The 57274-nt window shown below is 68.4% G+C and carries 49 protein-coding genes, 1 tRNA gene and 1 pseudogene (1 of these 51 only partly in view); 21 read left to right on the top strand and 30 right to left on the bottom strand.

The window, feature by feature from the left end; translation table 11 throughout:
- Positions 1–57 precede the first annotated feature (57 nt).
- Complete coding sequence (locus tag NRF20_RS28465; protein ID WP_398631849.1) at positions 58–645, top strand: isochorismatase family protein; 588 nt, start codon at positions 58–60, stop codon at positions 643–645.
- A gap of 78 nt (positions 646–723) precedes the next feature.
- Here the strand turns inward: NRF20_RS28465 and NRF20_RS28460 are convergent, their stop codons facing one another.
- On the bottom strand, positions 724–1068 hold the full coding sequence (locus tag NRF20_RS28460; protein WP_266361218.1) for a hypothetical protein: 345 nt from the start codon (positions 1066–1068) through the stop codon (positions 724–726).
- Between the two features lie 124 nt (positions 1069–1192).
- Complete coding sequence (locus NRF20_RS28455) at positions 1193–3592, bottom strand: immune inhibitor A domain-containing protein (protein WP_413753530.1); 2400 nt, start codon at positions 3590–3592, stop codon at positions 1193–1195.
- Between the two features lie 372 nt (positions 3593–3964).
- Between NRF20_RS28455 and NRF20_RS28450 the strand changes: the two genes are divergently transcribed.
- Positions 3965–4330, top strand: coding sequence for a hypothetical protein (locus NRF20_RS28450; protein WP_398631851.1), 366 nt, complete (start codon positions 3965–3967; stop codon positions 4328–4330).
- A 99-nt stretch (positions 4331–4429) separates the two neighbouring features.
- On the opposite strand, the gene NRF20_RS28445 is transcribed toward NRF20_RS28450, so the two are convergent.
- The gene (locus NRF20_RS28445; RefSeq protein ID WP_413753529.1) at positions 4430–5140 is read right to left on the bottom strand and encodes an RDD family protein; all 711 of its coding nucleotides are present in this window, start codon (positions 5138–5140) and stop codon (positions 4430–4432) included.
- A gap of 133 nt (positions 5141–5273) precedes the next feature.
- Complete coding sequence (locus NRF20_RS28440; RefSeq protein WP_413753528.1) at positions 5274–6908, bottom strand: RDD family protein; 1635 nt, start codon at positions 6906–6908, stop codon at positions 5274–5276.
- Between the two features lie 212 nt (positions 6909–7120).
- On the opposite strand from NRF20_RS28440, the gene NRF20_RS28435 reads away from it, so the two are divergent.
- Positions 7121–7597: an SsgA family sporulation/cell division regulator gene (locus tag NRF20_RS28435; RefSeq protein ID WP_398631854.1), complete on the top strand. Its 477-nt coding sequence runs from the start codon at positions 7121–7123 to the stop codon at positions 7595–7597.
- Between the two features lie 23 nt (positions 7598–7620).
- Here NRF20_RS28435 and NRF20_RS28430 read toward each other — a convergent pair whose 3' ends face one another.
- Entirely contained in the window at positions 7621–8988 is a 1368-nt protein-coding gene (locus tag NRF20_RS28430) for an FAD-binding oxidoreductase (protein WP_413753527.1), read from the bottom strand.
- Positions 8989–9085: 97 nt separating this feature from the next.
- Between NRF20_RS28430 and NRF20_RS28425 the strand changes: the two genes are divergently transcribed.
- Complete coding sequence (locus NRF20_RS28425; RefSeq protein WP_398631856.1) at positions 9086–10687, top strand: tetratricopeptide repeat protein; 1602 nt, start codon at positions 9086–9088, stop codon at positions 10685–10687.
- 254 nt (positions 10688–10941) lie between these two features.
- Here NRF20_RS28425 and hppD read toward each other — a convergent pair whose 3' ends face one another.
- The gene (gene hppD / locus NRF20_RS28420) at positions 10942–12087 is read right to left on the bottom strand and encodes a 4-hydroxyphenylpyruvate dioxygenase (protein WP_266361210.1); all 1146 of its coding nucleotides are present in this window, start codon (positions 12085–12087) and stop codon (positions 10942–10944) included.
- Positions 12088–12220: 133 nt separating this feature from the next.
- Here hppD and NRF20_RS28415 point away from each other — a divergent pair, with 133 nt between their 5' ends.
- The 8 genes from NRF20_RS28415 to NRF20_RS28380 all read left to right on the top strand — a co-directional run bounded on the left by NRF20_RS28415 (position 12221) and on the right by NRF20_RS28380 (position 18858).
- Complete coding sequence (locus tag NRF20_RS28415; RefSeq protein WP_413753526.1) at positions 12221–12694, top strand: Lrp/AsnC family transcriptional regulator; 474 nt, start codon at positions 12221–12223, stop codon at positions 12692–12694.
- A 15-nt stretch (positions 12695–12709) separates the two neighbouring features.
- Positions 12710–13357: an ABC transporter permease gene (locus tag NRF20_RS28410; protein WP_413753525.1), complete on the top strand. Its 648-nt coding sequence runs from the start codon at positions 12710–12712 to the stop codon at positions 13355–13357.
- Between the two features lie 94 nt (positions 13358–13451).
- Complete coding sequence (locus tag NRF20_RS28405) at positions 13452–14651, top strand: ABC transporter ATP-binding protein (protein ID WP_266365575.1); 1200 nt, start codon at positions 13452–13454, stop codon at positions 14649–14651.
- Entirely contained in the window at positions 14648–15547 is a 900-nt protein-coding gene (locus NRF20_RS28400) for an ABC transporter permease (protein WP_398631857.1), read from the top strand. Before NRF20_RS28405 ends, NRF20_RS28400 begins: the two co-directional genes overlap by 4 nt.
- Position 15548: 1 nt before the next feature.
- Positions 15549–16529 (top strand): glycine betaine ABC transporter substrate-binding protein, encoded by a 981-nt coding sequence (locus NRF20_RS28395; RefSeq protein WP_413753524.1) that lies wholly within the window; start codon positions 15549–15551, stop codon positions 16527–16529.
- 97 nt (positions 16530–16626) lie between these two features.
- Positions 16627–17235 (top strand): helix-turn-helix domain-containing protein, encoded by a 609-nt coding sequence (locus tag NRF20_RS28390; protein WP_398631859.1) that lies wholly within the window; start codon positions 16627–16629, stop codon positions 17233–17235.
- A 46-nt stretch (positions 17236–17281) separates the two neighbouring features.
- Entirely contained in the window at positions 17282–17479 is a 198-nt protein-coding gene (locus tag NRF20_RS28385) for a hypothetical protein (RefSeq protein ID WP_398631860.1), read from the top strand.
- Positions 17476–18858, top strand: coding sequence for an MFS transporter (locus NRF20_RS28380; protein WP_398631861.1), 1383 nt, complete (start codon positions 17476–17478; stop codon positions 18856–18858). Before NRF20_RS28385 ends, NRF20_RS28380 begins: the two co-directional genes overlap by 4 nt.
- On the opposite strand, the gene NRF20_RS28375 is transcribed toward NRF20_RS28380, so the two are convergent.
- The 4 genes from NRF20_RS28375 to NRF20_RS28360 all read right to left on the bottom strand — a co-directional run bounded on the left by NRF20_RS28375 (position 18788) and on the right by NRF20_RS28360 (position 24482).
- Positions 18788–19576, bottom strand: a complete 789-nt coding sequence (locus tag NRF20_RS28375; protein WP_398631862.1) for a S16 family serine protease — start codon at positions 19574–19576, stop codon at positions 18788–18790. The genes NRF20_RS28380 and NRF20_RS28375 overlap by 71 nt on opposite strands.
- A gap of 165 nt (positions 19577–19741) precedes the next feature.
- A complete protein-coding gene (locus tag NRF20_RS28370) occupies positions 19742–20383 on the bottom strand; it encodes an IclR family transcriptional regulator (protein WP_398631863.1) in 642 nt (213 codons plus the stop codon).
- A 338-nt stretch (positions 20384–20721) separates the two neighbouring features.
- The gene (locus NRF20_RS28365; protein ID WP_413753523.1) at positions 20722–22692 is read right to left on the bottom strand and encodes a hypothetical protein; all 1971 of its coding nucleotides are present in this window, start codon (positions 22690–22692) and stop codon (positions 20722–20724) included.
- Between the two features lie 173 nt (positions 22693–22865).
- Positions 22866–24482, bottom strand: coding sequence for a WxL domain-containing protein (locus NRF20_RS28360; protein ID WP_413753522.1), 1617 nt, complete (start codon positions 24480–24482; stop codon positions 22866–22868).
- A 338-nt stretch (positions 24483–24820) separates the two neighbouring features.
- Here NRF20_RS28360 and NRF20_RS28355 point away from each other — a divergent pair, with 338 nt between their 5' ends.
- Positions 24821–25390 carry a hypothetical protein gene (locus tag NRF20_RS28355; RefSeq protein ID WP_413753521.1) on the top strand — a complete coding sequence of 190 codons (570 nt, stop codon included), beginning with the start codon at positions 24821–24823 and terminating at the stop codon, positions 25388–25390.
- 128 nt (positions 25391–25518) lie between these two features.
- On the opposite strand, the gene NRF20_RS28350 is transcribed toward NRF20_RS28355, so the two are convergent.
- The 4 genes from NRF20_RS28350 to NRF20_RS28335 all read right to left on the bottom strand — a co-directional run bounded on the left by NRF20_RS28350 (position 25519) and on the right by NRF20_RS28335 (position 29538).
- Positions 25519–27300: a DEAD/DEAH box helicase gene (locus NRF20_RS28350; RefSeq protein ID WP_266361198.1), complete on the bottom strand. Its 1782-nt coding sequence runs from the start codon at positions 27298–27300 to the stop codon at positions 25519–25521.
- A gap of 164 nt (positions 27301–27464) precedes the next feature.
- The gene (locus NRF20_RS28345) at positions 27465–27833 is read right to left on the bottom strand and encodes a type II toxin-antitoxin system death-on-curing family toxin (protein ID WP_398631867.1); all 369 of its coding nucleotides are present in this window, start codon (positions 27831–27833) and stop codon (positions 27465–27467) included.
- On the bottom strand, positions 27833–28030 hold the full coding sequence (locus NRF20_RS28340) for an Arc family DNA-binding protein (RefSeq protein ID WP_266361196.1): 198 nt from the start codon (positions 28028–28030) through the stop codon (positions 27833–27835). Before NRF20_RS28340 ends, NRF20_RS28345 begins: the two co-directional genes overlap by 1 nt.
- Before the next feature lie 32 nt (positions 28031–28062).
- Positions 28063–29538, bottom strand: a complete 1476-nt coding sequence (locus NRF20_RS28335; protein WP_413753520.1) for an MFS transporter — start codon at positions 29536–29538, stop codon at positions 28063–28065.
- A gap of 209 nt (positions 29539–29747) precedes the next feature.
- Here NRF20_RS28335 and NRF20_RS28330 point away from each other — a divergent pair.
- Positions 29748–29822 (top strand) — tRNA-Cys (locus NRF20_RS28330).
- Between the two features lie 24 nt (positions 29823–29846).
- Here the strand turns inward: NRF20_RS28330 and NRF20_RS28325 are convergent.
- The 3 genes from NRF20_RS28325 to NRF20_RS28315 form a co-directional block, all read right to left on the bottom strand.
- Positions 29847–30047, bottom strand: coding sequence for a hypothetical protein (locus tag NRF20_RS28325; protein WP_413753519.1), 201 nt, complete (start codon positions 30045–30047; stop codon positions 29847–29849).
- A gap of 61 nt (positions 30048–30108) precedes the next feature.
- Positions 30109–30624 carry a DUF1269 domain-containing protein gene (locus NRF20_RS28320; protein WP_266361191.1) on the bottom strand — a complete coding sequence of 172 codons (516 nt, stop codon included), beginning with the start codon at positions 30622–30624 and terminating at the stop codon, positions 30109–30111.
- Positions 30625–30724: 100 nt separating this feature from the next.
- The gene (locus tag NRF20_RS28315; protein WP_413753518.1) at positions 30725–31312 is read right to left on the bottom strand and encodes an AAA family ATPase; all 588 of its coding nucleotides are present in this window, start codon (positions 31310–31312) and stop codon (positions 30725–30727) included.
- A 344-nt stretch (positions 31313–31656) separates the two neighbouring features.
- On the opposite strand from NRF20_RS28315, the gene NRF20_RS28310 reads away from it, so the two are divergent.
- Positions 31657–32130, top strand: coding sequence for a hypothetical protein (locus NRF20_RS28310; RefSeq protein ID WP_413753517.1), 474 nt, complete (start codon positions 31657–31659; stop codon positions 32128–32130).
- A 167-nt stretch (positions 32131–32297) separates the two neighbouring features.
- Positions 32298–34778: a hypothetical protein gene (locus NRF20_RS28305; protein ID WP_413753516.1), complete on the top strand. Its 2481-nt coding sequence runs from the start codon at positions 32298–32300 to the stop codon at positions 34776–34778.
- A 677-nt stretch (positions 34779–35455) separates the two neighbouring features.
- Here NRF20_RS28305 and NRF20_RS28300 read toward each other — a convergent pair.
- Genes NRF20_RS28300 through NRF20_RS28290 form a run of 3 tightly spaced genes read right to left on the bottom strand, consistent with a single transcriptional unit; the run spans position 35456 to position 37100 of the window.
- Positions 35456–36034, bottom strand: a complete 579-nt coding sequence (locus tag NRF20_RS28300) for an AAA family ATPase (RefSeq protein WP_413753515.1) — start codon at positions 36032–36034, stop codon at positions 35456–35458.
- Complete coding sequence (locus NRF20_RS28295) at positions 36031–36282, bottom strand: DUF397 domain-containing protein (protein ID WP_398631874.1); 252 nt, start codon at positions 36280–36282, stop codon at positions 36031–36033. Before NRF20_RS28295 ends, NRF20_RS28300 begins: the two co-directional genes overlap by 4 nt.
- Positions 36279–37100 carry a helix-turn-helix domain-containing protein gene (locus NRF20_RS28290; RefSeq protein WP_413753514.1) on the bottom strand — a complete coding sequence of 274 codons (822 nt, stop codon included), beginning with the start codon at positions 37098–37100 and terminating at the stop codon, positions 36279–36281. Before NRF20_RS28290 ends, NRF20_RS28295 begins: the two co-directional genes overlap by 4 nt.
- 78 nt (positions 37101–37178) lie before the next feature.
- On the opposite strand from NRF20_RS28290, the gene NRF20_RS28285 reads away from it, so the two are divergent.
- The 5 genes and pseudogenes from NRF20_RS28285 to NRF20_RS28265 form a co-directional block, all read left to right on the top strand.
- A complete protein-coding gene (locus NRF20_RS28285; RefSeq protein WP_413753513.1) occupies positions 37179–37586 on the top strand; it encodes a hypothetical protein in 408 nt (135 codons plus the stop codon).
- A 121-nt stretch (positions 37587–37707) separates the two neighbouring features.
- Positions 37708–38361, top strand: a complete 654-nt coding sequence (locus NRF20_RS28280) for a hypothetical protein (RefSeq protein WP_398631877.1) — start codon at positions 37708–37710, stop codon at positions 38359–38361.
- A 459-nt stretch (positions 38362–38820) separates the two neighbouring features.
- Positions 38821–39729, top strand: coding sequence for a serine/threonine protein kinase (locus NRF20_RS28275; RefSeq protein WP_413753512.1), 909 nt, complete (start codon positions 38821–38823; stop codon positions 39727–39729).
- 3 nt (positions 39730–39732) lie between these two features.
- Positions 39733–41961 (top strand): protein kinase domain-containing protein, encoded by a 2229-nt coding sequence (locus NRF20_RS28270; RefSeq protein WP_413753511.1) that lies wholly within the window; start codon positions 39733–39735, stop codon positions 41959–41961.
- A 79-nt stretch (positions 41962–42040) separates the two neighbouring features.
- Positions 42041–43027, top strand: a pseudogene (locus tag NRF20_RS28265) (serine/threonine-protein kinase); the annotation flags it as partial.
- Positions 43028–43031: 4 nt separating this feature from the next.
- Here the strand turns inward: NRF20_RS28265 and NRF20_RS28260 are convergent.
- The 10 genes from NRF20_RS28260 to NRF20_RS28215 form a co-directional block, all read right to left on the bottom strand.
- A complete protein-coding gene (locus tag NRF20_RS28260; RefSeq protein WP_413753510.1) occupies positions 43032–44243 on the bottom strand; it encodes a S8 family serine peptidase in 1212 nt (403 codons plus the stop codon).
- Between the two features lie 585 nt (positions 44244–44828).
- Positions 44829–45479, bottom strand: a complete 651-nt coding sequence (locus NRF20_RS28255; RefSeq protein WP_413753509.1) for a hypothetical protein — start codon at positions 45477–45479, stop codon at positions 44829–44831.
- A gap of 50 nt (positions 45480–45529) precedes the next feature.
- Positions 45530–46213: a hypothetical protein gene (locus tag NRF20_RS28250; RefSeq protein WP_413753508.1), complete on the bottom strand. Its 684-nt coding sequence runs from the start codon at positions 46211–46213 to the stop codon at positions 45530–45532.
- Positions 46203–48473, bottom strand: a complete 2271-nt coding sequence (locus tag NRF20_RS28245; RefSeq protein WP_413753507.1) for a hypothetical protein — start codon at positions 48471–48473, stop codon at positions 46203–46205. Before NRF20_RS28245 ends, NRF20_RS28250 begins: the two co-directional genes overlap by 11 nt.
- Positions 48474–48498: 25 nt before the next feature.
- Entirely contained in the window at positions 48499–48930 is a 432-nt protein-coding gene (locus NRF20_RS28240; protein WP_413753506.1) for a hypothetical protein, read from the bottom strand.
- 202 nt (positions 48931–49132) lie between these two features.
- Positions 49133–50539: a type VII secretion-associated serine protease mycosin gene (gene mycP / locus NRF20_RS28235; protein WP_413753505.1), complete on the bottom strand. Its 1407-nt coding sequence runs from the start codon at positions 50537–50539 to the stop codon at positions 49133–49135.
- Positions 50540–52096: 1557 nt separating this feature from the next.
- Entirely contained in the window at positions 52097–52591 is a 495-nt protein-coding gene (locus NRF20_RS28230) for a hypothetical protein (RefSeq protein WP_413753504.1), read from the bottom strand.
- A gap of 133 nt (positions 52592–52724) precedes the next feature.
- A complete protein-coding gene (locus NRF20_RS28225; protein WP_398631885.1) occupies positions 52725–55061 on the bottom strand; it encodes a xanthine dehydrogenase family protein molybdopterin-binding subunit in 2337 nt (778 codons plus the stop codon).
- Positions 55058–56815 carry a 2Fe-2S iron-sulfur cluster-binding protein gene (locus NRF20_RS28220; RefSeq protein ID WP_413753503.1) on the bottom strand — a complete coding sequence of 586 codons (1758 nt, stop codon included), beginning with the start codon at positions 56813–56815 and terminating at the stop codon, positions 55058–55060. The genes NRF20_RS28225 and NRF20_RS28220 overlap by 4 nt, the downstream gene beginning before the upstream one ends.
- A protein-coding gene (locus NRF20_RS28215; RefSeq protein WP_266361170.1) for an FAD binding domain-containing protein crosses the window boundary here: on the bottom strand, positions 56812–57274 show its 3' portion. It continues 434 nt past the right edge of the window; 463 of the gene's 897 nt are visible here — the last part of the coding sequence; its start codon lies beyond the right edge, outside the window; the stop codon is at positions 56812–56814. Before NRF20_RS28215 ends, NRF20_RS28220 begins: the two co-directional genes overlap by 4 nt.

Raw genomic sequence — 57274 nt, 5'->3', positions numbered from 1 at the left:
TAGGCTCGAATACGCCCCCCATGACCGCCGACCGTCCCCCACCGAAGGACACCCGCCATGCACCGCGCCTTGATCGTCGTGGACGTTCAGAACGACTTCTGCGAGGGCGGCAGCCTCGCCGTGGCGGGGGGCTCCGATGTCGCCGCCGCCATCACCGACCTGATCGGCGAGGCCCAGCCCGGGTACCGCCATGTGGTGGCCACCCGTGACCACCATGTCGACCCGGGCAACCACTTCTCCGCTGAGCCGGACTACGAGCACACGTGGCCGGCGCACTGTGTCGCCGGTACGGAGGGGGTGGGCTTCCACCCCAATTTCGCCCCTGCGGTCGCCTCGGGGGCGATCGACGCGGTGTTCGACAAGGGTGCCTATGCCGCGGCGTACAGCGGCTTCGAGGGCCTCGACGAGAACGGTGTGGGGCTGGCCGACTGGCTGCGGGACCGGGGGGTCACCGAGGTCGACGTGGTCGGCATCGCGACCGACCACTGCGTGCGGGCGACGGCGCTGGACGCGGTCCGGGCAGGCCTCACGACGCATGTGCTGCTCGATCTGACCGCGGGGGTCGCCGAGGAGACCACGGAGCGGGCACTGGAGGAGCTCCGCCGGGCGGGCGTGAAGCTTTCCGGCAAGCCCGTCGTGGTCTAGCCGGGCGGGAGCCGCCGCGGTTCCTCGCCGCTCTCACCCGCTCACGCCCGTCACTGACACCGGCGCCGACCCCACGCCTCAGGCCGGTCGGTGGTCCGGTACAGCCGGCACGGCCGGGCGGAGCAGCGCGCGGATCGGGTGCCAGAGTTCCTGGGCCTGCTGCGGTCTCGCTCGCCAGAGCACCCCGTCCGGGTGGTGCAGCACGGCGGTGATCTCGTCGGGGGTGGGCGGCTCGGCGTTGCCGCGGAGGTAGACGGCGCGCAGGCCCAGATTGCGCAGCCGGGTCAGCGCGCGGGCCCGGTTGGCGGCGTGCACCAGGACCCGGACCGGAGTGCCCGGACCCGTTCCGTCCGTGGGACCGGTCAGGGTGATCGCCACCACCACACTGCCGTTCGGCAACTTGCTGAACCCTCCGCCTGCCATGCTCCGCGCTCCCCCGTGAGACGTCATGTCAATAAGGATCTGAACAAGACGCACCTAAACACGATCGGCCGCCGCCCGCTAGAGGGCGACGGCCGATCAAGCTCTGACCTGCGGTGATGCGGGACTACTTGTGCGAGGCCCCGACCTTCACGGTCATCGTCGAGCCGTCGCGCGGCTCGCTGACGATCGTGATCCGGGTGTTCGTGTCAGCGACCTGAACACTTCCGGTCTTGTTCTCGCTGTACCAGTAGGTTCCCTTGTGGTCGTCGAAGACCGGGATACCGAGCTGCGGCTTGATCTTCACCGCCACGTCGGCGTTGTGCAGCGTGAAGCCGTCGGTCGCCTGCCGGCTGAAGGGCGCGTCGAAGGGCTGGATCTTGTTGCGCATGACCGTGCCGTCCGCCCACTTCAGCGGCTTGGCGTGCGCGTCGATCGGCAGGATCAGGCCCTTGCCCGGGTGGGTCGAGACGTTGTTGTCCTTCTGGGAGGTGTCCCAGAGCCAGATGAGCAGACCGTTCTGGTACGGGTAGTGCTCGACCCAGTCCGGACGGGTCTTGGAGAAGCCGAAGTTGTACGGGCCGACCTTGAGGGTCCGGTCGTAGCTGACGTACTGGCGGTTCTCCGCGATGTAGAACTGCGGGTAGTCCTTGGTGAACGACTCGCCGACGCGGGAGAAGCCCTTGGCGGTCCAGCCGTTGTCGTCGCCCTCGGCGTTGTCCGTGAAGAGCGCGGCACCGTCGGCGTTGACCGAGATGATGTCGGCGGCGAAGCCATTGCCGCCCGCGCCGCCGTCGGTGGCGTAACGGAAGCGGATGTCGATCTTCTTGCCCGCGTAGGCGTCCAGCGGGTACGAGAGCTTCTGGTACTTGCCGGAGACGTCGGTCAGGGCCGGCTTGTCACTGGCGTCGCGCGGGATCGCCTTGCCGTCGGCGGTGCCGTCGATCGCGGTCCAGCTGGTGCCGCCGTTCTCGGACACCTCGGCGTAGAGGTAGTCGTAGTCCTTCTCGATGTCCCACCAGCCCGAAAGGTCGAGGGACGCCTTGGACTTGCCGGTCAGGTCGACCGAACGGGACAGGGTGTTGTTGAGGTTGTCACCCCTGTCACTCCACCACTGCTTGGAGCCCTCGGCGGGCTTCGTGACATCGGTGGTGACGGGCTTGTCGGGCAGCGAGACGAGGAGCGCCTGCTTGTCCTTGGTGTTGTACTCGGACACGCCCAGCTTGTGGGTGGAGTTCGTCGCGGCCTTGGCCTCGGCGTAGTTCAGCCAGCCCAGCTGGAGCTTGTCCCAGGCGGTCATGTCGCCGGGCAGGTCACCGATCTGGTTCTTGCCGGTGCCGAGCCAGGAACCGGCCGACATCAGGGACCAGAAACCGACCGAGTTCTCGGCGGTGTTGGTGGTGTCGTAGAGGTCCGGCAGACCGAGGTCGTGGCCGTACTCGTGGGCGAAGACGCCCAGGCCGCCGTTCTCGGGCTGCGCGGTGTAGTCGCCGACCCAGATGCCGGTGTCACCGATCTCGGTGCCGCCGGCCTTGTTGTCGGCCGGGCCGGTCGCACCGGCGTTGGTGCCGTACGCGTACCAGCGGTGCGCCCAGATGGCGTTCTTGCCCTCGACGCCGCCGCCCGCGGACTCGTCCTCACCGGCGTGCACGATCTGGAAGTGGTCGATGTAGCCGTCGGGCTCGTTGAAGTTGCCGTCGTTGTCGTAGTCGTAACGGTCCCACTGGTCGTACTTCGCGAGGTCCGTCTTGATCTGCTCGGGAGTACGGCCCTTGGCCTTCTGGTCGGCGGCCCAGGCGTTCACGCCGTCCTTGACCATGTCCCAGGCGTTGGCGCAGTTGGTAGAGCCGCAGTAGTTGGACCCGTAACGGGCCTCGTTGTACGGCACCTTGACCCAGTCGGAGACCTCGCCGTCGACCGAGTAGCGCCCGGAGGACGTCTTCTCGTAGTACGTCTTCAGGGAGTCCTTGCCGGCGCCCGTACCGAAGTAGAGGTCCTGGAAGTGCGCCTGGTTGTAGTCGGCCTGCCAGGCGGTGCTGTTGTCCTTCTTGGGGTCCGGCTTGGCTATCTTGTTGTGCGCCGGGCCGGGCGTGCCGCCGTACTTCGGGACGGCCGGCTTCGGGCCGTCGCCGTCCGGGTCGAACATGGTCGTGTTGTCGACCTTGTCGCCGAACTCCACCAGAACCGTGAAGATCTTGTCGGTCTTCTCGCGGCCGAGCTCGACGTACTTCTTGTCGTCGAGCTTGACGACCTGGGAGCCGCCCCGCTTCGTCACCTTCTTGTCGCCCGATATGACCTGTTCCAGAGCGGCCTGACGCTGGGCGTCCTGCTGCTTGCTGAAGGGGCCCTGCAGGTCGTGCTCGTTGCCCTTGGCCGACCCCGGATCGCGGCGGTCGACTACCGGCGCCTTCGCCCCCGATGTGTGTTCATCCGCCTGGGCAGTGGCGAAAGCCGACGCCGTGGCGGCAGTGGCGGCCATGGCCACGACAACCGCTGCGGCGCGAAGCGCCCGTCTGTTAGTGGTCACTTGATGCAGTTCCTCCCCGGCGTCCACGGCTGCGGCCTGGGGTGGTGTAAAGGGGCCGCGCGCGGATACGCGTCACAAGTGACGACATTTGACCGGAGTTACGCGAGAAAAGACAGACCTTGACTTGGGCAGGCCAAGTGCACTATGCGAGAGACAATTTCCGTTATCCGGACGTTCACCATGCAGGCAACCAGCGCGTCAGGGCCCGCGGTTGGGGAACGGAATGACTCCGTGCGCCCCCCGTGCACCGGTACCGCGGGTTAGGTGACGCTTACTACCGGTTCCTCACGGGCATCCACCGTCGTAGAGTCGATTGACAGTGCGACCGAGTTGAGAGACTGCCCATCCAATGCCCCGAGGACGGATACCGACATGCCGCGTATCACTGCCGCACAGTTTTCCTACGGTTCGGTCACCGTCGTCTTCTCGACCCTCGCCATGCTGCTGCTCTCCCGTACGGGTTCGGGGCTCGGCATCGCCGTCATCGGGACCGCGGCGCTTGCGCTCGGCCTGCTGGTGGCCGTGACCGTACCCCACCCGTCCCGGGCGAAAACAGCGAAGTCGGCGAAGGCCGGGGCCGCAGTTCGAACGCACCAGGACGCGGTCTCCGCCGCCGTCGAGGCCGAAGGCCTCGCCCTCGACGGAGTCCAGGCCACGATCCCGGCGGCCCGCACGGCCGAGCAGCGCGCCGCGGCACGTGTGGACGAACTGCTGGGCGAGCATTCCCTGCGGCGCTGACGCATACGGCCTCGGTCTCCGTACAGACTTGGTTTTCGAGTCTGTACGGAGACCGAGGCCGTATGGCACAGGAAGGGCCCAGGGAGCGTCCGGCACCCCCTAGTTGGTCTGTACGACCACCGTCTTCGCCGCCTTGTCGTGGAGGCCCTGCCGGTACGGCTTGTCCGTGAACATGAGCACGATGTTGATCAGCCACCACAGGCACGGGCAGCACAGCAGCGCCGGCAGCCACAGCACCACGGCCCGCAGGAACGACGCACCGGTGTCCGGCACCCGGCCGTCGTTGAGCATCGCGACCCGCAGCTTCAACAGCCGCTTGCCGATAGTCCGGCCGTCCTTGTGTGTGAAGTACGTGTCGTACCCGACGTAGACCACCAGACCGATCAGCGACCAGACCAGCTGGTGCCCGCTGTACGTCTGGCTGAAGACATCGCTGAGGTTGCTGTTGCCGTTGTTGTTGTTCATCTCGAGCGCGCCGCCCCACGGCAACGAGATCAGATACAGCGGGATCGAGATGATCAGGAGGTCGATCAGCCGGGCCAGAATCCGCTTGCCGGGCTCGCCGAGCGGTGGCATACCGGCCAGCGGATCCACGCCCCCGTACGGGCCACCGCCGCCGTAGGGACCGGAATCGTACGGAGGAGGAGGAGGAGGCGGAGCGCTGTCGTAGGGCGATCCCGACGACGGCCCCTGCGGCTCCTGCGGTTCCTGCGGCCCCTGCGGCCCCTGCGGCTCCTGCGGCTCCTGCGGCTTCTTGAGGAACGGGTCGTCCTCGGGCGGCTGACCGGACGTCGGCTGATCGTTGCTCATGGGGGCAGTGCACCCCGGCCCACGGGCGCCCGCAACGGCTCAGGTGCGTTCGGGGGAACGACACGTCCCCGAAGGCCCCTCCCCCGATGAGCCGTCAGCCGGAGGAGTGGGCTCCGCGGACCCTCGCGCGGAATCAGCCCGCCACGAAGGTGTGCGCCGCCTTGTCGTGCCAGCACTGGCGCCACGGCCGGTCGAACAGACACCAGAGCACATTGACCACTCCGACCACCAGGACGCCCAGCACGCCGTAGACCAGCCAGCGGCGCAGCGCGGCACCGAAGGACGGGGCCTCGTGGGACTCGATGTCCCGCACTTCGAGTCCGCAGAGCTTCTTGCCGAGCGTACGGCCCCACTTGGCGGTCGGCAGCGCCTCCAGCAGAACGCCGAGCACGAGGAACGCGCCGAGCACCCCACCGAACAGACCGGCCGTGGTGGAGTCCACCAGCCAGACGGTGACCGTCTCACCGGACAGCTTCGCCGCGCTGATCTTCTCGTCGATGTGGTCCATCGCCCGCGAGACGAGCGGGAAGCCGATCGCGCCGACGAGCGCCGCCAGCACCACCGTGTCGACGAGCCGGGCGGCGAACCTCCTGCCGAGTCCGGCGGGCCTGGCCGATGCCTGGGCCTGCGCGAGCTGCTGGAAGGGGTCGTTGACCGGGGGCTTCCAGGGCACGACGGGCTGGTCCGGCTGTCCACCGTGCGCACCGAGCTGTGGGTGAGGCTGCTGCCCCTGGAGCGGCAGGTGGGGTTGGTGTTGCGGGGGCTGCGGGCGGGCCGCCTGGTCGGGCTGGGCGAGTTGGTGGACCTGCTGCGCCCAGGAGGCGGCACCGCCGCCGGGGCCCGGGGTGAGAGGACTGTTGAGCTCGGCGGGGGCCGGGGCGGGGGTCTGTGCCGGTGCGGGGGCCTGGCTCTGGGCGGGGGCGGGGGTCTGTGCCCGGGCCTGGGCCTGTGCGGGAGGCTGCGCGCCGGTCCCGGGGGCGAACGCGCGGATCGCCATCGTCCCGCCCGCGGGCTCCTGTTCCGTCGTCCGGGGAGCAGGCGGACGGCCGCCCCGGCCCACGGTGCGGATCGCGACCGTGTTCTCGGGGGCCTGGCTCCTGCCGTCACGCATGCCCGGCAGTGCACCGCCCGTCGGATCCGGGGAGGCCGGCCGACGCGGGTCTGCGGGAGCACGGTCGACCGGCTCCCGGACCGCGGGGGCCCGGTCGACGGGTTCCCGGACTGCGGGGGCCCGGTCGACGGGTTCCCGGACCGCGGGAGCACGATCGGCCGGGGCCCGGTCCACGGACGTACGCGGATCTCGGCCGGACTCCGGTCCCGAGCCGGACCCCGCCCCGGACTCCGGTCCCGACGGCGGCCGGCTCTGCGCGCTCTGCCGGCCCGGCTCACCCTGTCCGCCGGGCTGCCCGGCGCCGCCCCAGGAGACCCGCCGGTCGCGTTCGCCGCCGAAGCCGGTCTGCCGGGAGGCGTCGGCCTGCCAGGCAGTGGCCGGATCGGGGCGGTTGTCCGCGTATGGCTCCTCGTCGAGGAAGACCGGACCGGTCTCGTCCACCGGCGCGGGCGCCGGGGCCGAAGGCTGCGGCTGCGGTTCGGCCGCCGCTCCGGACGACGTTGCGGGCATCGGCTCGCCCTGCTGAGGGGCGGGCCGGCTCGTGCCGGGCACCCACGAAGCGCCGTTCCAGTACCGGACATATCCGGGAATGGACGGGTCGGGGTAGTACCCCTCGCGGGGGCTTTCGTCACCGGGTGCCGGGGTTGGGGCGCTCATCACCGTGGTCCCGTATCTCTTCGAGGCCTCAATACAACGGGTCCACATCTATCAGACGCCCGCGTACCCCTGGGCCAGTCCAGGGGTTTGGGCCACTTTCCGGTCACGCAGAAATTTTTTCCGGAAGTCGCGTAATAGATGGAGGGGAGGGCGCTCTCTCCCTGTGCGGACCGGTCGCGGGACCGGCCCACAGGCACCGAAAGGACGCACTCATGCACACCGTCGTGGAACGCGAGCTGGAGCTCAAGCTGGTTCTGTCGCCCGAGCGCAGCATCCCCATCCCTGCCCGGCTGACGTACCGCACGGAGGACCCGTACGCCGTGCACATCGCCTTTCACGTCGGCTCCGACTTCCCCGTCTACTGGACGTTCGCCCGCGATCTGCTGGTCGAAGGCGTGTTCCGGCCGTGCGGCCAGGGGGACGTGCGGATCTGGCCCACCAAGGTCGACCGGCGCAACGTCATCTTCGTGGCCCTGAGCTCGCCCGACGGCGACGCCCTTCTGGAGGTGCCGTCCGCCGTGGTGGCCACCTGGGTGGAGCGGACTCTGCGGCTGGTTCCGCCGGGTACGGAGACCGAGCGGCTCGGCATCGACGAGGCCCTCTCCGAGCTGCTCGCGCCGCTGCCGGCCGACGATCTGTGGCTGAGCGACCCGTGTGCGTCGGACGAGTGGCAGGACGGCGAGGCGTGAGCGGGCGCGGTCCTGGCCGGCCGTCAGAACACCTTGCCCGGGTTGAGCAGCCCGAGCGGGTCGAACGCCTGCTTGATGCCCCGGTGCAGTTCGACGCCCACCTCGCCGATCTCACGCGCGAGCCATTCCTTCTTCAGGACACCGACGCCGTGTTCCCCGGTGATCGTGCCGCCGAGTTCCAGGCCGAGCGCCATGATCTCGTCGAAGGATTCCCGGGCCCGCCGGGACTCGTCGGCGTCGGTGTGGTCGAAACAGACGACGGGGTGGGTGTTGCCGTCGCCCGCGTGCGCACAGACGCCGATGGTGAGGCCGTACTTCTCGGCGACGGCGGCGGTGCCTTCGAGCATCGCGCCGAGCTTCGAGCGCGGTACGCAGACGTCGTCGATCATCGTGGCCGACTTGACCGTCTCCAGTGCGGTGAGCGACATCCGCCGGGCCTGGAGCAGCATTTCGGACTCGGCGGCGTCCTCCGCGGGGACCACCTCGGTGGCGCCCGCCGCGGTGCACAGCTCTGCGACGGCGGCCAGGTCGGCCGACGGGTCCGGGGTGTCGAAGGCGGCGAGCAGGAGCGCCTCGGTGGTGTCGGGGAGGCCCATGTTGGCCATCCTGTTGACGGCATGGACTGTTGTACGGTCCATCAGTTCGAGGAGTGACGGGGTGTGACCGCGCTCCATGATCCGGCAGATCGCATCGCAGGCGGTGGCCGCGCTCGGGAACTCGGCGGCCAGGACCAGCTGCTGCGGCGGCTGGGGCTTCAACGCGAGCACCGCCTTGACGACGATGCCGAGGCTGCCCTCCGAGCCCACGAAGAGCCGGGTGAGGTCGTATCCGGCGACGCCCTTCGCGGTACGACGGCCGGTGGTGAGCAGCCGCCCGTCGGCGAGGACGACCTCCAGGCCGAGTACGTATTCGGCGGTGACCCCGTACTTCACGCAGCACAGACCGCCGGACGCGGTGCCGATGTTGCCGCCGATGGTGCACATCTCCCAGCTGGAGGGGTCCGGCGGGTAGCAGAGACCGTGCTCGTTGACCGCCCGGGACAGCACCGCGTTGATGACGCCCGGTTCGACGACGGCGATCCGGTCGACGGGGTTGATCTCCAGGATCCGGTCCATCTTCACCAGGGACAGCACGATGCAGTCGTCGGAGGCGTTGGCCGCGCCCGACAGACCGGTACGGGCTCCTTGCGGGACGACCGGGACGCGCAGGGCCGTGGCTGTGCGCATGACGTGCTGGACCTGCTCGACCGTGCGCGGGAGCACGACGACGGTCGGCGTGCCCGCATCGCAGAAGCTCGCCATGTCGTGGGCGTAGGAGGCGATGACGTCCGGATCGGTGATCAGGGCCTCGGCGGGCAGACCCGCACGCAGTTGTTCGAGAAGACCGCTCATGATCCAAGCGTGGCACTCGGGCCCATTGGTGTGAACCCGTCTGCCGCAGCCTTCGCAAGGCGCGGTGTGCTCTTCGTACTGACGCAGAGTGATCGGTATGGATGTCACACCGCAGCAGCCTCCGGAGTCCCCCGATTCGACCGAGCCTCCCCTTGAACCTCCCGGAACCGGCCCCGCACCGCCGGACCCGGCCCCGGCCGAGGTGCCGCCCCTTTCGCTGCGTACGACGCTGCGCAGGGCGGCCATGGGTGCGGTGGCGGGTGCGGTACTGGTGACGGGTGCGGTGGTGGCCGTGCCGGAGGACGAGAAGAAGTCCGCGCCGCCGCCCGCGCCCGGTCCGGTTTCGCGGGCCCTGAAGGCCAGGGACATGGGCTCCCCCGCCTCGCTCTCCGATCTGACGGCGCTGATCGGGGACCGGCAGCAGTGGGTGGGCACGCATCCGTCCGACGCGCCGTCGTGGGCGTTGCTCGGTGCGGCCTATGTGGAGTGGGGGCAGCGTTCCGCGGACGCGGCGTACTACGGCCGGGCCGAACAGGCGCTGAAGCGTTCGCTGGACATCCAGCCGGGTGAGAACGGGAACACGGCGGCCTGGGTGGGGCTCGCGACGCTCGCCAATGCCCGGCACGACTTCGTCACGGCGAAGAAGTGGGGCGAGACGGTACGGGCACGGCAGCCGAAACAGTGGAACGTGTATCCGGCCCTGATCGACGCGTACAACGGCCTCGGTGACCACAAGTCCGCGAACACGGCGGTGGAGAAGTTCACGGCGCTGCACTCCGGCGCCCCGGCTCTCATCCGGACGGCGCAGAAGTACCGGGACCTCGGCCGGCGCGAGGACGCGCAGGCCGACGCGCAGGCCGCGGCGGACCGGGCCACCACACCGGCACAGAAGGCGGAATGCCTGTATCTGCTGGGCGAACTGGCCCGGGAGCGGGGCGAGCCCGACAAGGCGGTGGCACAGTACAGCGCGGCACTGTGGACCGACCGTGCCCACCCGTCGCTCGCGGGCCGGGCCGGGGCGCTGGTGGCGCTCGGCCGTACGGACGAGGCCGAGCGCGACTACAAGGAGGCGCTGGCCAACCTCCCCCGGCCCGAATACATGCTGGAGCTGGGCGAGTTGTACGAGTCGCTGGGCCGGGACGAAGATGCCCGGAGCCAGTACGCACAGCTCGGCAAGGCTCTCACGCGTGACGACGGCGAGGGCGTGGACAACGCAACTCTGCGCGGCCGTTTCGAGACCGGTCACGGGGACCCGGCCGCGGCGGTGAAGCTGCTGAAGGCGGAATGGGACCGGTCGCACCGCAGCGCGGCGGTGGCGGACGCGCTGGGCTGGGCGCTGCACCGCTCCGGCGACTCGTCCTCCGCGCTGCAGTACGCGACGCAGGCGGTCGGCACGGATGGGCAGAACGCCTCGTACATGGCCCACCTGGGCGCGATCCAGCAGGCGTTGAAGGACTACGGTCCGGCGCGCCGCAATCTGGCGGCGGCCCTGCTCATCAACCCGCATTTCTCGCCGCTGGAAGGCCCGGCGGCCCAGAAGGCCCTGGACGCCCTGGGCGGCCCTCCGGCCGACGTCCCGCAGGGCATGGAGCCCGCCCGGGCACCCGAGCCGGCGGCGAAGCCGCGGCCCGTCGCACCGGCGCCGCAGCGGCAGGCGCCCGCCAAGGCCCCGGCCTCTCATGTGCTGAGCAGCCACTGACGGGGGCGGCCGGTACTTCGCCCGGGTCTCGTGTCGGTCCGGTCGCCGGACGGCCCGCGATGTGCGGGCCGTCCGGCGACTTCCACCGGTCCCACCGCCGGCCTCTTCGCCCCCTCACACCTCACTCGATCAGCTTGGTCAAGGACCCGATCGGCCTGCGCGTCGTACGCCCGACGGCGTGCCCTCCGGGCACGGGCAACACATGAGGCGGGGCCCCGGGTTCGCCGGAGGCCCCGCCTTCACGCCCTGAGCGCTCAGAGGTTGCCGCGCTTCTCCTGCTCGCGCTCGATCGCCTCGAACAGGGCCTTGAAGTTGCCCTTGCCGAAGCCCATCGAGCCATGGCGCTCGATCATCTCGAAGAAGACGGTCGGGCGGTCCTGGACCGGCTTGGTGAAGATCTGCAGCAGGTAGCCGTCCTCGTCGCGGTCGACGAGGATCTTCAGCTCACGCAGGGTCTCCACGGGGACGCGGGTCTCGCCCGCCCACTCGCCGAGGGTGTCGTAGTACGAGTCGGGGGTGTCCAGGAACTGGACGCCGGCCGCCCGCATCGCGCGCACCGAGGCGACGATGTCGTTCGTGGCGAGCGCGATGTGCTGGACGCCCGCGCCGCCGTAGAACTCCAGATACTCGTCGATCTGGGACTTCTTCTTGGCGATCGCCGGTTCGTTGATCGGGAACTTCACCTTCAGGGTGCCGTCGGCGACGACCTTCGACATGAGGGCGGAGTACTCGGTGGCGATGTCGTCGCCCACGAACTCCTTCATGTTGGTGAAGCCCATGACCTTGTTGTAGAAGCCGACCCACTCGTTCATCCGGCCGAGTTCCACATTGCCGACGCAGTGGTCGATGGCCTGGAAAGTCCGCTTGGCCGGCGGCTCGACGATGGGGGCCGCGGCGACGTAGCCGGGCAGGTACGGGCCGTCGTAGCCGGTGCGCTCGACGAGGGTGTGGCGGGTCTTGCCGTACGTGGCGATGGCGGCCAGCACGACCGTGCCGTGCTCGTCCTTGACCTCGTGCGGCTCGGCGAGGCCGAGGGCGCCGTGCTCGACCGCGTACGCATAGGCCGCGCGGGCGTCCGGGACCTCGATGGCCAGGTCGACGACGCCGTCGCCGTGCTCGGCGACATGGTCGGCGAGGAAGCGGCCGTGGTCGGTGGACGCCTTGATGACGGAGGTGAAGACGAAACGGGCGGAGCCATTGGTCAGGACGTAACTCGCCGTCTCGCGGCTGCCGTTCTCCGGTCCGGAGTAGGCGACCAGCTTCATGCCGAAGGCCGTCGAGTAGTAGTGGGCGGCCTGCTTGGCATTGCCGACGGCGAAGACGACCGCGTCCATTCCCTTGACCGGGAAGGGGTCGGCCTGCCGGGCTGTGTCGGGGGTGGTGTGCAGAGTCTCAGTCATGCTCGAAGGCTCTCGCCGCTTCGCAAGGTGCGCAACAGTTCGCGAATCCGCTGGGCAATCTGCACAGCCGATGGCGATGATGGCCGGGCTATCTGTACATGATGACCATCACAGCGACCCCCGGAGGCGCACCATGGCGATCGATCATCTGGACGGGCGGCTCATCGTACTGCTGGCCCGCGAGCCCCGTATCGGCGTCCTGGAGGCGTCGCGCCGGCTCGGCGTGGCGCGCGGGACGGTGCAGGCGCGCCTCGACCGGCTTCAGTCGAATGGAGTCATCCGCGGATTCGGCCCGACCGTCGATCCGGCGGCGCTCGGCTACCCCGTCACCGCGTTCGCGACGCTGGAGATCAAGCAGGGCCAAGGCGCCGATGTACGGGCCCACTTGGCCGGTGTCCCGGAAGTGCTGGAGCTGCACACCACCACCGGGCACGGCGACATGCTCTGCCGTCTCGTCGCGCGTTCCAACGCCGATCTTCAACGGGTGATCGACCGGGTTGTCGGTTTTGATGGCATCGTCCGGGCCTCCACGGCCATCGTCATGGAGAACCCGGTTCCGCTGCGCATCATCCCGCTCGTCGAGCAGGCCGCAGGGGACAACAACTGAGCCGAGGAGTGGCGTGTGAGCTTCTGGGAGTACCTGGGCAACCGGCATCAACAGCTGCTCACCGACGCGTATCAGCACGTCAGTGCCGTATTCCAGTGCATGGTCATCGCCACCGCGCTGGGTGTCCTGATCGGGGTCGTCACCTATCGCAGCGTATGGGCGGGGTCGCTGGCCATCACGTCGACGGCGACGATCCTCACCATCCCCTCCCTCGCCGCGATCGGTCTGCTCATCCCGCTGGTCGGGCTCGGGGTCCCGCCCACGGTGATCACTCTGACGCTGTACGGGCTGCTGCCCATCGTCCGTAACTCGATCGTGGGGCTGCGCGGCGTCGATCCGTCGCTCGTCGACGCGGCGAAGGGCATCGGGATGTCGCGGCCGGCCCGGCTGTGCCGGGTGGAGCTGCCGCTCGCCTGGCCGCCGATCCTCACCGGCATCAGGGTCTCCACACAGATGCTGATGGGCATCGCCGCCATCGCCGCTTACGCGTCGGGCCCCGGCCTGGGCAATGAGATCTTCCGCGGCATCGCCTCGCTGGGCAGCGCCAACGCGCTCAATCAGGTGCTCGCGGGCACGCTCGGCATCGTCATCCTCGCCCTGCTCTTCGACGCCGCGTACGTACTGCTCGGGCGGCTCACCATTCCCAGGGGGATCCGTGTCTGAGACCGCCGGCGCCGGGAACGCCGGCTCCGATACCGCCAACGGGAGCACGGCCGCCGACACCTCCGGGACGACGAAGACCACTTCCGGCGCCACCATCCATCTGGACAACCTGACCAAGCGCTATCCGGGCAATCCGAGCCCGGCGGTGGACAACGTCACGATGGACATCAAGGCCGGTGAAACGGTGATCTTCGTCGGCCCGTCCGGCTGCGGGAAGTCCACCACCCTGAAGATGATCAACCGGCTGATCGAGCCGACGTCCGGGCGGATCAGGATCGACGACGAGGACGTCACCGACATCGACCCGGTGAAGCTGCGCCGCAAGATCGGTTACGCGATCCAGTCGTCCGGGCTCTTCCCGCACATGACGGTCGCCGAGAACATCGCCCTCGTACCGAGGATGGTCGGCTGGTCGAAGTCGAAGGTGAAGGACCGGGTCGAGGAGATGCTCGATCTGGTCGGCCTCGACCCCCGGGAGTTCCACGGGCGCTACCCGCGTGCGCTCTCCGGCGGACAGCAGCAGCGGGTGGGCGTGGCGCGGGCCCTGGCGGCCGATCCACCGGTGCTGCTGATGGACGAGCCGTTCGGCGCGGTCGACCCGATCACCCGCGACCACCTGCAGGACGAGCTGATCCGGCTCCAGCACGAGCTGCACAAGACGATCGTCTTCGTCACCCACGACTTCGACGAGGCGATCAAGCTGGGTGACCGGATCGCGGTACTGCGGGAGCGTTCGCACATCGCTCAGTTCGACACCCCGGAGGCGATCCTCACCAACCCGACGGACGACTTCGTCTCGGGTTTCGTCGGTGCCGGGGCCGCGCTGAAGCGGCTCAACCTCACCCGCGTACGGGATGTGGAGATGGTCCAGTTCCCGACGGTCACGGTCGACGACCCGCTCCAGTCGATCTTCAACAAGCTGCGCAGCGGCCCGCACAACGAGCTCCTGATGCTGGACCGCAGGAACCGCCCGTACAAGTGGCTGCGGCGCGGCGACCTGATGCGGGCGCGAGGTTCGCTGGCGCGCGCCGGGCAGCTGGTCCATGACACGGTGACGCGGGACGCGACGCTGCACGACGCCCTGGAGGCGGTGCTCACCGACAGCGGCGGACGGGCCGCGGTGACCGGGCGGCGCGGCGAGTTCATCGGGGTCGTCGACATGCACACCCTGATGAACTCCGTCCAGGAACTGCTGGAGGCCGACCGGCTCGCCGCCATCGAGCACCAGCACGACCTGGAGGAAATGCGCGCCCACCAGACCGAACAGGAGCTGGAGGGTGGTGCGGGCGCATGAATCCCAACTCCCCGCGGGATCCCGGATCGGCGCGGTCTCCGCGCTCCCCCCGCCCTGCGCCCGCGTCCGACAAGGACCGCCCGCCCGGCGAACACGACGTCATGGGCCATGCCTTCCACGACGAGGAGGAGGAACCCCCACCGCCACCGGCGGGGCCGCGGCGCCGGATCACCTGGCGCAAGCTGGTACTGCTGCCGGCCGCGCTCGCGATCGTCCTGGCCATCACCTATCTGTGGATCACCAACACCCACCTCGACTCGATCGCCAGGAATTCGCTCACCGGCGGCAATGTTCAGCTGCGCTGGTGGCAGCATGTGAAACTGACCGCGATCTCGACGTTCTGGGTTCTGGTCATCGCCGTCCCGCTGGGGATCGCACTGACCCGGCGCCGGCTGCGCAAGGGCGCCCCGGTCGTCACGGCCGTCGCCAACATCGGGCAGGCGACCCCCGCGATCGGTCTGCTGGCACTCCTGGTCATCTGGCTGGGCATCGGTCCGTCGACGGCGATCATCGGCATGGTGATCTACGCGGTGCTGCCGGTGTTCTCCAACACGGTGGCCGGTCTCAAGGCGATCGAACCGAGCCTGGTCGAGGCTTCGCGCGGCATCGGCATGTCGGCGATGGGGACGCTCACCAAGGTCGAACTGCCGCTCGCCGTCCCGCTGATCCTGGCCGGTGTACGGACGGCGCTGGTGCTCAACGTCGGTACAGCGACCCTGGCCACCTTCGTCGGTGGCGGCGGCCTCGGGGACCTGATCACCTCGGGCATCCAGACCCAGCGGATGCCGGTGCTGGTGCTCGGTTCCGTACTGACGGTGGTGCTGGCGCTGCTGGTGGACTGGCTGGCCTCGCTGGTCGAGGTGGCGTTGACGCCGCACGGACTGGAGGTGGGGTGAGATGGGCCCTCGGCAGGTGCGTGCCGGACTCGTGGGGGCCCTCGCCCTGACGCTGACGCTCTCCGGGTGCGGTCTGAAGAGCGGCTCGCCGATGGTGGACGACGTGGTGCCGGGCTCCGTGGGTCAGGGGCAGCCGCTGGACGGTGCTTCGCTGACCGTGACCTCGAAGAACTTCAGCGAGAACATCATCCTCGGCCAGATGATCGGCCTGGTCTTCAAGGCCGCCGGCGCGGAGGTCCTGGACCGGACGAACCTGCCCGGTTCGATCAGTGCGCGCGAGGCGATCATCAAGGGCGGCGCGGATGCGATGTACGAGTACACGGGCACCGGCTGGATCACGTATCTGGGCCATGCGAAGCCGATCGCCGACCCGTTGGCGCAGTGGAAGGCGGTCCGCGACGAGGACCGGAAGAACGGGGTGACCTGGCTGACGCCGTCCACCCTCAACAACACCTACGCGCTCGCCATCAGCAGGAAGAACAACGCGAAGTACCACTTGAGGACGCTCTCCGATGTCGCCGCGCTGGCGAAGAAGAACCCGTCGGCGGTGACGATCTGCGTGGAGAACGAGTTCGCCTCGCGCGACGACGGGCTGCCGGGCATGGAGAAGGCGTACGGGATGTCGCTCCCGGCCGCCAACATCAAGAAGATGGACGCCGGGATCATCTACACCCAGGTCTCGAAGTCCAACTCCTGCCTGCTGGGCGAGGTGTTCACCACGGACGGCCGGATCAAGGCCATGGACCTCGATGTGCTCGTGGACGACAAGCACTTCTTCCCCAACTACAACGCGGCGCCCGTCATCCACACCAAGACCTTCGAGAAGTACCCGCAGATCGCGGGGCTGCTCGACCCGGTCAGCAGGAAGCTGACGACGGAGGTCGCCCGGGTGCTCAACGCGAAGGTGGATGTCGACGGGCAGGACCCGCACGAGGTGGCGAAGGACTGGCTGATCCAGGAAGGGTTCATCAAGCAGGGATGAACCCCTGCGGCCGCCGGCGGTACTCCGGAGCAGAACGCAAAGAAGTAGTTACAAAGAACCCGTTGCAAAGAGAGCTTTGCAACTCTACGGTTGAGTCATGTCCGCAACAGAGGACGGCGGCGACAGCCCCGCCACCGATCAGAACGTCCACATGGTCGATGCCCGCACCCTGCGCGGGCTCGCCCATCCCCTGCGACTGCGCCTGCTGAGCGCGCTGCGGGACTTCGGCCCCGCCACCGCCTCCGGTCTCGCGGACCGGCTCGGCGAGTCCAGCGGAGCCACCAGCTACCACCTCAGACAACTGGCGGCGTACGGCTTCGTGGAGGACGACCCGGAGCGCGGCAAGGGCCGCGAACGCTGGTGGCGGGCCGTCCACACGGGCACCCGCTTCGACAGCGACAGGTTCATGGACCACCCGAATCCCGAGGTACGCGGCGCCATCGGCGTCGTACTCCACCAGATCGCCACCACGCACAGCCAAGAACTGAACACCTGGCTCGGCACGATGCACGAATGGCCCGAGGAGTGGCGGCGCGGCTGGGACGTCAGCGATTTCAAGGTGCGCCTCACCCCCGATCTCTCCTCGGAGCTGATCGGGAAGATCCACGACCTCATCGAGAGCTACCAGGACCGGGTCCCGGAAGACACCGAGGGCTCGGCCACCGTCCGCAGCCATGTGCACTTCTTCCCGCGCCCTGCCGAGTAACGAGCCCACCGGGCAACGAGCCCCCTCCGACCGGAAGGACACCGCCATGCACCCCGACACACATTTACTGATGCACCACCAGCGTTCCGCCGAACTACGGCGGCGGGCAGCGGAGTTCCACCCTTCGCCGCTTGCGTCGCGCACCGGGCTGCGCACCCGACTGGGCTGGATTCTCGTCGAGTTGGGACTGCGCGTCCTGTCCCGCCACCCCGGCCGCACCTCCGTCGCACCCGGTACGGCATGAACGGCCGGGGGGACCGGAACCGCACCCCGCTCATCGCCGTACTGTCCGCCAACTCCATATCCACGGCCGGTACTTCACTCACCCTCATCGGTGTCCCGTGGTTCGTCCTGGAGACCACGGGCAGCGCGGGACGGGCCGGCGTCGTCGCCTTCTGCGCGACTCTGCCGATCGTCGTCTCCGCACTGATCGGCGGACCCGTCATCGACCGGATCGGACGCCGCCGGGTCTCCGTCGCCTCCGACCTGGTGTGCGGTGTCGCCGTAGCCGCCATCCCGCTGCTGCACTACGCGGACGCCCTGGCGTTCTGGATGCTGTGCGCGCTGATGGCGCTCGGCGGACTCCTGCACACCCCGGGCAACACGGCCCGCTACGTCCTCGTGCCGGATCTCGCCGAGCATGCCGGCACCACCCTCGCCCGCGCCGCCAGCCTCTTCGACGCCGTCTCGCGCGGCGCCCGGATGGTCGGGGCGGCGCTGGCCGGCGTACTGATCGCACTGGTCGGCGCGGAGACCGTGCTGCTGCTGGATGCCGCGACGTTCCTGACGTCCGCGCTGCTGATCGCGGCCGGGGTGCGGGGCGTACGCGCGGCCGAGCCCCGCAAGGCCGCGGCGCCCGTCTCACTGCGGGCGTACCGCGCCGAACTGCGCGAGGGATACACCTACTTGCTGGGCAACCGGCTGCTGCTGGCCGTCGTGGTGATGGTCCTCTTCATGAACGGCACCGATCAGGGATGGAACGCCGTCCTGCTGCCGGTGCACGCCTCCGCCGAACTGGGCGGGGCCAGGGACATCGGACTGCTCACCGCGCTGTTCGGCGCGGGCGGGCTGACCGGGGCGCTGCTGTACGGGGCGTTCGGGCACCGCTTCTCGCGGCGGGCCGTCTTCACGGTGTGCGTGGTGCTGTGCGGCGCGCCCAGGTATGCGGTCGCGGCGCTGACCGGAACGACACTGCCGCTCGCCGTGACCATGGCGCTGAGCGGCATCGCGGGCGGAGTGCTGAACCCGATCCTGACGACGGTGATCTACGGGAGCGTGCCCGACGAGCTGCGCAGCCGGGTCTCCGGGGTCCTCACAGCGGGCGGCGAACTGGCCATGCCGGTGGGCGGTCTCGCGGCCGGCCTCCTGGTGGAGAGCGCAGGCGCGAGAGGTGCGCTGCTGGCGATGGGCACGGTGTACCTGCTGGCGACGCTGAGCCCATTGGTGTTCCCGGTGTGGCGCACGATGGACGTGACCGAATCCGGGTCCGAGTCCGCTGCCGAATCCGGGGGCACGGCGGCGGAGGCCTCCGTGCCGTCGCCGACCGCCGAGGTCAGCAGCTCGGGACCTCGCGCCCCTGCTCCAGCGCCTGGAGCGAGGACACCGCGCCCTTCAGGGTCGTGACCGGGATCAGCCGGAGCCCCTTGGGGAGCTCGGCGCCCGCCTCCCTGCACTCGGCCTTCGGGACGAGGAAGACGGTCGCACCGTCGCGGTGCGCGGCCTGAGTCTTGAGCGACACTCCGCCGACCGCGCCGACCGCGCCGTTCGCCTCGATCGTTCCGGTGCCCGCGATGGTGCGGCCACCGGTGAGATCGCCGCCGGAGCCGTCGCCGTCGAGCTTGTCGACGATGCCGAGCGCGAAGAACAGGCCCGCGCTGGGGCCGCCGACATCGGCGAGGTGCAGGGTGACGTCGACCGAGTCCTTGGGCTTGCCGAGGTAGTTCAGGGCCGCGTCGACGGCGGAGTTCTGCGACTTCCTCATGTCCTCGAGATTGTGCTTCTCGATCTCCTTCTCGGAGCCGCCGGTCGGGTAGACGGAGTTGCGGGGCAGCACCGCCCGGTCCGTACGGAACCAGCTGTCGACCACATCATCGATGCCGACATCGGTGGTGGGCCCGGTCGCGACGATCGTCGTCATCCGCAGCTCGCCCTTGGTGGGACGGGTGGGCGCGCCCTTGATGCTGATCACGGGCGTGCCGTGATCGTCCCCGAGCACGTTCGCGGTCGTGCCGGGCTGCGCCAGCGTGAACGGCAGCGGCGCGAAGGCGGCCACTCCGAACAGGGCGAGGACGGGCAGGGCGCACAGGGCGAGGGTGCGGGGGCGCGAGAGACGAGTGAGCACCCGCCCAATCTAACCGCCGGGGCGGGGTGCGCGGGCCGGGTGGTGGGGCGTACCCGTCCTGCTCCGGCTGCCCGCGCTCCGCGAGAGGCCGGGGCCGTCCGGCTTGCCACTTTGTCCTCAATCGCCGGACGGGCTGGATCTGTCCGCCCGGCCGCCACAGATTGCCTACCTGAGCGCGTCCGCCACCTCGCGGGCCGCGTCCACGACTCGGGGGCCGACACGTTCGGGTACGGAGTCGGCGAGCATCACCACGCCGACACTCCCCTCGACCCCCGTCACCCCCATCAGCGCGGCAGCCGCCCCGCTCGCCCCGGCTTCCAGTTCGCCGTGGGTGAGGGTGTAGGCGGTCTCACCCACCGGCTTCTGACGGGCGGCGAGGATCGCCCGGCCCGCGGCACCCCGGTCCAGCGGGTGACGGAAGCCGGCCCGGTAGGCCACGTGGTAGTCGGTCCAGGTCGGCTCGACGACCGCGACCGCCAGCGCGTCGCTGCCGTCGACCAGCGTGAGATGGGCGGTGGCCCCGATGTCCTCGGCGAGGGACCGCAGCGCGGGCAGCGCGGCTTCCCGTACGAGCGGATGCACCTGGCGGCCCAGGCGCAGCACGCCGAGGCCCACCCTGGCCCGGCCGCCCAGATCGCGGCGTACCAGGGCGTGTTGTTCCAGGGTGGCCAGCAGACGGTAGACCACGGTTCGGTTGACGCCGAGTTTGTTGGACAACTCGGTGACGGTCAGGCCGTGGTCGGTGTCGGCAAGCAGTTTGAGGACCCGTAGTCCCCGGTCGAGCGTCTGGGAGGTCTCCGCGGTCACGACGCCCTCTCCTCTTTGGTGAGCGGCGGCGGCTGGTTCCCACGGAATGTGTGCCACCGGTCCCAGCGGCGACGCACGGAGAGGCCGCCGGCCTGGCCAAGGCAACCGGCTGCGCTCCGCGGCGGCGCTGCCACGGAGCGTCGATTTTTTTGCGACAGTAGCGAGCCAGTCCGCTCAGCGGAAGACCTCGTCCAGAATCCGGGCGTCAGCGGAAGTGGAGTTGTGGTGAAGAAGCATAAGCGCCGGTCAGCGCGGCGTCGACCGAAGCTTGGACGTCTACGCGCGTCCAGGTCGGCCGACGCCTCGGCGATGCTCCGCATACCGGACGTGAACGGCCGTTAGCTCACCGTGAACGACTGTTGAACAATTTTTCCGTTCACCAGCACCTCGCAGGCCCTGATCGCCCTCGTCGCCGGGTCGCGGACGGTGAAGTTGAGGGCGAAGGTGCCGTCGAGTCCGATGACCCGGGTGACGTACGAGTCCGAGGTCTGCTTCCCGTCCGCGGTGCGGCCGGTCACCGAGACCGTGGCGACGGGGGCGAAGCCCCGGCCGGTCACCTGGACCACCGTGCCGAGGGGCCCCTCGGACGGCGAGAGCGCGAAGGACGGTCCGGCGGGGACGGTCCCGTCCTGGACGGTGAACGCCGCCGTCTCGGTGCGCGGGTTGACGAGGACCTCCCGGACCCGGATCGCGACGGTGTCGGTGGCGTTGACCGTGAAGGTCTGCGAGAACGCCCCGTCCAGCCCGACCACCTTCGTTCTCACCGGGTCGGACGTCTGCGATCCGTCGGCCCGCAGCCCGACGACGGATACGGTGGCGACCTTCGCGAACCCCTGCCCGAGGACGGTGACGGCGGTGCCCTTCGGCCCGGTCGACGGGGTGAGGACGACAAAGGCCGGGGCGACGGTCAGCCGGGTGAGGGCCTGCGCTCCTCCCGCGGTGACCTGGAGCGCGTACACGGCGCGCGGGGTGGATCCGGCCACGGTGACCGTGCCGGCGAGTGTTCCGTCGGCGTTGATCCGGAGGGTGGAGCCGCTGATCCGTGCGCTGTCGCAGGCGCTGCCGTCGGCGGCGCAGAGCGCGGCTGCGGGCGTGGTCCCGGTCGGCCAGTCGCCGCCGGAGAGATTGATCGTTCCGCCGGGTTTGACCTTCGCCGCGCCTGCGGAGAGCGTCGCGGAGGCGTCGGTCACGGCGAACGGGGTGGTCAGTACGGTCGCCGGGTCGTTGCCCTCGTCGACCTGGATCGCGGCGATGGCCGGGTCGGAAACGGTGAAGTCGGCGCTGAACGTGCCGTCGGGGGTGCTCTTCACATAGACGGCGGTGTCGTCGAGCGTCGCCCCGCTCGCGTCCAGGCCGACGGTGTTGATCCACCGGTCCTGGAAGTAGTTGCTGCCGGTCACCTCGACGACGCTGCCGAGCGGCGCACCGGCGCGGGAGAGCGCGATGGCCCGTGGCCCGCCGGGGAGATACGCCTTGACGGTCAGGGGCGCGGTCGCCTCCTTCGTACCGTCGCCGACCTTCACCAGGTACGAGCCGTCGGCCACGGTGCCGGCGGCGGCAAGCACCGCACTTCCGGTCAGCTCCCCCGAGCCGCTGATCGCGAGGGTGCTGGAGACGAACTTTCCGGTGTCGCAGCCACCGCCGTCCGCCGCGCACAGAGAGGGCACGGGGGTGGCGCCGGCGGTCCACAGGCTGCCCGTCAGGGCGACCGCGGTGGACGGCCGGACGGCGGTGGTGGGCGCGGTCAGGGTGGCGGGCAGGCCCGCGGTGCCCTCGGCGGTGACGGTGCCGATGGAGCCGCCGCCGCTGATCACGTCGCACGGGGTCTCATACGTGGAGCCGAGCACCTTCGTACGCGTCAGATTGCGTACCGGGGTGAAGGAGATCGGCCCCTTCGCACTGGCGGGGATGATGAAGTCCCCTTCGTACGGCGGGATCTCGATCGGCTTCCCGGACGGGATGTCGAGGTTGATCTGGGGGCCGGTGACGGTGACCGTGCCGGTCGCGCCGCCCGACATGGTGAAGTCGATGCTGGGGGTGGTGGGCACATCGCTCAGGCTGAGTCCGCTGGTGGCGGGCGACGGGCCGAGGGTGACCTTCGCGTGCACCTTGCCGCCCGGGTCGACGACGGCCGGCGAGAGCTCGACACTCATCTGCTGCGGCCCGGTCGCCTCGCCCTGTCCGGCGGGCAGGGTGCAGTGGACGGTCGGAGTGACCGTGCCGGCGTGGGCGACGGGGGCGAGTGCGACAGTTGTGCCGGTCCAGGCGAGCACGGCCCCGGCAGTGAGGGCGACGGCGCGGCGTAACACCGCACCCGGCCTTTCCGGTCTTCTCGATCCGTCCGGTCTTCTCGATCTCGGCCGTACGAACATGCGACTCCTCCATGACTACGGGAATTCTCCGAATTCGAAATGGCGACGCCCGCCTGCTCCATTGCGATACGGAGCAGGCGGGCGTCTCCGGGTCTTTCCCCTGACGGCTCTCAGAGAAGAGTGAGTGTCAGAGTGGCGCTGTAATCTCCGGGCCGGGTGGATCCGGGAACCGTCAGGGTGAGATCGGCGTCGGCGTCGAACCGGCCGCCGGTGAACGGACGAGATCCATCCGGATTCATCCGGCAGAGGCTCGCCGCCTCGCTCCCGAGCGCGGCGGGCGACCCGGCCACCGGCACCCCCACACTCCCGTTCTGCGCCGTGCACTTGGGTGTCCACCGGACGGCGCCCGCCGGGATGGTGCCGCCGTCGGCGCTGGTGAAGCCGGTGAGGGTGGCGGTCAGGGACCAGCCGCTGTTGACGCCGCGGGCGTCCTCCACCTCGACCCGGTTGAGCCGGGAGCGCTGCACACCGCTGCCGGTGCCCAGGACCGTCGTACCGAAGTCGACGGTGTCGCCGTCCTGGACCATGGACAGTGTCCCGGCCCGGACCGAGGTGTTCAGCTTCTGGTCGGCGGTGCCGCCGCCTCCTCCGCCGCCCGTGGAGACGGTGAACGGGGCGGTCCGTACGGTCGCCGGATCGTTGCCCTCGTCGGCCTGGACGGCGACGACGGCATCGGAGATCACGGTGAACTCGACGGCGAAGGTGCCGTCCGAGCCGCTCTTGACGTAGACCGCGCTGTCGTCGAGCCCGGTGCCCGTCGCGTCGAGGCCGATGACATTGATCCAGCGGTCCGGGTTGTAGTTCCTGCCACTGACCGTGATCACACTGCCGACCGGTCCGCTGTTCTGCGAGAGCGAGATCTCGCGCTCGCCGGCCGCGACGGCCTTGACGGTGAGGGGAGCGGTGCCTTCCTTCGTACCGTCGTTGACCTTCACCTCGTACGCGCCGTCCGGCACCGCCCCGGCCTCCGCGAGGGTGGCCGTGCCGTGCAGCGTTCCGTAACTGTCAATGGTGAGGGTGTGGCCCTTGAACTTCAGCGGATCGCAGCCGCCACCGCCCACCGCGCAGAGCGAAGGCACGGGTGTGCCGTCCGGCGTCCAGCCCGAACCACCCAGCACCACAGGGGTGTTGGGGCGTACGGGATCGGCGGGGGCGGTCAGGGTGGCGGGCTCGGAGCCGGTGCCCTCCACCGTGACGGCGCCGACGCTGCCGCCCCCGTCGACCACGTCACAGGGCGTCTCGAAGACCGAGCCGAGCACCTTGGTCTGCGTCAGCGTACGGACCGGGGCGAACGAGATGTCGCCGGAGGCATCCGCCGGCACCAGGAAGTCGCCCTCGTACGGCGGGAGTTCGATGGGCGTCCCGGCCGGGATGTCCATCGTGAACTCGGCGCCCCGCACGGTGACGGTTCCGGTGGCCCCGCCGGACATGGCGAGGTCGAGGCTGGGGATGGTCGGCACATCGTCCAGCGCGAGAGCGCTGGTCGCGGGGGACGGGCCGAGCGTGACCTTCGCGTGCACCTTGCCGCCCGGGGCGACGACCGCGGGCGACAGCTCGACGGTCATCTGCTGCGGCCCGGTCGCCTCACCCTGACCGGCGGGCAGGGTGCAGTGGACGGTCGGGGTGACCGTACCGGCGGCCTGTCGTCCGGCCGGCGGCGCGGCCTGGGCGGTGGCCCCGACGCAGCTCAGGGACAGTACGAAGCAGGCAGTGAGCAGACCGGTCACGCCGGGTCTTCGTCGTCGGATCACCAGACACCCCTCCATGGCCCATTGATTGCGCACATTGAGGAGGTCGCGTGCAGAGAAGTCAAGAGAGAATTGACTGATCCTTATCTGAAATGCCCGAAAAGCATTTCCGCGGGCACTTTAAGGGCACCTGTTGACATCTCTTGACATCTTTGAAGATCACAGTTTCACTGCACCCGACATGCCGGGCCCGGCACGCAGATCCGCAAGAAGATCGCACACAGCGATTCCAGAGATTCCTGCAAGACCGGCGAATCCAGTGAATCCAGTGATTCCAGCGAATCTGCGGAATCCAACCGGAAGGAGTTCCCCCCGTCATGTCAATCACTTCAGCAAGGTCGTCGGCCTCACGGCCGCCGGACCGAAGACACATCCGCATCCCGCTGGTGCTGGCCGCGGCCTGTTCCGCGGCCGCCGCGCTCGCCCTGGCGCCGACGGCCCAGGCGGTGACCCCGCTCACCGCGACGGCCACGTACGACTGTGGGGCCTGGGGCAGCGGTCTCGCCACCCTGACCGCCGCCGACTCGGGCACGGCCAAAACCATCAAGATCACGTCCGCCGCGATCAGGATGCCGGCCGGTACCAGCGCCGACCCGAACAGCATCACGACGACGCTCAAGCTCACCAAGACCTCGGGCGGCGTCACCAGTCAAGTGCAGTTCTCCGGAAAGACCAACCCCGGTATGAGCGGCGGCAACCCGATCACCCTGGGCCCGCTGAAGCTCACCTCCGGCACCCTGGCGGCGGGTGACAGCACGAATTCCGTGGTGCTGGCCACTCCCCCGAGCGCCACCAACTGGTCACTGCAGATCGTGGCCTCGTCCCCGACGTCGGCCACGGTTCCGTGTGTGGCCACGGCCAGCCAGTCCGCACCGTTCGTCTGGTAGCCGTTCGTCCGGCAGTCGTTCGTTCGGCAGTCGTTCGTTCGGCAGCCGCACCCGATCCGCACGAACGACGCCGGCCCGGAGCCAGGACCGCTGTCCCCGCTCCGGGCCGGCACTTCGCGAAATCCACCTCAGGTCATACGGGTGGCCCACTCCTGCACTTTCTTGATCCGCTGCTGGATCTGCCCGGCCGTGGCCTCCGCACTCGGCGGCCCGCCGCACACCCGCCGTAGCTCGGTGTGGATCACACCGTGCGGCTTGCCGCTCTGATGCGTGTACGCCGACACCATCGTGTTGAGCTGCTTGCGCAGCCCCAGCAGCTGCTTGTGCGTGACCACCGGCCGCGCCTCGGCCGGCTTCTCCAGCAGATCGGCGTCCCCGGCCGGCTTCTGGCGGCTGTGCGCGATCTGCCGGGTCTGCCGCTTCTGGAGCAGCAACTGCACCTGATCGGGTTCCAGGAGCCCCGGAATCCCCAGGTAGTCCTGCTCCTCCTCGCTCCCGGGGTGTGCCTGCATGCCGAATTCGGCACCGTCGTACAGCACCCGGTCGAAGACCGCGTCGGATTCGAGGGCCTCGAAGGGCAGCTGCTCCTCGGTCTCCTCGTCCTCCAGCTTCTCGGCGTCGGCGAGGAGCTTGTCCTCCTCCGCGAACGGATTCTCCTCGTCGCTGCCCTTCTTGGGCTTGTCGAGGACGTGGTCCCGTTCGACCTCCATCTCGTTGGCGAAGTCGAGGAGCATCGGAATGGTCGGCACGAAGACGGAAGCGGTCTCGCCGCGCCTGCGCGAGCGCACAAAACGGCCGACGGCCTGCGCGAAGAAGAGCGGCGTGGAGATGGTGGTGGCATACACGCCCACGGCGAGGCGCGGCACGTCGACGCCCTCGGACACCATGCGGACCGCGACCATCCAGCGCGATTCGTCCTCGCTGAACTGGTCGATCTTCTTCGACGCGGCCTTCTCGTCGGAGAGGACCACGGTGGCCTTCTCGCCCGTGACCCTCTTGAGGATCTTGGCGTACTCGCGCGCCGACTCCTGATCGGTGGCGATGACGAGCCCACCCGCATCCGGAATGCCCTTGCGCACCTCGGTCAGCCGCTTGTCGGCGGCGCTCAGCACATTGGGGATCCAGTCCCCTGTGGGCGACAGCGCGGTACGCCAGGCCTGCCCGATGGCGTCCTTGGTCATCGGCTCGCCGAGCCGGGCGGCGATCTCGTCACCGGCCTTGGTGCGCCAGCGCATGTTGCCGCTGTAACTGAGGAAGATCACGGGCCGGACGACGCCGTCGGCGAGCGCGTTGCCGTAGCCGTAGGTGTAGTCGGCCGAGGAGCGCCGGATGCCGTCGTTCCCCTCCTCGTACACGACGAAGGGGATCGGGTTGGTGTCGGACCGGAACGGCGTACCGGTGAGCGCGAGGCGACGGGTGGCCGGGTCGAACGCCTCCTGGCAGGCCTCGCCCCAGGACTTCGAGTCACCGGCGTGGTGGATCTCGTCGAGGATCACGAGGGTCTTGCGCTGCTCGCACCGGTTGCGGTGCAGCATCGGCCGGACGCCGACACCCGCGTAGGTGACCGCGACGCCGTCGTACTCCTTGCTCAGCGGGCCCGCGCTGTACTCGGGGTCGAGCTTGATCCCTATCCGGGCCGCGGCCTCGGCCCACTGCTTCTTCAGGTGCTCGGTCGGCGCGACGACGGTGACCTGCTGCACCACGTGGTGGTGCAGCAGCCATGACGCGAGGGTCAGCGCGAAGGTGGTCTTCCCTGCGCCGGGGGTGGCGACCGCGAGGAAGTCGCGCGGCTGCTCCTGGATGTACTTCTCCATGGCGCCCTGCTGCCAGGCTCGCAGCTTGCCGGCCGTGCCCCAGGGGGCGCGGCCGGGAAAGGCGGGTGAGAGGTGGTGGGAGGCGGTAGTAGTCACGGTCTCCGGTTCGGGTCTCTCGGGTACGTGGGGCGCTGTCCGTACGGGCCGGGACGGACTCGTACGCGATACGACAACCGGGCCACCCTACCGGGGGCCCGGCTGGAACCCCGTATGAACGAGCGGTGGTTCGGCGCCGCTGAGACCCTCTTCACAGAACGGCGTTACGCGGCGAACCCGGGGAGCCGTTCCGCGATCCTGGGCATGTCGAGGGCCCCCTGGCACACGTCCAGCACGAACTTCTCGGCCTCGTCGACATCGAAGTCCGCGCTCAGGCGATGCCCGTTGATGTGCAGGAAGACCCAGGTCGCATACCAGGCGATGCGCTTGTTGCCATCGACGAGCGCACGGTTGCGCGCCAGGGACTCCATGAGAGCCGCGCCCTTCTGCCACACGTCCGGATAGGCGTCCTGGCCGAACACACTCGCCTGCGGGCGGCCGAGTGCCGAATCCAGCAGCCCGTAGTCGCGCACCTCGGCGGCCCCGAGGCGCTCGGCGAGGCTGAGCAGCTCGGGAAGTGTCAGGTACTTCATCAGGCGAGCCTCCGGTTGAGCTCCTCACTCACCTTCAGCACGTGGTCCGCGGCCTCGTCGAAGAGGCGCGAGTGTTCGTTTATGGCGGTGATCACCGCGTCGTGGGCGAACGACTGCATGCTCCGCCCCTCCGACTCGGCGCGCGCACGCAGTGCGTCCAGCTCTTCTTCGGTGAGCCGCAGATTCAGGCCAGCCATGTACGGATGGTACCGCGTGGTACCACGCGGCATTAAGGCTTTGTCCGCACCCGCGTCGCCACCCACGCCCCCACCAGCGCCACCCCGGCCATCGGCAGGAAGACCACCGCGAACGCCCCCGGGTGGGCCCCGGAGGCCCCCGCCTCCGCCGCCCCGTGCACGGCCCCCACCGCACCGCCGCCGAGCGCGGCGAAGGCGGCTCCGCCCGCGGCCAGCAGCAGGACGTTCGACAGCCCGTCGGAGATCTGGAGAGCGGCCGAGTTCGCCCCCGCCTCCTCCGGCGCCGACAGCTTCAGCAGCAGCACGCTCGTCGATGCGATCACCATGCCCATGCCGAAGCACCCGAAGGCCCACGCCACGGCCACGGTCCAGACCGGCACCCAGTCGATCAGCACGGACGGCGCGGCCGCGATCGCCGCGGCGACCAGCACCATGCCGCCCACCATCAGACGCTCCCGGTACGGTTCGAGCCGCGGCCGGGACTGCACGTAGGAACCGAGCGCCCAGGTCCCGCCCCCGGCCGCGAGCGAGAGCCCGGCCATCGTCGGGCTCAGTCCGCGCTGGGTCACCAGCATCAGCGGTACGAACGACTCGGCGGCGATGAACGACCCGGCCGCCACCCCGCGCAGCAGCACCACCGACGGCAGCCCGCGCGCCGCCCGGCCGGTGCCCGGGGGCAGCAGCCCGCGCACGGCCGGGACGAGCAGCCCGAACCCGACGACGGCCACAAGCAGCGCAAACCAGTTCCGCTCCTGCCCGGCGTACTGGAGCAGCCCCGCCCCCAGCGAGATCCCGAGCGCAAGGAGGATGCGGCGCCGGTCGTACGGCTCGACGGGCGCCGCAGGGTCGGCCGGCCCCGACGCCCGGCGCCGGATCGCGGGCAGCGCGAGCGCCAGCGGGAACACCACCAGTACGGGGATGCCGATGAAGACCCACCGCCACCCCAGGTGCTCGGTCACACTCCCGGCGGCGAGCGGCCCGACGACGGACGGGATCACCCAGCTCGCGGCGAACGCGGCCATGATCGACGGCCGCAGACGCTCCGGGTAGGCCCGGCTGATCACCACGTACAACGCCACGATCACCAGCCCGCCGCCGAGCCCCTGGACGGCCCGCCCGGCGATGAACATCCACATGCTGCCCGCCGTGCCCGACAGCAGCAGCCCCGCCCCGAACGCACTGATCCCGGTGGCGAGCGGCGCCAGCGGCCCGCGCCGGTCCGCCCACTGCCCGGAGAGAACCATGGCGAACAGGCTGGTAGTGAAGTACGCGGAGAACGCGAACGCATAGAGCGGGATGCCGTGCAGCTCACGGGCGGCGACCGGCATCGCGGTCCCCACGGCCGTCGCCTCGAAGGCGATCAGGAACACGACGGAGACGATGCCGACACTGAGCGCCCGGTAGGTCCGCCCGAGCACCCCTTCGGATTCGGCGGGCGGGACCGATATCGCCGCTTCGACGGCGGTGCCGGTATCGGTACCGGCGTCTCGTGGTTCCAGGGCACTCATGAGCCCAAGAGTAAGGGGCAAGATCTCATGTGGCCCCTGTCGCGAGACGGTCCGCCGCTCGTACGTTGGTCGTAGGACCGCGACAAGCCGCGCGGGCGGAGACAGACGCCGATCGTGAACGCGGTATGGCAGTCGCATTGCGGCCCGCCCCGCACTCTTGAGCAGCGCGGACACCCGGCCCTACGGTCGAACCACAACGAGGAACACACGGCCGTGTGCCCGAGTGGTTCAGGGGCTCGACTGCAACTCGAGTTACACCGGTTCGAATCCGGTCACGGCCTCCACGCAGTGCGCCCGCCCAGCACGCGTCATCTGTCGCGCCGGGCGAGCGTCGGCGTTTTTCGGGAACAGCCCTGGGCCTTGAGCGCGGACGGTACGAAACCGTTGATGAATTCCTTCAGCGCTTCGCGGCGGTCGGCGACGTCTTCGGGTACCGGCTTGGATTCGCCGAGTTCGACAAGGACGGGGTACTTCCGCGGGGAACCCTGATCTGCACCGGGTCCCCACATACGAAAGGCGACCACCCTGCGCGCGGCGCGGGCAGTCGCCTTCTCTCGTATGGTCCGGAGATCAGGAGGCGATCGTCGGCTCTTCCTTGAACGCTTCCTTCATCATTTCCCGCAGCTGCGCCTCGTCCTCCTTGCTGAGCGAGGTCTGCACGAGCTGACCGCCGAACTTGACGATCTCGGGGACGACCTTGTCGCGGACGGACGTCTTGACGAGCACGAAGACGGCGGCGGCGCCGGGCCGGAGATTGGCGCTCAGCTCCTTCATGAAGTCGTCGTTGACACCGGTGTCGACGGCGGACCCTCCGGCGGCGCCGGCCGCGGCGCCCACCGCGGCACCGAGGAACGGCGCGAGGAAGAGCAGCCCGATGACGCTCCCCCACAGCGCGCCGCCCACGGCACCGGTACCCACGTGGTTGACGGCCTGATGCAGCTTGATCTTGCCGTCCTTCTCACGCCGTTCGACGACGACGACGTCCTCCAGCTCGACGAGGTGCTCGCGGTTCATGGACAGCAGCTTGTCCCGGACCTGGTCGGCGGTGGCGAGATCGTCGTAGGCGATGACGAACAGATTGCTCATGCGGCTGACTCCTCCGGTTGGTGCGTTACCGCACCAACCATATAGGAATTGTTGTTAAATAAGACATTAGGTCCGAATGTATCGGGGCCCTCCAGCCGCTTCAGCTCTCCGCCGCTCCCACCACCCGCGCCCGTTCGAGTTCCGCGAGGACCGTGTCGACCGTCTGCTCCACGGTCTGCCCGGTCGTGTCCAGCCAGAGCCCGATCCGCGGCGTCTCCTCCCGCAGCACCCGGTCCAGCGCCTCGACCGTCCACCCGGGCCCGTAACCGCTCTTGCTCCGCCCGGCCTCCCGCTCGGCAACGACTCGCGGATCGGGAGCGAGCACGACGACGTACAGCGGCCGGGTCCGCACGCGCTCGACATACGCGGACAGCTCCTCCCCCAGCACCACGTCCTGCACCACCGCGGTCCAGCCCTCACCCGCGTACGCATCGGCCGTCATCGCCGACAGCCGGTACCGGAGCCGGAGTTGGGCGACAGCCTCCTCATACGCCCCCGGCACCATCTCGGCCCGCCCCGACACCACCATCCGCCGGAAGACATCCCCCCGCACATGAACCGCCCGCGGCAACCTCTCGGCGAGAGCCTGGGCAACGGCGGACTTCCCGGACGCCATCACACCGGTGATGAGGACGACGGCAGGACCGGGCTCCTCCCGCGCGTCACGCTTCGCATCCCGCTGGGCCATATCGGCGCCGCCTTCCCGCCGCACCGGAAACGCCGGTCGCGACGCTCGTCAAACGTGGCCGCAGTCACGGCCCTTGGGGACTGACCGTTCGTCCGCCAGTAAGCCCTCGCGGAGAGAAGTGTTGTTGCGAGCCGAGGTTAGCGCGCGCATAGGTGGTGCCGTCCTGCCGATGACCGGGACCCAACCGACCCGAGTGCTGAGAATGGGCATCCCGGGCTTTCCTCCATAGAACACATGTGACTGCGAAGAAGGCAGCGGGACCGGCCTCGCCCGGGGGGCGTTGCTACGTTGAGACCTCGCTGAGGCAGCGCCCTGCCGGGCGCCCGGGGGAAGAGAGCTCAGGTATGACGTGGAACGAGTGGGAACAGGCCAAGGCCGAAGCAGCGGAGAGGCATGCGGCGCGCACTCGCCTGAACCAGCTGCCGACCGGTACGGGCGGCAGCAGCAGAGGCGACCTTGTGGTGCATCAGGACGATCTGGGGGCGGTCGGCCATGATGCGTTTGTCCTGCACGGCCACCTCGGCAAGCAGGCGGATATTGCCGGGGCAGGCATGAGCAAGAACGGCGCAGGCTCCACGATGCAGGCTGCTGCTGCCTTGAAGAGCCACCATTTCGCGACGGGTCCGGTGATGGAGTCCGCGGTGGAGCTCTGGACGACACGTACCAAGTCGCTGTTGCAGGCCTGTGCCCATATCTCCAACCATCTGGACTTCACGAAGAAGTCGCACGCCAAGGACGATGAACTCATTGCTGCGGAGCTTCGCGGCCGCGATGGTTCCGCGGCGCCCGTTTCGCGACTCAATGAGTACTTCAAGTAGCAACGTCCTGGGTGAGGCGAGTACCTGCCACCTATCCGACCGTACGGAACGCATCAAGAACTGATCATCTTCCTGGGTTGTCGGTCTCCCGGCTCGTAGCCTCTTCGGGTTCGCGGTGATCGCAACTGCGTGCGAGCTGACCGAGCAGCCGACGCCTGGGGGAGATCATGGCGCTCAGCTTTGACGACCTGTACCGACTCCCGCTGAGCAGGATGAAATCAGCGGTGGACGACTGGGCGAAGATGGCGACACATCTCCAGACCCTCGCGAAAGAGGCTCGTGACGGCATGCGGGCCAAATCCGAGAAGGCATCCTGGGCAGGTGTCAATGCCGATGTGTCCAGGACCTTCATCAGTAAGACCGCCAAGGAATTCGACGACATGGCGAAGTCGGCGAAGGGCCTGGCGCAGGTGATGAGTGAGGGATACGAAGCCTTCAAGAAGACCCAGGACGATCTGAAGAAGGTCGTCGACGAGGAAGCGCCGGCGCGCAGGGTCACGGTGAGTGCGACCGGAACGGTACGGGCGTCGAAACCGTTGGCGGAGAACGTTGATGCGGCCGGCAAGCACGATCCGGACTATCAGCTGCTCGTACGCAAGGAGCAGCGGGACATCGCGCACATAGAGGACCGCATCCGTGTTCTTGTGGAAGCGGCGGATCAGGCCGACCAGGACGTCGCGAAGACGCTGCGCGCCAACCTGGGCGACGACCCGTACCAGGCCGACGCCCCCAAGTACGGCAGTACGGGCGAGATGAACGCCGCTCGTGCCGTCGAGATCGCCACCAAGGGCGACGGAGCCACTGATGCGGAACTCAAGGAATTGGACCGTCTCGTCCACGATTTCCGCAATTCCCCCGACTTCACGACGGCGTTCTACCAGGGGCTGGGGCCGGAGCGGAGCGTCGAGTTCTTCGCTGATCTGACGCTGAACTCCGAGGGCGACAGCAAAACCAGGATCGCAGCCGTCCAGGGGCTGCAGAAGGATCTCGGGTTCGCTCTGGCCACGGCAACCGACCCGGACCACAAGCCTCATCTGTCGGAGAAATGGCAGACGGACCTCCGCAAGGTCGGTTCGAGTCTCGTCGACGTCGACACCGGCCGCCGCGCCAACTACCAGCCATACGGCTACCAAGTGCTCAGCAATATCCTCCGTTACGGCGAGTACGACAGACGCTTCCTGACCCCGATCGCCGAACACGCCGCACAGCTTCAGGCCGCTGACCCGGATATCTGGAAGCGGAGCGTGCCCCAGAACGAGCCGTACATCGGGCTGAGCCTCAATCCCACCGGTCAGGGCGGTGGGAGTGGCTTCAACGCCATGACCGGAATCCTGGAAGGCCTCGGACACAGCCCGGAGGCGTCGAAGGACTTCTTCGACGGCAAGATGACGCCGTACGACCGCGATGGCCAGAAGATGGACAAGGCGTACTTCGAGCGCCAGGTCGGCGGTGGATACAGCACGGCGAACCTGGACAACTGGAACCTTCGTGAGGACGCTGACTGGAACATTTACCTCAAAGACCTCAAGCCGATGGACGGGCTGGACGGCAAGACACACGCCGACTACTTCGACATGTTCACGGACAAGGACTACGACTGGTTCGACGACCGTTCCGAGACAGCTCCGCAGATCGGCGACGGAGATGCTCAGGACGCGTGGGACAAGGCGGCCGAGAAGGCAAAGGAATCGGGCCCTGACGCGCTCGGGCACGCGCTGGAGTCAGCGGTCTCGGGCCGCGCGTACGACGACGACACCATTGCCACAAAGCCGATCCCTCACTCGGAGGAGCAGTCGCAGCTCATGCACCGGGTGGTGGAGAAGTTCGGCAGCGACTCCGGCAGCGAACTGATCGCGATCAAGCCGGAGGGCAAGAGTGGCGTGCTGGCGCCGATGAACGACAGCCTGGGCAACATGACCGCCGAGTACATGAGGGACTTCCAGAAAGGGATGGGCGCGTCGCGTATCGAGACCCATGGCGTGGATGCCGGTCTGTCGGACCTGAACGGCGGGCCGCTGCTGAACTTCCTCGGAAGCATCGGCAAGGATCCCGATGCCTACGGCGCGATCATCAACGCCCAGCAGGCCACGACGACCGACCTCATCAACGGCGTGGCCGACAAGTACGTCGACGGAGGCAAGCAGCAGGATTTCGGCGACGTGCGCCAGGATGTGGCGACCTTCACCAAGCCGGGAGCGACCGTCGCGGGCATCGTGACGGAAGCCCGCGTGGAAGCGATGTATGTCGAGAAGACGGCCGGGGACAAGGACTTCAACGACGGTCTCAAGGACGGCGCCAAGTGGGCGGACCGCGGGTTCGGCGTCATCAGCAAGCCGCTGGAGGCCACCGGCGTAGGCGCTCCGCTGGCCTGGGTCGTCGAGGACATCAAGGAAAGCGTCACTGAGAAGTATGCGAAGGACTCCGGAGAGGAAGCCAACAAGGTCTCGGACGACTTTCTGGACAAACAGCGTCAGGTCACTGCTCTCGCCGCAAGGGACGCGGCGGAGCTCGGAGCCCGGGAGGCGGGCCTGTCCGTGGAGGAACAGAAGAAGTTCGGTGACGACGCCGAGAGTGCGGCCAACGCCGGGAACCACGAAGGCACAGACAGGGGAAGCGGGTACAACCCCCCTCCGAAGAGCGAGGGGTGAGGGATGCCTGAGGTGCAGACGCGGCGTGGCGTCGCGGGCTGGTCGCGCCACGGCCGGGCTCTTGTGGCCGGCAGCATTGTGCTGGCCTTGATCGGTGGTGGGGTCTGGTGGTGGACGTACGGAGATTCAACAGTGGAAGTGCCTGAGCGGATCTGCGGGGGCGCGCTTCCCGGCAGTGCTGCGGCAGCGGTGCTCCCGAAGGAGGGCACACCGTACAAGGAGAGGTCGGGCAACAAATTCAGCAAGGGGGAGGAGCCAGAGGTCTGGTGCAATGTGAGTGCCGGAGGTCAGTCCATCGTCTTCAGCTCCAGGTGGTCGGTGTCTGATCTGTGGGCACGTGGGACTGGGAGATCCGGTGATACCGCCATTCAGCTGGGGCAGTCGAAGGGATACACGAACGAGATCGATGCGGAGCTCTATGTGTCCTGTCGCGGTAGGTCAGCTTCGGGAGAGTGGCTCAAAGTGCGTTTGGCGCGGTACCAGGGCCTGGACAGGCCACGAGATGGGCAGGCTGCGGTCCATCTGGCGGAACTGGTGGGGGACACCGCTCGGTACGTTGCCAAGGAGCTTGGGTGTGAGGGCGCTTCCAGAATTCCCCGCGGTGTTCCGTCGATGAAGTCATGACCTGACCTGAGGCTGAATAGAACGGCCGAATGTATCGGGGCCCTCCAGCCGCTTCAGCTCTCCGCCGCTCCCACCACCCGCGCCCGGCCGAGCTCCGCGAGGACCGTGTCGACCGTCTGCTCCACGGTCTGCCCGGTCGTGTCCAGCCAGAGCCCGATCCGGGGCGTCTCCTCCCGCAGCACCCGGTCCAGCGACTCGACCGTCCACCCGGCCCCGTAACCGCTCTTGCCCCGCCCCGCCTCCCGCTCAGCAACGGCACGCGGCTCGGGCGCGAGCACGACGACGTACAACGGCTGGGTCCGCACGAGACCGACGTACCCGGCCAACTCCTCCCCCAGCACCACGTCCTGCACCACCGCGGTCCAGCCCTCACCCGCGTACGCATCGGCCGTCATCGCGGACAACCGGTACCGGAGCCGAAGCTGCGCAGCAGCCTCCTCGTACGCCCCCGGCACCATCTCGGCCCGCCCCGACACCACCATCCGCCGAAAGACATCCCCCCGCACATGAACCGCCCGCGGCAGCCGCTCGGCGAGGGCCTGGGCAACGGTGGACTTCCCGGAGGCCATCACGCCCGTGATGAGGACGACGGCGGGGCCGGGATCAGCAGCTCGCAACACGCTCGCGGTCATCCCGCGACGGCACCCGCCAGGAAGGCGGTCCAGGCGGCGGGGGCGACGGCAAACGTGGGGCCGTCGGTGACCTTGGAGTCGCGGACGTGGACGGTGTGGGGGCAGGTGGCCACCTCTACGCAGGCCTCGCCCTCGTTGTTGCTGTAGCTGGACTTGCGCCAGTCGTAGGCGACTTCGACGCAGGCGCCGCCCTCGTTGCCGCTGTAGCTGGACTTGAACCAGGAGAGCTCGGGCCCGGTGGTGGTCACAGTTGCCTCGCCTTCGTTTCGATGATCTCCGCCGACTTCCAGGGGTTGAGCGCCTGGGCCCGCAGGATGCCGAAGAGGTCGAACGTGTCTCCCACCTGCTCCGGCCTGGAGATCAACCTATCGTCGCCCTGCGCCTCCACGTACACCAGATTGCGGCCTTCCGCCGTACACATCAACTGCATCGGCCCCATCAATCCCGCGTGGGTGTGCTGATCCGAAGGCATCACCTGCACCGTCAGGTGGTTCATTCGCCGCACGCACTCCAGCAGATGCAGCAACTGTTCCTTCAGCACCTCCGCGCCGCCGAGCGTCCGGTCCAGGATCGACTCCTCGATGACGAACCCGACGTACGGCGGCGGCGTGCGCATCAGCACTGCCTGCCGTTCCAGTCGCGCTTCGACGTGCCGGACGATCTCGTCTTCGGTGTACGCGGGTTTGCGTGCCCGGTACAGGGCGTACGCGTACGCCTCCGTCTGGAGCAGCCCCGGGATCAGCATCGTCTCGTACGCACTGATGACCCGCGCCTGCCGTTCCAGCCGCGCCCAGTCCAGGAACTTCGCCGGGTACTTCTCCTCGTCGATCAGCTCGATGCACGCCTTCAGCGCACCGCCCGCGACGAAGACCCGGTCCGCGTCGGCCAGCAGTTCCAGCGACGGAATGCGCTCCGCCCGCTCGACCGCCCCCATCAGCGACTCCGAGATCAACAGCTTGTCCGCCGCGTCTTTCTGCGTGAGCCCGGCCCGCACCCGATGGATACGGATCAGTTCGCCCACGAGCCGCCGGACCTGCGACGGCTCACCACTCGTCCCCACAGCCACCCTCGCCCTCCCCACATCGCGTCGATGTGGACCGCGTCCTCCTGGTCACGCTATGCAGCCGTCGGGATGCTTGGGGTCATGACGAGCAAGAAACGCCCCGAATGGGTACCCGCCGCCGGACTCCAACTCCACCTGACCGGCATCCACTTCGACGCCATCCGGCTGCGGGGCGTACGGGGCGAGGCAGTACTGCAGCACCTCGGAACGCTCACCGAAGGCGAACCGGGGCCGGTCGTAAGGGAGATCGCGGGCGCCCGGTGGACGTACTTCCTGATCCCGCCCGGGTCGAGCAAGGAGTACGACTGGCCGCCGGGCGCCAGGTGCTTCGGGCCGGCTGCCCGGGACCAGTACGTGGGCATCCCCGCACCGGACGGCAACACGTACCCGCTGAGCTGGCGGTGCGGGGCGCCGAGGGAAGGGGAGTTCGTGGATGCGGAGCTGCTGCACGGGCTGGTGATGGCGCAGTTGGCTCCGGAGGTGGGGTGAGGCGGGCGGCGGTATCGACATCCGCCGGGGCCGGTCCGCGATGGAAGCAGCTTGCTGTGGATATCGAAACGTCCTACGGTAACGGCAAAACTGCGGCCGGCGACCAGGGGAGGGTCAAGTCATGACGTTGCGCAACTCAAGTCGGCTGTGGACTTTCGCGGTTCCGGTTGTCGTCGGCATTCTCCTGTCGGGATGCTCCAAGGGGGAGGACCGGGCGGAATCCCCGGAACTCGGCCGGTGCAAGTCGTTGCTCGGCGCCGAGAACGTGGAGGCGGCCGTGAAGGCGACAGGCGGAAACGATGTCGAGGTGAGCGGGACACCGCAGGCGGATGCACTGGCGGCTGCTCTCGTGAAGGAGGCCGAGAAGTGGCAGGAGTCCGATCTGATGCACACCTCCTACACCGGCTGCCGCCTGGACGCGTTCGAGGGGGATCAGCCGAGTGGCACCGTGGACGTGTCGGTGAAGTGGTCCGCGCTGTCACTCGAGTCAATGGACGATCCGAAGGTCGGCCGCACGTGGCGTCAGGTGAACGGGCTGGTGTACGTGGCACCGGAACCCGGCCCGGCCCGGATGCAGTTGGTCGCGGCATGTGCGGTGCCGGGAGCAGCTGCGTCGCAGTCGACCGGTCTGCCGCTCCAGTTCCAGGTGACGGGAGCGGATCTGGGGGCTGAGCTCCGGTGGGAGCTGCTGAGGACGTTCGCCCAATCGGTGACGGAGGAGATGGGGTGCACGACATCTCCCGTCATCCCCTCCGAACTGCCTGCCGTCGCGTGAGTGCTGGGGCGTAAGGCCGGGCCGCTTCCCGGCTCCGGCCGGTGCGGAAATGGCAGAGGGAATGGTCTTCCCGGGACAGGACATGGCAGACGGGCACCACCGCGAATCGTCACCGAGAGGCGTCGACTTGGCGAGGCCATGTGCTCCGGCGAAGCTACGTCGCACACGGCACGCCCCCTCACCCGTACCAGGCCGACCAGCCGCGTCACAGAGTCGCAGAGTCACGCTACTCCGCAGCCGCCTGCTGGGGCCGTTCGGAGAAGCCGACCCTGCGTGGGCCTCGCGGACGGGCATCGACCCCTCCGCGAGGCCGACGGGATACTGCCGGATGTCATCGCCCACCGGGGCCACTGCGCCCTCCGTCCCCCCGCGCAAGCCGCTTGAGTAGGCTCCCTTGGACAGGACATCGCCTGAGTAGGCTGCCATTGTTCTGATGACGTCCGGGGGGATTTCCGTTACATGCAACAGCCGCGCCGCACCTCCGCCCGGCAGATCGGCCCCTACACCGTCATCACGAGGCTGGATCCGGCCGGCCCCGGCGCCTTGCCCGTCCCCGAGCGGCGTTTCATCGCACGCAACGCGGACGGCGACAAGACTTCCGTGGTCAGTGTCCCGCTCGACGACGCTGCTTCCGCCCGCTTCCTCATCGAGGCTCAGGCCGCCCGATGCCATCTCGGCCCCTGGTTCGCCCCCGTCACCGAGTACGCGGAACCCGGCATGCCCACGTGGTGTGCGCGCCCCTACGTGCCGGCCGTCCCTCTTCCGACGGCTCTGGCCGTCCATGGGGGGCCGTTCACCGAAGACACGCTGCGGACTCTGGGCCTCTGCCTGGCAGAGACGCTGGCCACCGCCCATGCCTCCGGATTGACCTACGCCGGGGTGTCCCCCACCGCCGTATTGCTGGCCGGGGACGGCCCGCGGCTCACCTGCTTCGGCGCAGTACGGACCGCAGCCGAGGACGGACAGCCGCGCGCGGGGCTCCCCGGCCTCGAGCCCGGTAGCCTCCCGCCCGAACAGGCCACGGGCGGGCGCCCCCGGCCGCCGGGCGACGTCTACGCACTGGGCGCTGTACTCGCGTACGCGGCCACTGGCCACACAGTTCCCGACCGGGACGAACTGCCCGTCATACTGCGTTCGCTCGTACCGGCCTGTCTGTCCCGCGACCCTGCGGCCCGCCCTCGGGCGATCGACGTACTGCAGGCACTCTCGCCCGCGTCACCTGCCCCGCCCACATCACCTGTCGCCACCGTCCTGGACTCGGGATCGGAAGCGAACCGGATGCAGCTGCCCGGCCGGGTGATCGCGGCGATCGCGCGCCAGTCCGCGGAAGTCCTCGCGGCCGACGTCCTCCCGCCACTCGGAAGCTGACCGATGATCAAGCCTTTGCTCCACGAAGACCCTCAGCACATCGGCGCCTACCGGCTGGTCGCCCGGCTCGGCAGCGGCGGAATGGGAACCGTCTATCTAGCGCGCTCCCCCGGCGGACGTACGGTCGCCCTCAAGACCGTGCACGCACACATCGCCGCCGACACCACCTTCCGCACCCGCTTCCGCCTCGAAACCGACGCCGCCCGCGTCATCGGGGGCCAGCACGGCGCACAGGTCATCGATGCCGATCCGCTCGCCGAGACGCCCTGGCTGGCGACGGAGTACGTGCTCGGCCCGCCCTTGGACGACGCGGTCTCCCTGTGCGGACCGCTTCCCGAGGTCACCGTGCGGGCCGTGGGCGCGGCGCTGTGCGGAGCGCTCGGGCAGCTGCACGGGTCGGATGTGGTGCATCGCGACCTGAAGCCGTCCAACATCATGATCACCGCGTACGGGCCGAAGGTCATTGACTTCGGCATCGCCCGCGCGATCGGCGACGACCGCCTCACCCGCGTGGGAGCAGCGGCCGGTACGCCTGCCTTCATGTCCCCGGAACAGGCGAGCGATCAGGAACACACACCGGCCGGTGACGTCTTCGCGCTCGCTGGTGTCCTCGTCTTCGCTGCCTCGGGCCACGGTCCCTTCGGCAGTGGGCAACCGGCCGACCTGCTGTACCGGGTCCGGTATGCGGAACCGGACCTGACCGGCGTACCGACTGCTCTGGTCCCGATCCTGACCCGGTGCCTCGCGAAGGCCCCCTCCGCGCGCCCGACCACACAGGAACTGGCCGCCGCGCTCCACGACGGGCACGGCGAGTTTGCGGACCATCTCCCTCCCGCTCTCCTCTCGGAGATCGCCCGTCGCGCGGCGAAGGTCTGGCAGTTCCGGCCCGAACGCCTTCCGGCGGCGTCGCCGGAGCAGCCCGTCACAGGGTCCGACCCGTCGGGGTCCGGGCGCGGTACGGGCATGTCGCGGCGCAAGGTCCTGTCCATCGCCGGGCTGGCGACGGCCGGAGCGGCGGTCGCGGGCGCCGGACTGTGGTTCCGGCCGAGCTGGTTCGAGGCGAAAGACGCGAAATCACCGTCCGCTGCGGGGACGAGCCCCGCCGCCTCACCGACGGCCCGGAACACGGAAGGTCCGTGGCGCGTCCTGTGGACGACCGATCCGTCCAAGGCCGACGATGCGCTGCCACCGCTCTTCGTGGGCAAGACCATTGTGGTGACTACCGGTGGCCAGCTGCGGGGTCTGGACCCGGCCGACGGCAGAGAGCTCTGGATGTACTTCCCGACGCTGTTCGATTCCCGGGCCGCCACGGACGGTTCCCGGCTCTACTGGCTCGTCGGCAAGACGACGGCGGAGCATTCACTCGTATCGATCGATCCGGCCACCGGCCAGCCGGCCCGTACCCTCGCCGACCAGTCCGATTTCAAGCTGCCGCCCTCGACCGGCCGCACGGACCTCGTCCACGCATCCGCCGGAAGCGTCTATGTTGCGGCCGGGAGCGACACGCCGGATGTGTACGACTGGCACCTGCACGCCGTGAACGCCTCGTCGGGGACCGTTCGTTGGCGCGTCCCCCTCAAGAAGGGCAAGAAGGGAACCGGCTACAGCAGTGGCTTCGCCAAGGCCATCGGGAACCGGCTCATCCTGGGAGAGACGTCGTACGACCTCATGCTTACCGCGTTCGACACCCGTTCGGGCAACGTGTTGTGGCGGACGACCCTGCCTGAAGCAGCTTCCGAGGTTTCTATGCCGGTGGCCACCGGCGGGCAGCTCGCGAACGACGGATCACATGTGTACCTCGGGTCGCGCGTACTCCAGGCGATCAGCCTGTCCACCGGCGCGGTGGTCTGGGAGTTCGGCCGCGACCGCCTTTTCGGAAGCTCCGCGGACGGCGACGACCGTTACGGCCCCCCTGCCGTACGGGACGGCGTGGTCTACGCCGCCGAGGGCAGCCGGGGAATCGTCGCCGTGGACGCGAAGCGCGGCGAGCTCCTCTGGGAAGTGCCGGTCTCGAAGGACAACGCATCGACCACGGTCGCGCCGCCCGTCCACGGCAGGACGCATCTTTACTACGGGGACGCCTCCGGATTGGGGGTGATCGATCTGAGCACCCGAAAGTACGTACGGTCGCTGGAGACGCCGATCCGCAACTTCGCTCTCGCCGCCGACAAGCGCACGCTCGTCGGCAATGGTGGAGACCGTGTGGTGGAGGCCCTGCGTCTGGACGGATGACACTCCACCGCCGCGTCCACGGCATGAAGCACGCCCGCCCCTTCGGCCCGCCCGACCCGCCTCGCGACAAGGACACCCCATGAAACCGCTCGGCCCAGGAGACCCGCTCCGGCTCGGCCCCTATCGTCTCCTCGGTGTGCTGGGCGAGGGCGGGATGGGCAAGGTCTACTTCGGGCAGGACGGCGACGGCCGCCGCGCCGCGGTGAAATCGCTTCGGCCCGAGCTGTCGCACGACCAGCAGCTCGCGCAGCGCTTCGTCCGCGAGGCCCAGACCGCACGGTCCGTCACCGGCAAGGGCGTGGCCCGGGTGCTGGACGCGCAGGTCGAGGGCGGGCGTCCCTGGATCGCCAGCGAGTTCCTGGCCGGCCCCAACCTGGAGGAGGCAGTCGACGCCCATGGCCCGCTCGACGGCCCGACCGCGTACGTCCTGGCTGCGGCCCTGGCCCGCGCCCTGCACGACATCCATGCCGCCGGTCTCGTGCACCGTGACCTCAAGCCGGCGAACATCGTGCTGACTTCGGGCGGACCCCGCGTCATCGACTTCGGCATCGCCCGACCGGAACACGGTCTCACCCTGACGACCACGGGGCAGATTCCCGTCACACCCGGATACGGTGCGCCCGAGCAGGTGCTCGGCCACCGGGTGGGCCCGGCCGGCGATGTCTTCTCCCTGGGCGCTGTACTGGTGTACGCCGCAAGCGGACAACGCGCCTTCACGGGCAGTCATGTCGCCGCCGTGCAGTACGAAGTCGTGCACGGTGAACCCCAGTTGTCGCACGTCCCCGAGCCGCTGCGTACCCTCATCGCTCCCTGCCTCGCCAAGGAGCCCGGACTGCGCCCCGGACCGGAACAGATCGCCCAGGCGTTCACGCCCCCGCGGCGAGCGGAGAGGGTCTGGCGACAGGGCGACCTGGCGCCCCTGATCGACTCGTACGAGACCGAGGCAGGGCGACTGCTCCCCGCAGGCGGCCCGCCCGCGCCGATGAGTCATGCGCGGCGCAGGTTCCTGACAGCGCTCACCGCCGGAGGGGCTGTGCTCGCCGTGGGCGGCGGCACGGCCGCGTGGCGGCTCAAGGACGACTGAGCCGCATACGACACCGGTCGGCCAGCAGCAGGGGACCCGCGGCGACGACACAGAGCACCCCGACCGCGCACACCACGAGAGCGGCCCAGAAGGCTCCGCTGTGCCCGCCGTCCGTCGCGGACGACATGGGACTGCCCGGCGCGGGCGCGGCACTCGCGTTGTCGGGATGCGCCTTCGGCGGCGACGGCGACGGCGACGACTGGGGTGGAGTCGGCGACGCAGTGCGGTAGTCGGGAATCGGGTCCCGGTCGGCCGCTCCGGGGTCGCCCGGCGTCTTCAGCGCGATACGGGGACGAACAACGCCGTAACCGATGTAGTCATTGCGCACGGCCCCGCTGGTGGGACCGCCTGCCGTGTTCACCATGACGCGCAGAACCTGGTTGGCCGTCCACGTGGGGTGCTCGGCCCAGATCAGGGCGGCGGACGCGGAGACAAGAGCGGTGGCCACCCCGGTGCCCCCGCTCTTGCACAGCCCGGTCCCGCCGGCACACGCGCTGATCACGTCCTCGCCGGGGGCACTGAGATCCACCGTGATCCCCACGCCGGCCTTCTTGATCGCGTGCAGGTTCTTACCGATGCCGGTGACGCCGACGACGCCGGGCGTCGCGGCCGGGTACTCCACCAGCGGGTCATCAATGCTGGAGTCACCGACAGCCGCGAAGATCAGCTTTCCCTTGCTCCGCGCGTACTTCACTGCATCCCGCACGGGCTGGTCGTCCTCGGACGCACCGAACGACACGCTGATGATCTTCGCCTCGGAGTCGGCCGCATACCGAATGGCCGGAGCCATTCCCGTGTTGATCGCCTTGTCCTGCTCAGCAGCGTTGTCGGCGTCCTGGCCCTCGGGGATCACCAGAGGAAGGACCTTGGCCCCAGGAGCGAGCCCGTATGCGCTCTCCTGGCCATCGGGCCCCTTCCCGTTACCGGCGATCACGGAAGCTGCCGTGGTGCCGTACTCGTTCTGCTCCATGGGGGCCGCCCGCGCGAAGTTCTTGCCCGGAAGAAGCCGCCCCGCCAACTCGGGAACCTCACGCACCCGCGTATCGATGAGAGCGACCGTGACACCCTTCCCGGTGCTGGTCCGCCACATCTCCTGGGCCTTCATCTCGTCGAGGTGCCACTGCTGGGAGAAGACGGTGTCCGCATGCGCGGGCGCGGCCACGCCGCCGACCATCAACAGCGCCAACACGCCCGGCACGCCCGCTCGATGACGCCTTGGCCACCTGCCCCTGCTGCGCATATACGCCGCTCCCTCCCCCGATTTTGCTCCCAACTCTTTCACGAGCCCCTCGCCCTCTTACGCGGCAGGCCCCCGCTCTGGAGGCCCGTGCATGCGACAGAGAAGCCTTATGCGTGGTGCGGGTTCATGAGGCTGCGGATACGGCACCGGCGCACCACCCGACAGCGGGGCGGCGGCATCGGGCTTCTCCACACACGCCAGCAACCCGTCGAGCATGAAACTCCCCCAATGGGTACCCGCCGCCGGACTCCAACTCCACCTGTCCGGCATCCACTTCGACGCCCTCCGAGGCGTGAGGCGGGCGCGGGGGGCGGCGAACGACCGATCACACCTTCACCGCGGCTCCTTGCAATTCCCCTACCCGAGAGCCGCAAGGAGCCGCAGGTGCACAGCGACCCGCGGGAATGATGTCACTGTCGCCCTTTCCTCCACCGGACACGCCCCTGCAGGGCACCACCGAAGCATCATGCCGGTGATGAGGACAACAGCGGGACCCTGCTCGCTACGTCCCGCAGAAAGCACCGAGTCGACCGTCGATTCCCGTCACTTGAGACGAGGATCTTCCGAAACCACGACATCTGCCTCAGGGAGAATGATCTCATTCTTGCAGTTCAGCCGATCAGTAACCTTCTTGGCCGAGGCATTCAGCAATCGCACCCTGGACTGCTCACCGAGCCCGATGGGGTCAGAAATCACGACCCTGAGGAGATACATCTTCTCGCCCGGTTCCACCAGGTCGGGCCTCTGACAGTCGACAAACATCCGGGAGGTCAGAGAGCCGTCCAGTTCATACGCCGCAGACGTTCCTTTCAATCTCTCCGACCCTGGCAAATTATCGAATGTGCTATTCCACCACTCGAACCATATCCTTAGATCTCTTGCACTATCTGGATTCTTTTTGAGGACGCAGCTGTGATTTAGCGTGTACCGCCTGTTCATCCCTCTGGAGAGAATCTCCGCCGCGCCCGAAGAGGTGTCGTAGACGTCACCTTTCGACGGCGGTTCCCAGCTGACTTGATCAGAGCCTAGAAGATTCGCCGCTTCTGCCTGTGTCTCACCATCGAAGATACCCTCGCACACTTCGGACAGGGGCGTCATTCGATCCGAATGGTGAGGCTTATCTGCCTTATCGCCTTGATTTCCACACGCGGTAAGAACGACGGACGCCACCACAGCCGCCAGGACTGCGCCCACAAAGCAGGGTCTGCTCACGCCCAGCCACCATGCCGTTCATCGCCCTCTCCTCACTTGAGGCGAGGGTCCTCTTCGGTCACGACGTGCGCCTCGGGAAGAACGACTTTGTTCTTGCAGTCCAGTTGCGCAGTCACCTTCTCGGCCGAGGCGTTCAGAAGCCGCACCCGCGACTGCCGACTGAGGCCGATACGGTCGGTGATCATGACCTCGACAACGCTCATCTGGTCGCCGGGTTCCACCAGGTCAGGCCGCTGGCAGTCGACGAACAACCGGGACATCAGAGAACTGCCCGTGCTCAGTTCGTACGCGGCTGACGTTCCTTTGACATGCCCTGCCCCCGGCACGGTCTTCAGCGTTTCCGGCCACCACTCGAACCAGATCTCCAGAGCCGTTCTCTGACCGGGTTTCTTGTTGAAGACACAACTGCGGTTCGCCATGTATTCCATATTCATGCCTCTGGCAAGAATCTCCGCCACTTTCGATGAGTTACCGTCAAAGTCATCTTTTGTTGGCGGGTACCAGTTGACCTGATCAGAACCCAGAAGCTTCACGGCTTCCGCCCTGGTCTCGGGGTCGAAAATTCCCTCGCAAACTTTACCCAATGGAGTCATGGAATACGAATGCATGGGCTTCGCTTTCCCCGATTCCTGATGCCCACACGCCACGAGAACGCCGCAAGAAATCACGACACCCAACACCGCACCGGCCACATTTCTTTTCACGTCAGTCCGCATCCGTCTGATCCGCTTCATTGTCGCCACTGCCATATCCGTATTGCACCGCGGAAAGGGTGTCATTAAACCAATCGCTGTTGGCCACCTCGGGATGTGCCGCAATGTAGGCATTCAGAGGAGAAACAGCCTGTCGCTGGCCGACAGACACTAGATCTCTCTTATCTGATTCCTCTTTTCGGTCGAAATCAGCCTCCTGCTTGGCCAGTTCGCGATCGATAGCGATCCCTTGATCAGTTTCAACAGCACCACCCACACCTTCGATAATCATGGGTACGGCAATCTGTGCGACAGCGGCTGCACCGGTCGCCGCTGCAGGACCGCCGAAGGGGAGCGTCGCCAGTCCAACACCGACGCTCACGCTTTGACTGATCCCGAACTTCTTCCACTCAGCCGCTTCCGCCATTTTGCGATTGGCTGCGTCCGTCTTCTCGCCGTAGTCGTGATTGATCTCAGTGATGCGAGCCTGGTCAAGGATTCCATGCGTCTTGGCCCCTGTTTCAAGGATCAGCTTGAGTTCATCGTCCGGCACCGGGTGCGCCTTGAGTCCGCTGACCGTGTACTGCTGCTGAGCCTGAGAGAGGATCTCGTAGTTCCCCTCATGCTGGCCAACCGACTGGAGAAAACTCAACGCGCTCGCGTTCTTCACGAAAATGTGGCCCTTGCCGGAATGACCGAATGCCGCATCCCGGAGGTCTTTCCCGCCCTCACTGTCACCGAAATTGGATACGGACCAGTTCAGATCATCGATGTACCCGGCGCCCATCTTGGCCAGGCTGTTGCCGATGCCGGGCTTGTCCGCGACAAACCCGTGGTCGCCCCCGACAATCCTCACGACCTGCTCCATGACGTTCGCCGTCGTATCGTCCCGGCGGAGCCCCAGTTGCGGTTGGTCGTACGGCACACCCAGCGTCGCTGCTTCCAGAGCATGGCCCAGCTCGTCATATCCGTAGCCACGCTTGTTCCCGACCAGATAGTTTCCGTTCGGCCACTCCCGGTCCTTGAGTAGGTACTGGAGGTCAGGGTCGATCTTGTCCTTCTGCTGCCAGCCCTCGGAGTAGAACATCGCCTTCGCCGCGTCCGGGTTGTGCCCAAGCGCATCCATGTATCCGGCCATGGGGTCCAGGCCGTGGTCAGTTCCCGGACCGAAGTTTAGATATGTCTCGTATCCATCCGGCTGCCACAGAGATTTGAGTTTGGTGCCCTTGTGGTCCTGCTCGAAATCGATCAGGCTTCGGCCGTAGTCGGTGAGAAAACCCTTTTCGTACTCGCCTGTTCGCATCAGGCTGCTCATCACCTGGTAGCCGTACGGGCCGTCGCTGATGGTCCCCGCGTCCATGTCGACCATCCGGACACGGTCGTCACCGAGAGCCACCATCTGCTTCTTCCAGCGCTCCATGGCGGCACTGTCGGAGTGGGTGGCGGTCGCCAGGGTCTGGCTCAGTGACTTCTGGATCTCAGCCGAGATCTTGGTCCGTTCGTCGCCGGCCTGCCTGCGGTCCGCGATCCTTGTCCAGAACTCCAGCGTCTTCTTGGGGCCGAGCCGAGTTGCAAACTGTTCAGTGAAATATGGATCGCCTTCGTGCTTCTTCAGAAGGTTGTTGATCCGTGTGAGCGTCTTGATGTCCGGGGTCTTCTCAGCTGATGCAAGCTCTGTCAGAGCGGCCAGATCCTTCTCCGCTGCTTCTCTTCCCTGCTTTGCGGCCTTAATGCTGTGGTAAGTGTTCGAATCAAAGCCGCGGTCACGGCCATTGCCGTCCTGCGAGAGAACCCAGCTGAGGATCGAGTCGGCCTCGTCGGCCGCGGTCAAGCAAGACCCAATGCTCTCGCGGTAGGCGACGATGGACTCCTGGTACCCCTTCCGGAGTACGGCCAGGTTGTCCACCGGAGCATCGGCCGGCGCATCGAACCAGACCTCGCCGTCCGACTTGATCGACAGGTATTTGTCCTGCTCGATCTGCTCACGCAGCCGCTTGAGTTTCTGCTGCGACGACTTGAAGACGTGAAGCGCGTCGTCGAGCAGCAGATGTATGTCCGTGGCCTCTTCGGCGGCGGAATCGATCTGCCTCTTCACCTTGCCGAGCTTGGTCCGCGCTGCGTTGGCCGCTTCGCCCTCCCAGTCGTAGTCCCACAGCCCTTTCTCAACGGTGTTTTCGTACTTCCGCGCGATGGTCTTGAACTGACCGGGCAGGTTGCGCCACTTCACGACCGCTTCCGAGAGCGGGGCGAGATCCACGTGGAGGAGATTCTCGTACGTCAGCATGCCGGTTCTCCCGATCCCTGCGCCGTCACTTCAGGTCCCGGTCTTTCTTGGACGCCCGCTTGTGCCGGTCTGCTTGTGCCTGGTCCTCCGCCGCGAAGCCATCGGCGGTGGCGCGCAGGGCTCCTGACACGTCCTGCTCCAGCAGTCCGTCGACGTACTTCATCTGGGCGTTCCAGCGCTTCACAAACACCTCGAATGCCGACCGCGACGCGAATCCCTTGAGGCTGGAGCCAACTTGCTTGGTCTCGGTCATCGTCTTGTTGTCGGCGTCCCGAAAGTCGCCCCGAACGATGTCGGCCTTACCCGCCCGCCTCCGCAGCTCACTCCCGGTGATCTTCACCTTCTCCTTGGCTCCGGACGGGCCTACCCCAGGTGGAAGGCTGTTGAGCTGCATCGCGGTTTGCTGCCTTGTGGCTGCTTCGGCTCGCAGTTCAGCCCATTCTTCGTCGAACGACACCCTTGCCCCCGTTTCGGATCCAGCCCAGACGCATACGTCGCCTCGTTGCCAAAGTGAAGCCTCTTGGATGGCCGACGACGCGAATGTCTTGAGCGAATTAAAACTAGCTGAATCACAAGGGCGTGGAACAGCGTGTTCGAGTCATTCCTGCAGAACTCTCACACCAGCACAACGTCTTGCCTGCAAGGTCCCCTTTGCGAATTCAGGAGTAGGGGCTTTGCCTCGGAGCATCTCCATAGGGCGAGTTGGAGCCGGGAGGAGTGGTCGGAGGGGGTGCATAGGCCGGGTGCGTGGGCTGCTGGTGAGGCTGGGATTGCTGGTACGGGTTGGGGTGCGGAGGCTGGTGCGGGTACGCGGGCGCTGCGGCTGCGGCGGCGGACCCACGGCGGCGGGAGCGGATGGCCAGGGCGGCGCCCACTACGCCGATGAGCGCGGCTCCGCCGATGCCTAGGCCGATCCAGAGGCCGGTATTGCTGGTGGCGTCGCCGGATGCCGGGGCTGCTGCGGCGGGCTTGTCAGTGGCCTCTGAACTTCCGGTCGCCTTGGAAGGCTCGGCGGAGGGGCTGGGGCTCTCGGCCGCTGCGAGGTCGGGGAGCGGGTACACGTCGGCCGGGCCGGGGTCACCCGGGGTCTTCAGGGCGATGCGGGGGCGGACCGCGCCGTAACCCACGTAGTCATTGCGCTTGGCACCACCGGTCGGGGTGCCGGCCGTGTTCAGCATGACGCGGAGGACCTGGTTGTTGGTCCAGTCCGGGTGCTTGGACCAGATGAGGGCAGCGGAGGCGGAGGCAATGGCGGTGGCATCGCTGGTTCCACTGGTCTTGCACAACTGCGTTCCGCCTGTGCACGGGTGGACCATGTCGATGCCCGGGGCCGTGAAATCGATCTGCGGCCCGTACTGGGACTCGTCGGTCTTCTTCCCGTCCTGGTCGATGGCACCGACACCGACAACCCCAGGCGTTCCGACGGGGTACTCAAGCAAGTTGGACCCTTTACCGCTGTTGCCCGCTGCAGCGAAGATCAACGACCCGTTGTCGAGTGCGTACTTCACGGCATCCGTGAGCTCCTGCGACCCTGCCTGTGCGCCCAGGGAAATATTGATGATCTTTGCACCGTGCTCGACCGCGTACCGAATCGCGACGGGGGCAACCTTGTTGAATTCCTCGTCCGCTTCCGCCTGGGTCGCCCCGGCTCCAGGCTCAGGCATGCGGACCGGGAGAATCTTGGCCCCCGGCGCGAGCCCGAACGCGCCGTTCCCTCCGTGGCTCCGGCCTGTCCCTGCGATCAGTCCGGCCATGCTCGTGCCGTGGCCCTTGTAGTCGGTGTGTTCGTCACCCGCGGCGTCCGGCGCCAAGTCCTCTCCCTTGAGGACCTGTCCAACGAGGTCGGGATTCGATGGATCCACACCGCTGTCGAGCACAGCAACGATGACACCCTTGCCCGTACTCGTCTTCCATATTTCGTCGGCCTTCATGGCATCGAGATGCCACTGCATGGAACGCGTGGAGTCGGCAAACGCGGGCACAGCGGAACCGCTCACCAGCAGTAGGCCCAACACGGCCGACATCATGGTTCGCCGCCGGGTGAGTCTCCTGCTTCTGATGCGCATCTGAATCCCTCGTCAGTTTTCTTTTGCTCAGTCGATGACCGGCGGGACAACGCGTCGGCCACCCTGCTGCCAGGTCGCAGCGTCTTCGACCAGGTAGTCCGGCCGTTCGCCACCCTCGTCACGCCCTGTTCCACGCGTTGGGGATCCTTGAGGTGCCATCCCTCCACCCCGTCCTGCCATGCCTGTACCGCGCTCCGAATCTCCCGAGGCACCGCCTCTCACCAAACCCGATCCTCCGGGCGTGAACGGACGCGCACCCGCGCGGGCCTGCTGCTGGCGTCCCCCGGCCACGCCACCAGCCTCTCCGGCCAAACGACGACCGCCGCCGACTGCACTCGGAGGGACGCCAGGACCGATGCCACCGCCCATGCCTGAGGCACGGCCCATGGGCGCTGGCCCGTGGGTGCTCTCGCCGCCGATGACCATCCCGCGCGGAATGCCGCCTGTAGAACGTCCTGAGGCCGGAGGAACAACACGGCCGCCGGTGATCCCGCCGCCCGCGGCAGGACGGCCCATGGGTCCAGGGCCTAGCGGACCCGCACCTGGCACAGACAACGACGGACGTGGCATCCCTATCGTTTTGTTTCCTCCACTTGTGGTGCGCGGTGCGGAAGGACTGGTATTGGGGACAGGAGGAACGATCCCCACTGTCGGCGGGAGAACGGTGTCGGGCCTAGGGCCGGTCGGCGACCCCACTGGATTCGCGACCGGGGAGGGTGGAGCGTCTGGCAGCACCGTCAGTCCATCAATCCCCATGTCCACCGGTCTCGAGACTGAGGGCGACACGGTGTGCGGGGAGCTGCCCATAGCGCCCGGGGGCACGGTCGCACCGCCCGCTGTATCGGAGCTGAGCCCCCGTGCGGTGACATGCCCCGTAGCGCTGGTGGCAGATCCATATCCGGCCCCGAACCCAACGCGCCCGTTCTGTTCCCCGATATGGCTCTGGTCAACACGCGGCGCTATTGCCTGTGGCATGGCCGGGAACACTGGCATGTCCAGAGACGTCATCTGATCCGACGAGTAGGTATACGTCTGTGACAGGCTACGCATCCGCGCAGCCGCCTCTTCGCGGTTCTTCTCCCTCGACGCAATCAACGTCTCTGCGGACTTCTTCGCCACCGCCGACGCATCAGGATCGTTCCTTGCGGCGAGAGCCGCCTCCAAATTCGCCTGTGCGCTCGCCTCCGTCCGAGGAATCGATGCCTGCGCCAACGCAATCGCGTTCGACGCCTCACCGAGCGACTTCGAGGCGACCTCGCTGTAATCCCCCAGGCGCAGCGTCGCGTTGGCCAGATCCGCGCTCCATGTATGGAATGCTTTGGCCCCCTCACCCTTCCACTCCACCAACTGCGGACGGACTTTCAGCTCCTCGGCGATCTTACGGATCTCCGACGCCGCGCTCATCAGACGATCCGCCGCGACCTGGATCTCACCGCTGTTGGCGTGGTCCAGCCACTCCAACATCTCCTCGTGAGTCTTGTTCTCGAAATCCGTACCCATGACGCTGTCCCTCTCCCCGTCCCCGTCATCCGCGTGCAGAGCACATCATCGCCAGCATCAGTAGGCAGTGTCGCCTGACGTATGCTTTGCCGCCGCGTCCTGCCCCGCCTCATGGTGGGCGTTCGTGCTGCTCTTGATCGCAAGCATGCGCTGACGAACGTCCAGATCGACGTTCTCGTATCCCTTGTGCGATGCGAGGACCGCGATACTCATGCCCTCGATGGAATCCGAGAGCAGCTTGGATAGTTGCTCCAACTCCTTGATGACCTTGGAGTACGAGCCGTGGAGGATGTCCGCCTCCTTCCACTTCCCCTTGCCACCACCGAACCGCTCGCGCCCCATGGCGTCTTCGCCGACCTTCCCCGGCCCCGCCGGCGACGCCTTGAGGTCGCGCAGGATCTCCTCGACGCGTTCACGGAACTTGGTGAACGACGACAGTTCGGTGACCAGTTCGCCAACGGCCTGCGGTGCCACCGCACCCATGGCTCCCATGCCGCCCAGGACAGCCAATGAATACGCCGAAGACTCCGCCCCCGGATCGCTCTGCCCCACAACACCCTCCCCCGTTTAGCAACAGCCGATTGACGCTTCGACTTCAGCCTCGGGGTTCACCTTAGCCAGCAGCGGTGACAGTGCGCACCTCCGGGTTGCATGTGCAACCCGGATCACACCATCCGTACAGGGCTCAGGACTTGGGGGCTGCCACCGCCGCCTGGGGCCTGATGGGGAGGCGGTTGATCGGGCGGCCGGTGGCGGCTCGTACTGCTGCGGCCACTGCTGCGGGGGAGGTCACCACGGGGATCGCGGAAGCCGGCTTGGCGCCGAAGGGGGCCACCACGTCGCGTTCTTCGATGAGTTTGACGATGCGAATGTCCGGTACGTCCAGGGCGGTCGGAAGCGCGTAGCCGGTGAGGTCGGGGTGGCGGATCAGGCCGCGGGTGCTGCGGAGGTTCTCGGTGAGGGCGGCGCCGATGCCCTGGGTGATGCCTGCCTCGATACGGGTCGCCAGCTGGGACGGGTTGAGGACCCGGCCGACGTCCTGGGCGATCGCCATCTCCACGACCCGGACGGAGCCGAGTTCGATGTCGACGTCCACCACCGCGCGGATCGCGCAGAAGGCGAGGCCGACGAAGGCGTCGCCCTGGCCCGACTCGTCCAGGGGTTCGGTCGGGTGGGGGCGGCACTGGGCGGTGGCCCAGAGTTCCTTGCCGTGCATCTCCTCCGTGACGGTCGTGGACAGCACCCCGTCGTACGAGGTGATCTTGCCGCCGGAGATCTGCAGCAGCTCCGTGGACATGCCGAACTTGTGGGCCAGGGGCTGGAGAAGCTGGGTGCGGACCATCTTGGCGGCGCGTTCCACCGCTCCTGCCGAGACCCAGGTGTGGCGGCCGTGCGCCGCCGGGCCCGCCGGGGGCTGGTCGGTGTCGACGGACGCTACGTGCACCTCTTCGATGCCCAGGGTCTCCTGGACCACCTGACGGGCGAGGGTCGAGAATCCCTGGCCCGTTTCGACCGCGGCGCAGATGACCGTCGCGATGCCGTCGTGGACCCTGACCGTGGCCGTGGAGACCTCGTCGGCGCCCTCCGCCCCGAGCATGTGGACCATGCCCAGCGCATAGCCGACCCCTCGGCGCACCGCACCGGGCTCGCCCGCGCCCTCCGGGCCGCCGGGGAGCAGCCAGTCGTCCTCCGGGGCGTCCTTGGGGAGGGCGGGGAGGGGGAAGTCCCGTACGGAGTCGAGGAGTTCGGCTACCGGTGCCGGGCAGGTCACCGTCTGGCCGGTGGGGAGGATGTCTCCGGTGGACAGGGCGTTACGGAGGCGCAGCTCGGCCGGGTCGATGCCCAGCTTGGCGGCCAGCTTGTCCATCTGGCCCTCGTACGCCGCGCAGACCTGCATCGCGCCCTCGCCGCGCACATGGCCCGACGGCGGGTTGTTCGTACGGACCGCCCAGCCCTCGATGAAGGCGTGCGGGACGACGTACGGACCACAGGCGAACGCGACCGCCGCGGCCAGCGACTCGGACGAGGCATCTGCGTACGGGCCCGCGTCGAGCAGGATCTGTGCCTCGACCTTCACCAGCCGACCCTCGGCGTCCGCGTGGTGGCGGTAGCGGAGCAGCGTCGGGTGGCGGTGGGCGTGGCCGAGGAAGGACTCCTCGCGGGTGGCGGCCAGTTTGACCGGGCAGCCGGTGCGCAGGGCGAGCAGCCCGAGTGGGAGCTGGAAGCCGGGTTCCTCCCGGTCGCCGGTCGCGCCGGGGACGCCGGTGACGACGACCTTCACGCGGTCCGGTTCGAGGCCGAAGCAGGCGGCGGCGAGATCGCGGTCGGTGTGCGGGTCGGTGGAGGCGGTGTAGATCTCCACTCCGCCGTCGGGGCGGGGCACGGCGAGTCCGGCCTCGGCGCCGATCGGGGCCGGGTCCTGACGGCCGATGCGGTACAGGCCCTCGACGATGATCTCGCCGGTGGCATCCGGGTCGCCGTAGCGCAGCGGGATGTGGCGGATCAGATTGCCGTCGGGGTGCAGCGGTTCGGCGGCGAAGGCCTTCTCCGGGTCGGTGACCGGTTCGAGGACCTCGTACTCGACGGCAATGGCCGCGGCGGCGAGCCGGGCCGTGTCGGGGTGGTCGGCGGCGACCGCGGCGATCGGCTCGCCGTGGTGGCGCACCAGGTCGGAGGCGAAGACGGGGCGGTCGACGACCCTGCGCCCGTACGCGCTCTCCCCGGGTACGTCCTCGTGCGTGACGACGGCCCGTACCCCCGGCATCTCGACGGCGGCCGAGGTGTCGATGGACAGGATGCGGGCGTGCGGGTGCGGGGAGCGGAGGACGGCCGCCCACAGCAGGCCCTCGGCCCAGAGGTCGGCGGCGTACGGGAAGGTGCCCTCGGTCTTGGCACGCACGTCGGCGGGCAGAAGGGAGACGCCGAGGCCGAATGCGGGCGGCTCGGTGTCGGGGCCTACGACCGGCGGGGTGGTGATCCGTGTGCTGGTCGCGTTGGCAGCGGTGGCTGCGTCGTTGCTCACGCCATGCCTCCGTCCTGCAGGTGCGGCTGAACATTATCCGCGCCGGGGGCCGCCTGGTGCGGGATGCGGGCCTCGTCGGGCTCCGGGGACGAGGAGTCCGACGAGGCGGGGTCGTTGATCGCCTCGCGGCCCGCGATGACCTCGTTCACGGCGTCGAGGACGCCCCGGTAGCCGGAGCAGCGGCAGAGGTTGCCGCAGAGCGCCTGACGCGTCTCCAGTTCGCTGGGGGCGTGGTTGCCCTCCAGCAGGTCGTGGACGGTCATGGCCATGCCGGGGATGCAGAAGCCGCACTGGACGGCACCGCACTTGGCGAGGGCGCGCTGGACGTCCGACGGCTCGCCGTCCACGGCCAGGCCCTCGACCGTACGGACCTCGCTGCCGGCCGCGGTCGCCGCGGGGACCAGGCAGGAGGCGACCAGACGGCCGTCCACCTGGACGTTGCAGGCACCGCACTCGCCCTGCGAGCAGCCGTCCTTGGCACCGGCGAGGCCGAGGCGCTCGCGGAGTACGTAGAGGAGCGACTCGCCGATCCAGGCGTCGGTGACGGGGCGGTCGGCGCCGTTCACGTGCAGGACGTAGGAGACGGCGGGGTGCTCGCTGGGCAGCGGTGAGGCTTCCGGCGGGGTGTCCAGTGGTGGTGCGTCCGGAGCCGTGTCCGGGGCCGTGTCCGGCTCGGAGTCGGGTGCCGTGTCGGCCGGCGGCTCTGCCGGGTGGTGCTCGGGCGTGGCCTCCACCGGGTGCTCGGCCGGGGTGTCGGCCGCCGGAACGGTGTCCGGGGCCTGAACGGTGTCGGGGGCCTGAACGGTGTCGGGGGCCGGGACCTGTGCGAGGTCCACGCCGAGAGCGGGAGTGTCTCCGGCAGCGGGTACGGGTACGTCCTCGGCCGCCGTCCTCGGTGCTGCCTCCGCAGCCTGGAGGGTGCTTTCTTCGTACGCGGACGGCTCCACCGCAGCCGCGGAGTCGGCTCCCGGCGCGTGCTCCGGCTCGACGTCCGCTCCGGGTGCCGGCTGATCCACCGCGGGCTCGGGCTCGGGGTCCGCGACCGGCTGCTGGGTCGCCCACGGTGCGGGCGCACCGCCCGGCAGCGTGGCCGGCGGGGTCCGGTCCGCGTACCACTGGGAGGCCAGAGCCGACGCCGCGAACTCGCCGGACTCCTCCGGGAGGTCACCGTCGGCGACCGGAATCGTCCACTGGCCGGTGTGGCCGGCAGGGTCGGCATGCCCACTGTGCCCGGACTGACCGCTGTGGTCGGACTGACCGCCGTGGTCGGCCGAAGCAACTTGCCCAGCCTGACCACTGTGGTCCGTGTAACCGCCGTACTCGGCGGACTCGGCGGACTCGGCGGACTCGGCGAAGTTCCACTGGCCCGTCGCGGCCGGCGTCTCCTGGTACTGCTCCTGCTGCGGGTACTCGTACCCGTACTGCGGCTGCTGGTTCGGGTCCGGCCAGTGCACCGCGTCGGATGCCGGCTGCTCCGCTCCCGTACCCCGCTCCTGCCGGCTCTGCGTCTGCATGACCCAGCTGCCCGTGGCCGACGGGTCGAGCCCGGCCGCGGGGGTCAGCGGCAGGATCATCGGCGGTACGTAGCCATGGCCGGGCGCGGCCAGCGGGATGTCCGCCAGGTCCTCCGGCGGCAGGTGGACGAAGGCCGTCGCCTCGGCGTCGTACTCGCCGCCCTGCGGCGTCGGCTGCCAGCCCCCGTGCTGCGGCTGCTGCCGCTGCCCGTACTGATCGTTGTGGTCCTCGTTGCTCACGACAGTGCCCTCCCCAGCGCTCGTCGGGCCAGCGCGGCGACGGTTCGCCGCAGATGCAGTACGGCGGGGGGCAATGGTGGCGCCTCTCCCCCGTCGGCGGGCGGTGCATGGTCCGGGATGCAGGCCGCGGCGACGTACTCGCCGAAGGCGGCCAGCGCATCGGGTGCCAGGCCCCGTTCGCCGTCCCAGTCGATCAGTGAGGCGATCCAGCGCTCGGCCTCCAGCGGCCTCAGCGGCATCGGTGCGATGGCGCCGACCGCGCAGCGCACTCCGCGCCGGGCCGGGTCGAGGACGACCGCGACGGATGCGGTGGCGCGGCCGGGACCGGTGCGGCCGGTGGCCTTCAGGAAGACCTGGGGGGCGTGCAGCAGCGGTACCCGGACGAAGCCGATCAGTTCGGCGGGTTCGAGCATGTCGCGGCCGGCCAGCAGGTGCGAGACCGGGATCTCGCGGCGGGCG

It is taken from the genome of Streptomyces sp. R-74717 (assembly GCF_047305335.1).
In the GTDB taxonomy this organism is placed as follows: Bacteria; Actinomycetota; Actinomycetes; order Streptomycetales; family Streptomycetaceae; genus Streptomyces; species Streptomyces atratus.
This window is presented reverse-complemented; position numbering and strand designations above follow the sequence as displayed.

Bases quoted from the DNA above. Each gene is read 5' to 3' on its own strand.
- NRF20_RS28465 (WP_398631849.1), top strand. From the start codon at position 58: ATGCACCGCGCCTTGATCGTCGTGGACGTTCAGAACGACTTCTGCGAG.
- NRF20_RS28460 (WP_266361218.1), bottom strand. From the start codon at position 1,068: ATGGCAGGCGGAGGGTTCAGCAAGTTGCCGAACGGCAGTGTGGTGGTG.
- NRF20_RS28450 (WP_398631851.1), top strand. From the start codon at position 3,965: ATGCCGCGTATCACTGCCGCACAGTTTTCCTACGGTTCGGTCACCGTC.
- NRF20_RS28445 (WP_413753529.1), bottom strand. From the start codon at position 5,140: ATGAGCAACGATCAGCCGACGTCCGGTCAGCCGCCCGAGGACGACCCG.
- NRF20_RS28440 (WP_413753528.1), bottom strand. From the start codon at position 6,908: ATGAGCGCCCCAACCCCGGCACCCGGTGACGAAAGCCCCCGCGAGGGG.
- NRF20_RS28435 (WP_398631854.1), top strand. From the start codon at position 7,121: ATGCACACCGTCGTGGAACGCGAGCTGGAGCTCAAGCTGGTTCTGTCG.
- NRF20_RS28430 (WP_413753527.1), bottom strand. From the start codon at position 8,988: ATGAGCGGTCTTCTCGAACAACTGCGTGCGGGTCTGCCCGCCGAGGCC.
- NRF20_RS28425 (WP_398631856.1), top strand. From the start codon at position 9,086: ATGGATGTCACACCGCAGCAGCCTCCGGAGTCCCCCGATTCGACCGAG.
- hppD (WP_266361210.1), bottom strand. From the start codon at position 12,087: ATGACTGAGACTCTGCACACCACCCCCGACACAGCCCGGCAGGCCGAC.
- NRF20_RS28415 (WP_413753526.1), top strand. From the start codon at position 12,221: ATGGCGATCGATCATCTGGACGGGCGGCTCATCGTACTGCTGGCCCGC.
- NRF20_RS28400 (WP_398631857.1), top strand. From the start codon at position 14,648: ATGAATCCCAACTCCCCGCGGGATCCCGGATCGGCGCGGTCTCCGCGC.
- NRF20_RS28395 (WP_413753524.1), top strand. From the start codon at position 15,549: ATGGGCCCTCGGCAGGTGCGTGCCGGACTCGTGGGGGCCCTCGCCCTG.
- NRF20_RS28390 (WP_398631859.1), top strand. From the start codon at position 16,627: ATGTCCGCAACAGAGGACGGCGGCGACAGCCCCGCCACCGATCAGAAC.
- NRF20_RS28385 (WP_398631860.1), top strand. From the start codon at position 17,282: ATGCACCCCGACACACATTTACTGATGCACCACCAGCGTTCCGCCGAA.
- NRF20_RS28380 (WP_398631861.1), top strand. From the start codon at position 17,476: ATGAACGGCCGGGGGGACCGGAACCGCACCCCGCTCATCGCCGTACTG.
- NRF20_RS28355 (WP_413753521.1), top strand. From the start codon at position 24,821: ATGTCAATCACTTCAGCAAGGTCGTCGGCCTCACGGCCGCCGGACCGA.
- NRF20_RS28345 (WP_398631867.1), bottom strand. From the start codon at position 27,833: ATGAAGTACCTGACACTTCCCGAGCTGCTCAGCCTCGCCGAGCGCCTC.
- NRF20_RS28340 (WP_266361196.1), bottom strand. From the start codon at position 28,030: ATGGCTGGCCTGAATCTGCGGCTCACCGAAGAAGAGCTGGACGCACTG.
- NRF20_RS28335 (WP_413753520.1), bottom strand. From the start codon at position 29,538: ATGAGTGCCCTGGAACCACGAGACGCCGGTACCGATACCGGCACCGCC.
- NRF20_RS28325 (WP_413753519.1), bottom strand. From the start codon at position 30,047: ATGTGGGGACCCGGTGCAGATCAGGGTTCCCCGCGGAAGTACCCCGTC.
- NRF20_RS28320 (WP_266361191.1), bottom strand. From the start codon at position 30,624: ATGAGCAATCTGTTCGTCATCGCCTACGACGATCTCGCCACCGCCGAC.
- NRF20_RS28315 (WP_413753518.1), bottom strand. From the start codon at position 31,312: ATGGCCCAGCGGGATGCGAAGCGTGACGCGCGGGAGGAGCCCGGTCCT.
- NRF20_RS28310 (WP_413753517.1), top strand. From the start codon at position 31,657: ATGACGTGGAACGAGTGGGAACAGGCCAAGGCCGAAGCAGCGGAGAGG.
- NRF20_RS28305 (WP_413753516.1), top strand. From the start codon at position 32,298: ATGGCGCTCAGCTTTGACGACCTGTACCGACTCCCGCTGAGCAGGATG.
- NRF20_RS28300 (WP_413753515.1), bottom strand. From the start codon at position 36,034: ATGACCGCGAGCGTGTTGCGAGCTGCTGATCCCGGCCCCGCCGTCGTC.
- NRF20_RS28285 (WP_413753513.1), top strand. From the start codon at position 37,179: ATGACGAGCAAGAAACGCCCCGAATGGGTACCCGCCGCCGGACTCCAA.
- NRF20_RS28280 (WP_398631877.1), top strand. From the start codon at position 37,708: ATGACGTTGCGCAACTCAAGTCGGCTGTGGACTTTCGCGGTTCCGGTT.
- NRF20_RS28275 (WP_413753512.1), top strand. From the start codon at position 38,821: ATGCAACAGCCGCGCCGCACCTCCGCCCGGCAGATCGGCCCCTACACC.
- NRF20_RS28270 (WP_413753511.1), top strand. From the start codon at position 39,733: ATGATCAAGCCTTTGCTCCACGAAGACCCTCAGCACATCGGCGCCTAC.
- NRF20_RS28250 (WP_413753508.1), bottom strand. From the start codon at position 46,213: ATGCGGACTGACGTGAAAAGAAATGTGGCCGGTGCGGTGTTGGGTGTC.
- NRF20_RS28245 (WP_413753507.1), bottom strand. From the start codon at position 48,473: ATGCTGACGTACGAGAATCTCCTCCACGTGGATCTCGCCCCGCTCTCG.
- mycP (WP_413753505.1), bottom strand. From the start codon at position 50,539: ATGCGCATCAGAAGCAGGAGACTCACCCGGCGGCGAACCATGATGTCG.